The 56,967-nt window shown below is 64.1% G+C and carries 55 protein-coding genes and 3 rRNA genes (1 of these 58 only partly in view); 50 read left to right on the top strand and 8 right to left on the bottom strand.

Annotated elements, in window-relative coordinates; all coding sequences use genetic code 11:
* On the top strand, positions 1-816 hold the 3' portion of the coding sequence (gene hemW, locus ASE64_RS00290; RefSeq protein ID WP_055774356.1) for a radical SAM family heme chaperone HemW. It extends 408 nt beyond the left edge of the window; 816 of the gene's 1,224 nt are visible here — the last part of the coding sequence; its start codon lies off the left edge, out of view; it ends in the stop codon at positions 814-816.
* A gap of 13 nt (positions 817-829) precedes the next feature.
* Here hemW and ASE64_RS00285 read toward each other — a convergent pair whose 3' ends face one another.
* The gene (locus tag ASE64_RS00285) at positions 830-1,210 is read right to left on the bottom strand and encodes a DUF4870 domain-containing protein (protein ID WP_055774353.1); all 381 of its coding nucleotides are present in this window, start codon (positions 1,208-1,210) and stop codon (positions 830-832) included.
* Between the two features lie 65 nt (positions 1,211-1,275).
* Entirely contained in the window at positions 1,276-1,830 is a 555-nt protein-coding gene (locus ASE64_RS00280) for a DUF4870 domain-containing protein (protein WP_055774350.1), read from the bottom strand.
* A 182-nt stretch (positions 1,831-2,012) separates the two neighbouring features.
* On the opposite strand from ASE64_RS00280, the gene hrcA reads away from it, so the two are divergent.
* The 10 genes from hrcA to ASE64_RS00230 all read left to right on the top strand — a co-directional run bounded on the left by hrcA (position 2,013) and on the right by ASE64_RS00230 (position 11,858).
* The gene (gene hrcA, locus ASE64_RS00275; RefSeq protein ID WP_055774348.1) at positions 2,013-3,035 is read left to right on the top strand and encodes a heat-inducible transcriptional repressor HrcA; all 1,023 of its coding nucleotides are present in this window, start codon (positions 2,013-2,015) and stop codon (positions 3,033-3,035) included.
* Between the two features lie 96 nt (positions 3,036-3,131).
* On the top strand, positions 3,132-4,238 hold the full coding sequence (dnaJ, locus tag ASE64_RS00270; protein ID WP_055774345.1) for a molecular chaperone DnaJ: 1,107 nt from the start codon (positions 3,132-3,134) through the stop codon (positions 4,236-4,238).
* A 2-nt stretch (positions 4,239-4,240) separates the two neighbouring features.
* Positions 4,241-4,981, top strand: a complete 741-nt coding sequence (locus tag ASE64_RS00265; protein WP_055774342.1) for a 16S rRNA (uracil(1498)-N(3))-methyltransferase — start codon at positions 4,241-4,243, stop codon at positions 4,979-4,981.
* Between the two features lie 84 nt (positions 4,982-5,065).
* On the top strand, positions 5,066-5,428 hold the full coding sequence (locus ASE64_RS00260; protein WP_055774340.1) for a histidine triad nucleotide-binding protein: 363 nt from the start codon (positions 5,066-5,068) through the stop codon (positions 5,426-5,428).
* Complete coding sequence (locus ASE64_RS00255) at positions 5,415-6,458, top strand: PhoH family protein (protein ID WP_055774337.1); 1,044 nt, start codon at positions 5,415-5,417, stop codon at positions 6,456-6,458. Before ASE64_RS00260 ends, ASE64_RS00255 begins: the two co-directional genes overlap by 14 nt.
* Complete coding sequence (gene ybeY, locus ASE64_RS00250) at positions 6,455-6,922, top strand: rRNA maturation RNase YbeY (protein WP_055774334.1); 468 nt, start codon at positions 6,455-6,457, stop codon at positions 6,920-6,922. The genes ASE64_RS00255 and ybeY overlap by 4 nt, the downstream gene beginning before the upstream one ends.
* A complete protein-coding gene (locus ASE64_RS00245; RefSeq protein ID WP_055774331.1) occupies positions 6,919-8,208 on the top strand; it encodes a hemolysin family protein in 1,290 nt (429 codons plus the stop codon). Before ybeY ends, ASE64_RS00245 begins: the two co-directional genes overlap by 4 nt.
* Complete coding sequence (era, locus tag ASE64_RS00240; protein WP_055774327.1) at positions 8,205-9,119, top strand: GTPase Era; 915 nt, start codon at positions 8,205-8,207, stop codon at positions 9,117-9,119. The genes ASE64_RS00245 and era overlap by 4 nt, the downstream gene beginning before the upstream one ends.
* A gap of 48 nt (positions 9,120-9,167) precedes the next feature.
* The gene (dapA, locus tag ASE64_RS00235) at positions 9,168-10,145 is read left to right on the top strand and encodes a 4-hydroxy-tetrahydrodipicolinate synthase (RefSeq protein WP_055774323.1); all 978 of its coding nucleotides are present in this window, start codon (positions 9,168-9,170) and stop codon (positions 10,143-10,145) included.
* 36 nt (positions 10,146-10,181) lie between these two features.
* A complete protein-coding gene (locus ASE64_RS00230) occupies positions 10,182-11,858 on the top strand; it encodes a ribonuclease J (protein WP_055774320.1) in 1,677 nt (558 codons plus the stop codon).
* A 17-nt stretch (positions 11,859-11,875) separates the two neighbouring features.
* Here ASE64_RS00230 and ASE64_RS00225 read toward each other — a convergent pair whose 3' ends face one another.
* The gene (locus ASE64_RS00225) at positions 11,876-12,496 is read right to left on the bottom strand and encodes a hypothetical protein (protein ID WP_055774317.1); all 621 of its coding nucleotides are present in this window, start codon (positions 12,494-12,496) and stop codon (positions 11,876-11,878) included.
* Positions 12,497-12,574: 78 nt separating this feature from the next.
* On the opposite strand from ASE64_RS00225, the gene ASE64_RS00220 reads away from it, so the two are divergent.
* From ASE64_RS00220 to dapF, 10 genes are all read left to right on the top strand, one after another.
* Positions 12,575-15,451 carry an FtsK/SpoIIIE family DNA translocase gene (locus tag ASE64_RS00220; protein WP_055774315.1) on the top strand — a complete coding sequence of 959 codons (2,877 nt, stop codon included), beginning with the start codon at positions 12,575-12,577 and terminating at the stop codon, positions 15,449-15,451.
* A gap of 6 nt (positions 15,452-15,457) precedes the next feature.
* Positions 15,458-16,048: a CDP-diacylglycerol--glycerol-3-phosphate 3-phosphatidyltransferase gene (gene pgsA / locus ASE64_RS00215; protein ID WP_055774312.1), complete on the top strand. Its 591-nt coding sequence runs from the start codon at positions 15,458-15,460 to the stop codon at positions 16,046-16,048.
* Positions 16,045-16,548, top strand: a complete 504-nt coding sequence (locus ASE64_RS00210) for a CinA family protein (protein WP_055774310.1) — start codon at positions 16,045-16,047, stop codon at positions 16,546-16,548. The genes pgsA and ASE64_RS00210 overlap by 4 nt, the downstream gene beginning before the upstream one ends.
* Before the next feature lie 244 nt (positions 16,549-16,792).
* The gene (locus tag ASE64_RS00205) at positions 16,793-17,101 is read left to right on the top strand and encodes a helix-turn-helix domain-containing protein (RefSeq protein WP_044443014.1); all 309 of its coding nucleotides are present in this window, start codon (positions 16,793-16,795) and stop codon (positions 17,099-17,101) included.
* A 101-nt stretch (positions 17,102-17,202) separates the two neighbouring features.
* The gene (locus ASE64_RS00200; protein ID WP_055774307.1) at positions 17,203-17,427 is read left to right on the top strand and encodes a DUF3046 domain-containing protein; all 225 of its coding nucleotides are present in this window, start codon (positions 17,203-17,205) and stop codon (positions 17,425-17,427) included.
* Positions 17,428-17,687: 260 nt separating this feature from the next.
* Positions 17,688-18,755, top strand: a complete 1,068-nt coding sequence (recA, locus tag ASE64_RS00195) for a recombinase RecA (protein WP_055774302.1) — start codon at positions 17,688-17,690, stop codon at positions 18,753-18,755.
* 39 nt (positions 18,756-18,794) lie between these two features.
* The gene (locus ASE64_RS00190; RefSeq protein ID WP_055774299.1) at positions 18,795-19,475 is read left to right on the top strand and encodes a regulatory protein RecX; all 681 of its coding nucleotides are present in this window, start codon (positions 18,795-18,797) and stop codon (positions 19,473-19,475) included.
* A gap of 47 nt (positions 19,476-19,522) precedes the next feature.
* Complete coding sequence (gene miaB / locus ASE64_RS00185) at positions 19,523-21,064, top strand: tRNA (N6-isopentenyl adenosine(37)-C2)-methylthiotransferase MiaB (RefSeq protein WP_055774296.1); 1,542 nt, start codon at positions 19,523-19,525, stop codon at positions 21,062-21,064.
* On the top strand, positions 21,054-22,019 hold the full coding sequence (miaA, locus tag ASE64_RS00180) for a tRNA (adenosine(37)-N6)-dimethylallyltransferase MiaA (RefSeq protein WP_082465804.1): 966 nt from the start codon (positions 21,054-21,056) through the stop codon (positions 22,017-22,019). Before miaB ends, miaA begins: the two co-directional genes overlap by 11 nt.
* On the top strand, positions 22,009-22,890 hold the full coding sequence (gene dapF, locus ASE64_RS00175) for a diaminopimelate epimerase (protein WP_055774293.1): 882 nt from the start codon (positions 22,009-22,011) through the stop codon (positions 22,888-22,890). Before miaA ends, dapF begins: the two co-directional genes overlap by 11 nt.
* Before the next feature lie 7 nt (positions 22,891-22,897).
* Here the strand turns inward: dapF and ASE64_RS00170 are convergent, their stop codons facing one another.
* Positions 22,898-23,509 carry a class I SAM-dependent methyltransferase gene (locus ASE64_RS00170; RefSeq protein ID WP_055774289.1) on the bottom strand — a complete coding sequence of 204 codons (612 nt, stop codon included), beginning with the start codon at positions 23,507-23,509 and terminating at the stop codon, positions 22,898-22,900.
* Between the two features lie 42 nt (positions 23,510-23,551).
* Here ASE64_RS00170 and hflX point away from each other — a divergent pair, with 42 nt between their 5' ends.
* Positions 23,552-25,084 carry a GTPase HflX gene (gene hflX / locus ASE64_RS00165; RefSeq protein ID WP_055774287.1) on the top strand — a complete coding sequence of 511 codons (1,533 nt, stop codon included), beginning with the start codon at positions 23,552-23,554 and terminating at the stop codon, positions 25,082-25,084.
* A gap of 92 nt (positions 25,085-25,176) precedes the next feature.
* Here hflX and lexA read toward each other — a convergent pair whose 3' ends face one another.
* Positions 25,177-25,857 carry a transcriptional repressor LexA gene (gene lexA / locus ASE64_RS00160; RefSeq protein WP_055774285.1) on the bottom strand — a complete coding sequence of 227 codons (681 nt, stop codon included), beginning with the start codon at positions 25,855-25,857 and terminating at the stop codon, positions 25,177-25,179.
* Positions 25,858-26,141: 284 nt separating this feature from the next.
* Here lexA and ASE64_RS00155 point away from each other — a divergent pair, with 284 nt between their 5' ends.
* The 6 genes from ASE64_RS00155 (at position 26,142) to ASE64_RS00130 (ending at position 30,544) form a co-directional block, all read left to right on the top strand.
* Positions 26,142-26,489 carry a LysM peptidoglycan-binding domain-containing protein gene (locus tag ASE64_RS00155; protein WP_055774283.1) on the top strand — a complete coding sequence of 116 codons (348 nt, stop codon included), beginning with the start codon at positions 26,142-26,144 and terminating at the stop codon, positions 26,487-26,489.
* Between the two features lie 58 nt (positions 26,490-26,547).
* On the top strand, positions 26,548-27,621 hold the full coding sequence (locus tag ASE64_RS00150; RefSeq protein ID WP_082465803.1) for a histidinol-phosphate transaminase: 1,074 nt from the start codon (positions 26,548-26,550) through the stop codon (positions 27,619-27,621).
* Between the two features lie 62 nt (positions 27,622-27,683).
* Positions 27,684-28,292: an imidazoleglycerol-phosphate dehydratase HisB gene (gene hisB, locus ASE64_RS00145; protein WP_055774280.1), complete on the top strand. Its 609-nt coding sequence runs from the start codon at positions 27,684-27,686 to the stop codon at positions 28,290-28,292.
* A complete protein-coding gene (hisH, locus tag ASE64_RS00140; RefSeq protein ID WP_055774277.1) occupies positions 28,289-28,921 on the top strand; it encodes an imidazole glycerol phosphate synthase subunit HisH in 633 nt (210 codons plus the stop codon). The genes hisB and hisH overlap by 4 nt, the downstream gene beginning before the upstream one ends.
* Before the next feature lie 89 nt (positions 28,922-29,010).
* A complete protein-coding gene (priA, locus tag ASE64_RS00135; RefSeq protein WP_055774275.1) occupies positions 29,011-29,760 on the top strand; it encodes a bifunctional 1-(5-phosphoribosyl)-5-((5-phosphoribosylamino)methylideneamino)imidazole-4-carboxamide isomerase/phosphoribosylanthranilate isomerase PriA in 750 nt (249 codons plus the stop codon).
* A complete protein-coding gene (locus ASE64_RS00130; protein WP_104279342.1) occupies positions 29,744-30,544 on the top strand; it encodes an SseB family protein in 801 nt (266 codons plus the stop codon). The genes priA and ASE64_RS00130 overlap by 17 nt, the downstream gene beginning before the upstream one ends.
* A 10-nt stretch (positions 30,545-30,554) precedes the next feature.
* On the opposite strand, the gene ASE64_RS00125 is transcribed toward ASE64_RS00130, so the two are convergent.
* Complete coding sequence (locus ASE64_RS00125) at positions 30,555-30,902, bottom strand: DUF1844 domain-containing protein (protein WP_055774271.1); 348 nt, start codon at positions 30,900-30,902, stop codon at positions 30,555-30,557.
* Positions 30,903-31,244: 342 nt separating this feature from the next.
* Here ASE64_RS00125 and infC point away from each other — a divergent pair, with 342 nt between their 5' ends.
* The 18 genes from infC to ASE64_RS00035 all read left to right on the top strand — a co-directional run bounded on the left by infC (position 31,245) and on the right by ASE64_RS00035 (position 48,033).
* Positions 31,245-31,898, top strand: a complete 654-nt coding sequence (gene infC, locus ASE64_RS00115) for a translation initiation factor IF-3 (RefSeq protein ID WP_200920105.1) — start codon at positions 31,245-31,247, stop codon at positions 31,896-31,898.
* 36 nt (positions 31,899-31,934) lie between these two features.
* The gene (rpmI, locus tag ASE64_RS00110; RefSeq protein WP_044443028.1) at positions 31,935-32,129 is read left to right on the top strand and encodes a 50S ribosomal protein L35; all 195 of its coding nucleotides are present in this window, start codon (positions 31,935-31,937) and stop codon (positions 32,127-32,129) included.
* A gap of 33 nt (positions 32,130-32,162) precedes the next feature.
* Entirely contained in the window at positions 32,163-32,549 is a 387-nt protein-coding gene (gene rplT / locus ASE64_RS00105) for a 50S ribosomal protein L20 (RefSeq protein WP_044443029.1), read from the top strand.
* A gap of 46 nt (positions 32,550-32,595) precedes the next feature.
* The gene (locus ASE64_RS00100) at positions 32,596-33,405 is read left to right on the top strand and encodes a TrmH family RNA methyltransferase (protein ID WP_055774266.1); all 810 of its coding nucleotides are present in this window, start codon (positions 32,596-32,598) and stop codon (positions 33,403-33,405) included.
* Positions 33,406-33,505: 100 nt separating this feature from the next.
* Positions 33,506-34,321, top strand: coding sequence for an amino acid ABC transporter ATP-binding protein (locus tag ASE64_RS00095; RefSeq protein ID WP_055774263.1), 816 nt, complete (start codon positions 33,506-33,508; stop codon positions 34,319-34,321).
* Positions 34,322-34,365: 44 nt separating this feature from the next.
* Positions 34,366-35,235: a glutamate ABC transporter substrate-binding protein gene (locus tag ASE64_RS00090; protein WP_055777153.1), complete on the top strand. Its 870-nt coding sequence runs from the start codon at positions 34,366-34,368 to the stop codon at positions 35,233-35,235.
* Positions 35,236-35,330: 95 nt separating this feature from the next.
* Complete coding sequence (locus tag ASE64_RS00085; RefSeq protein WP_055774260.1) at positions 35,331-35,978, top strand: amino acid ABC transporter permease; 648 nt, start codon at positions 35,331-35,333, stop codon at positions 35,976-35,978.
* Positions 35,975-36,883 carry an amino acid ABC transporter permease gene (locus ASE64_RS00080; protein ID WP_082465802.1) on the top strand — a complete coding sequence of 303 codons (909 nt, stop codon included), beginning with the start codon at positions 35,975-35,977 and terminating at the stop codon, positions 36,881-36,883. Before ASE64_RS00085 ends, ASE64_RS00080 begins: the two co-directional genes overlap by 4 nt.
* A gap of 29 nt (positions 36,884-36,912) precedes the next feature.
* Positions 36,913-37,953: a phenylalanine--tRNA ligase subunit alpha gene (pheS, locus tag ASE64_RS00075; protein WP_055777150.1), complete on the top strand. Its 1,041-nt coding sequence runs from the start codon at positions 36,913-36,915 to the stop codon at positions 37,951-37,953.
* 3 nt (positions 37,954-37,956) lie between these two features.
* Positions 37,957-40,488 carry a phenylalanine--tRNA ligase subunit beta gene (gene pheT, locus ASE64_RS00070; protein WP_055774258.1) on the top strand — a complete coding sequence of 844 codons (2,532 nt, stop codon included), beginning with the start codon at positions 37,957-37,959 and terminating at the stop codon, positions 40,486-40,488.
* A 22-nt stretch (positions 40,489-40,510) separates the two neighbouring features.
* Positions 40,511-41,557: an N-acetyl-gamma-glutamyl-phosphate reductase gene (gene argC / locus ASE64_RS00065; protein WP_055774255.1), complete on the top strand. Its 1,047-nt coding sequence runs from the start codon at positions 40,511-40,513 to the stop codon at positions 41,555-41,557.
* Complete coding sequence (gene argJ / locus ASE64_RS00060) at positions 41,554-42,714, top strand: bifunctional glutamate N-acetyltransferase/amino-acid acetyltransferase ArgJ (RefSeq protein ID WP_055774252.1); 1,161 nt, start codon at positions 41,554-41,556, stop codon at positions 42,712-42,714. The genes argC and argJ overlap by 4 nt, the downstream gene beginning before the upstream one ends.
* Entirely contained in the window at positions 42,714-43,616 is a 903-nt protein-coding gene (gene argB / locus ASE64_RS00055; protein ID WP_055774248.1) for an acetylglutamate kinase, read from the top strand. The genes argJ and argB overlap by 1 nt, the downstream gene beginning before the upstream one ends.
* Positions 43,613-44,806, top strand: a complete 1,194-nt coding sequence (locus ASE64_RS00050; protein ID WP_082465801.1) for an acetylornithine transaminase — start codon at positions 43,613-43,615, stop codon at positions 44,804-44,806. Before argB ends, ASE64_RS00050 begins: the two co-directional genes overlap by 4 nt.
* Positions 44,807-44,863: 57 nt before the next feature.
* Positions 44,864-45,805, top strand: coding sequence for an ornithine carbamoyltransferase (gene argF, locus ASE64_RS00045; protein WP_055774245.1), 942 nt, complete (start codon positions 44,864-44,866; stop codon positions 45,803-45,805).
* Between the two features lie 5 nt (positions 45,806-45,810).
* A complete protein-coding gene (gene argH / locus ASE64_RS00040) occupies positions 45,811-47,262 on the top strand; it encodes an argininosuccinate lyase (RefSeq protein WP_055774242.1) in 1,452 nt (483 codons plus the stop codon).
* Complete coding sequence (locus ASE64_RS17285) at positions 47,259-47,405, top strand: hypothetical protein (protein WP_156351574.1); 147 nt, start codon at positions 47,259-47,261, stop codon at positions 47,403-47,405. The genes argH and ASE64_RS17285 overlap by 4 nt, the downstream gene beginning before the upstream one ends.
* 4 nt (positions 47,406-47,409) lie before the next feature.
* Positions 47,410-48,033, top strand: a complete 624-nt coding sequence (locus ASE64_RS00035) for a DNA-3-methyladenine glycosylase (RefSeq protein ID WP_055774240.1) — start codon at positions 47,410-47,412, stop codon at positions 48,031-48,033.
* 33 nt (positions 48,034-48,066) lie between these two features.
* Here the strand turns inward: ASE64_RS00035 and ASE64_RS00030 are convergent, their stop codons facing one another.
* Both ASE64_RS00030 and ASE64_RS00025 read right to left on the bottom strand, forming a co-directional pair.
* Positions 48,067-48,792 (bottom strand): hypothetical protein, encoded by a 726-nt coding sequence (locus ASE64_RS00030; protein WP_055774238.1) that lies wholly within the window; start codon positions 48,790-48,792, stop codon positions 48,067-48,069.
* Positions 48,792-49,418 carry a hypothetical protein gene (locus ASE64_RS00025; RefSeq protein WP_055774237.1) on the bottom strand — a complete coding sequence of 209 codons (627 nt, stop codon included), beginning with the start codon at positions 49,416-49,418 and terminating at the stop codon, positions 48,792-48,794. The genes ASE64_RS00030 and ASE64_RS00025 overlap by 1 nt, the downstream gene beginning before the upstream one ends.
* A 135-nt stretch (positions 49,419-49,553) precedes the next feature.
* On the opposite strand from ASE64_RS00025, the gene tyrS reads away from it, so the two are divergent.
* The 4 genes from tyrS (at position 49,554) to rrf (ending at position 56,918) form a co-directional block, all read left to right on the top strand.
* The gene (gene tyrS / locus ASE64_RS00020) at positions 49,554-50,861 is read left to right on the top strand and encodes a tyrosine--tRNA ligase (protein ID WP_235480425.1); all 1,308 of its coding nucleotides are present in this window, start codon (positions 49,554-49,556) and stop codon (positions 50,859-50,861) included.
* A gap of 652 nt (positions 50,862-51,513) precedes the next feature.
* Positions 51,514-53,037: ribosomal RNA gene (locus ASE64_RS00015) — 16S ribosomal RNA — on the top strand.
* A gap of 483 nt (positions 53,038-53,520) precedes the next feature.
* Positions 53,521-56,641 (top strand): 23S ribosomal RNA (locus ASE64_RS00010).
* A 160-nt stretch (positions 56,642-56,801) separates the two neighbouring features.
* Positions 56,802-56,918, top strand: a 5S ribosomal RNA gene (gene rrf / locus ASE64_RS00005).
* The 16S, 23S and 5S rRNA genes sit together here, the layout of an rRNA operon.
* Positions 56,919-56,967: the final 49 nt, after the last annotated feature.

The raw sequence follows: 56,967 nt of genomic DNA, 5'->3' as shown, positions 1-56,967 counted from the left end.
GCCGACTATCTGAAGACCCTCGCCGATGCCGGGTTCACCCGGGTGAGCTTCGGCATGCAGTCCGCCGTGCCGCATGTGCTGCGCACCCTCGACCGCACCCACGACCCCGAGCGCGTGCCGCTCGTGGTCGACTGGGCGCGCGAGGCCGGGCTGCAGGTAAGTCTCGACCTCATCTACGGCACACCGGGGGAGTCGCTGGAGAACTGGCGCACGTCTCTCGAGAGCGCCCTGGCCTCCCGCCCCGATCACCTCTCGGCCTATGCGCTGATCGTCGAGCAGGGCACGAAGCTGGCGCGCCAGATCAAGTCGGGCGAGGTCGAGGAGCCCGACGACGACCTCGAGGCCGACATGTACGAGCTGGCAGACGAGATGCTCGCCGCCGCCGGGTACTCCTGGTACGAGGTCAGCAACTGGGCTGCGAACGACGCGTTCGTCTCGCGGCACAATCTCGCCTACTGGCAGGGCCACGACTGGTGGGGCGTCGGACCGGGCGCGCACAGCTACGTCGGCGACACGCGGTGGTGGAACGTCAAGCATCCCGCCGCATACGCCGAGCGCATCGCGGGCGGGCATTCCCCGGCCGCCGGCCGCGAGACTCTGGATGCGACGACCCGCGAGACGGAGCGGGTCCTGCTGCTCACCCGCATCCGTGAGGGCCTGCGCATCGACTCGCTCGGTGCGGAGCCGAGGCGTGAGGTAGCCGGGCTGATCGCCGATGGTCTCGTCGATGGGCGGTCAGCTATCCAGGGCACCGTGGTGCTCACTCTGCGCGGGCGGCTGCTCGCCGACGCCGTCGTGCGGCGCCTGACGAGCTAGCGCCCGACAGGAGTCACTTCACGAAGCGGATGGTCAGCGGGTAGCGGTAGTACTCGCCGGCGTTCGCTTTGACTGCCGCGATGATCATGAAGATGATCGCGGCGATCGCGAGGGGGAACGCGAGGATCGTTCCGATGAAGAAGGTGATGAAGCCGAGGAGCACGGTGGCGGTCAGATAGATCGCCAGCGAGATCTGGAAGTTCAATTCTTCGCGGGTGTGCTGGCGAATGAAGTCGCCTCGGTCTTTCAGGACGAGATAGCCGACGAGTGCGGGTAGGAATCCGAAGAGGATTCCGCCGAGGTGGATCAGCGTCGACCAGAGTCGCTGATCTTGCGGCGCCATCGGGGGCTGGGGCTGGTACGCGGCTTCGAACGGTGGCGGGGCTGCAGTCATGCCCCCATTAAACCAAAGAAGCGCCGATCGACTCGATGTGACGACCGGCGCTTCCCTTCAGCGGGCTACTTGATGAGTCGGATCGCGAACGGGTAGCGGTAGGTGCCACCGCCGTTGACCTTGACCCCGCCGATGATCGGAAAGACGATCTGGGCGGCCCAGATCGCCAGCACGAGGATCAGCGCGAGGATCGAACCGAGGATGGGAATGAAGCCGAGGATCACAGCGACGATCGAGTACGCGACCCACGCGATGGCGATCGTGATCTGGTAGTTCAGCGATTCCTTACCCTCCTGGTTGGTGAGAGGGCCGCGGTCTTTGAAGACCAACCAGATGATCAGCGGCGGGATGAAGCTGAGGACGCCACCGAAGTGCGCGAGCGACGCCCAGAGCTTGTCGTCGGACTGGCTGAGCGGCGCACCGGGCGCAGAGGCGGGCGGAGGGGTGTATCCGGGAGGCGGCGTCTGGCCACCGGTCGGAGTGCCGTACTGCGGCGGGACCGAGCCGCCGGCCGGGGTTCCGAAGTCGGGTGGGACCTGGCCTGCGGGAGGCGTGTAGGGAGGGGGCGTCGGCCCGCCCACACCCGAGGTGTTCTCAGGAGTTGCGTTGGGATCGGACATGAGTCGCGGCCTTTCGTCGCTGGATGAGGGCTTCCAGCACAAGATACTGCGGAACTCCTCCGGCGGGCAATGATCCCCAGGCGCCCTCGGCGAGATATAATTGGCACTCAGGATCTCCGAGTGCCAATCGTTCGCGAGACTACGTAGACGAAAGAGTGCAGCCGAGAGGGAGGTGTCGCGACATGGTGTCAGACCGCAGCCTCGAAGTGCTCCGCGTCATCGTTCAAGACTATGTGGCCTCCCGTGAGCCCGTGGGCTCCAAGTCGATCGTCGATCGACACTCGTTCGGCGTGTCCGCGGCCACCATCCGAAACGACATGGCGCTCCTCGAAGAAGAAGAGCTGATCACCGCTCCGCACACGTCGTCCGGGCGCATCCCCACCGACAAGGGCTACCGCCTGTTCGTCGACCACCTGGCCGACCTCAAGCCCCTCACCTCGGCTCAGCGCCAGGCGATCGAGACGTTCCTCGGCGAATCCGCCGACCTCGACGACGTTCTCGCACGCACGGTGCGCCTTCTCACCCAGCTGACCCGACAGGTCGCGATGGTGCAGTACCCGTCGTTGCAGCAGGCGCGGTTCCGCCACCTCGAGGTCGTCGCCCTGGCGCCGCAGAAGCTCCTCCTCGTCGTGATCACAGACTCTGGGCACGTCGACCAGCGCGTCGTCGACGTGCCCAGCGAGGTCGACGTCGACTTCCTCGGAGAGCTCCGCGCCAAGCTCAACACGGCCCTGACCGGCGTCGGCGTCGTCGAGGCGGCCGCCCGCCTCGGTGAGCTGCCGGGCATGTTCGCGGCATCCCGGATGCCGGTGGTGCGGGTCATCGTCGCCGCCATCGCCGATCACGTCGCGGCCACGCGCCACGACAAGCTGGTGATCGCCGGGGCATCCAACCTCGTGCGAACAGAGAACGACTTCCACGGCAGCATCCTGCCCGTGCTCGAGGCGGTCGAAGAACAGGTCGTTCTTCTGCGACTGTTCAGCGAGCTCGAGGCTGATCAGCGTGGAGTCTCGGTGAGCATCGGCCGCGAGAACGCTCCGTTCGGACTGGGGGAGACGTCGATCCTGGCCAGCGGCTACAGCGCACAGGGCGGTTCTCTCGCCCACCTCGGCGTGCTCGGTCCGACGCGCATGGACTATTCGAGCAATATCGCCGCCGTGCGTGCCGTGGCCCGCTATCTCTCCCGCGCCCTCGGAGAGAGTTGACCCTTCTTCCCCGCGCGTCGTCCGGACGCCGCCCCCATCTGACAGAACGCTGCCGCTTCACGGTCAGCGAATCCCGACTTATAAGGAGACGCCCGCGTGGCTGACCATTACGACGTGCTCGGCGTAGACAAGAGCGCCACCCCCGAAGAGATCAAGAAGGCCTATCGGCGTCTGGCCCGCGAGCTGCACCCCGACGTGAACTCGGCACCCGACGCCGAAGAGAAGTTCAAGGCCGTGACCCACGCCTACGACGTGCTGAGCGATCCAGGGCAGCGCCGCGACTACGACCGAGGGCCTCAGCAGGGGTATCCCGGCGGGCAGGGTGGCTTCGGCGGCTTCGGCGACATCTTCGAGACCTTCTTCGGAGCGCAGGGCGGCTCACGGGGTCCGAAATCGCGTGAAGAGCGCGGGCAGGACGCCCTGCTGCGCGTCGAGATTGACCTCGGCGAAGTCATCTTCGGAACGCACCGTGACCTCGAGGTCGACACGGCCGTGGTCTGCGAGACCTGCAACGGCTCGTGCTGCCAGCCCGGAACATCCCCCGTCACCTGTGACATCTGCGGCGGAAGCGGTCAGATCCAGCGGGCCGTGCGGTCTCTTCTCGGCAACGTCATGACGAGCGCGCCCTGCGGCACCTGCCGCGGCTACGGCACCGTCATCCCCGCTCCCTGCGTCACCTGCCAGGGCCAGGGCCGCGTGCGTGCCCGTCGCTCCATTCCGGTCGACATCCCCGCCGGAGTCGACACGGGTCTTCGGCTGCAGCTCATCGGCCAGGGCGAGGTCGGCCCCGCCGGCGGCCCGAATGGAGACCTGTACCTCGAGATGAAGGTGCGGCACCACGACGTCTTCAGCCGCAGTGGCGACGACATCCTCTGCACGCTCGAGGTCTTCATGTGGGATGCCGTACTCGGCACGACCTCGTCGGTCACGGCTCTCGACGGCGACATCGAGGTGGAGATCAAGCCCGGGACGCAGAGCGCGGAGATCATCACGGTGAAGGGTCGCGGCATCACCCACCTGCGCGGCCAGGGCCGAGGCGATCTCAAGATCGGTGTCCAGGTCACGACGCCCACGAAGCTCGACCACAAGCAGAAGGAGCTCGTGAAGCAGCTGGCGAAAGCTCACAAGTACCCTGCCCCGACGCTCGGCCACTTCCAGCAGGGACTGTTCGCCAAGCTGCGCGACCGCTTCCTCAACGTCTGACCATGAGCTCCCTGTTTCTGCGCTCCGACCTCGCAACGGTGCCGCACGCCGTCGGCGATGTCGTGGCGCTCGACGGACCCGAGGCGCGTCACGCGGTGACCGTGAACCGCCTTCGCGTCGGGGAGGTCATCTCGATCGGTGACGGCGCCGGGCTCGTGGTTCGCGGACCGATCAGCAGGGTGGAGCCGGCGGCGCTCGAGATCCGGGTCGAGTCGTCGATCCTGGATTCGGCGCCGATTCCCGAAGTCTGGTTGGCTCAGGCGCTCGCCAAGGGAGACCGCGACGAACTGGCCGTGCAGGCGGCGACCGAGCTCGGCGCATCCGGAGTCATTCCGTGGGCTGCCGAGCGATCGGTGTCGAAATGGACGGGTGCGAAGATCACGAAGGGTATGGAGCGCTGGGGCGCGATCGTGCGCGAGGCCGCCAAGCAGTCGATCCGCTCGTGGGTGCCCTCCGTCGAGCAGCACATGAACACCAAGCAGCTCGCTCGACTCGCTGAAGACGCGACGGTGCTCGTGCTCGACCCGTCGGCCGAGACCCGCCTCTCTCAGGTCGAGCTTCCCGCGGATGCGCGCATCCTGATTCTGGTGGTCGGCCCCGAGGGCGGCATCGCCCCGCACGAACTCGATCTGTTCGAGAGCCGCGGTGCGATCCGGGTGCGGCTCGGCGATGAGATCCTGCGCACGTCGACCGCTGGTCCATCGGCGCTCTCCGTGCTCAACGTGCGACTCGACCGCTGGTGACGGGCGCCTTCTCCGGGCTGTGCCCAGAGCGAACTCGCCCGGCGGCGCCTGCCGCGTCGGCGACGACGCTCTTAAGATAGAGACATGTCAACCTCAGGCGACGCACCCTCCATCTTCTCCCGCATCGTCGCGCGAGAGATCCCCGCGACCATCATTGCCGAGACCGATACGGTCATCGCGTTCGAAGACATCGCTCCGAAGGCGCCGGTACACGTTCTCGTCGTGCCCAAGACCGAGAAGTACCGCAACGTCGTCGAGCTTGCTGCCGGCGACCCTGCACTGCTCGCCGAGATCGTCGCTCTCGCATCCCGCATCGCCGACGAGCGCGCGGGCGGCGAGTTCCGCCTGGTGTTCAACACCGGAGAGGCCGCCGGGCAGACGGTGTTCCACGTTCACGCGCACGTCCTCGCCGGAGGCCTCGGAGAGGGTTCCCTTGCCGCCGGCTGAGAATTCCGCGTCGGGTGAGGCGCGCATCCACATCGACGGCATCGCCATGGTGCGCCTGCTCGGGCCGCAAGACCGGCTCCTCTCGACGATCGAGAAGCAGTATCCGGGCGTCGACGTGCACGTCAGGGGCAACGAGGTCACTCTCACCGGAGACGATGCCGACAACGTGGACGCTGCGAGACGTCTCGTCGAAGAACTTTTTCTCATGATCAAGAACGGACAGGATTTGACCTCCACCGAAGTCACCTCGAGCGCTGCGATTCTCGACGCCGACAAGAGCGCGAGCCCGGTCGATCTACTCGGGCAAGCGATTCTCTCGACCCGGGGCAAGAGCATCCGGCCGAAGACAGCCGGTCAGAAGGCCTACGTCGACGCGATCGACGAGAACACCATCGTCTTCGGAATCGGGCCGGCCGGCACGGGCAAGACGTACCTCGCGATGGCCAAGGCGGTGCAGGCGCTGCAGCGCAAAGAGGTCAATCGCATCATTCTCACCCGCCCCGCCGTCGAGGCGGGAGAGCGACTCGGCTACCTTCCGGGAAGCCTCACCGACAAGATCGATCCGTACCTCCGTCCCCTCTACGACGCACTCAATGAGATGCTCGATCCCGAAGTCGTGCCGAAGCTCCTGGCCGCGGGAACGATCGAGGTCGCTCCGCTCGCCTACATGCGCGGGCGCACGCTCAACGATTCGTTCATCGTGCTCGACGAGGCGCAGAACACCACGCCCGAGCAGATGAAGATGTTCCTCACCCGTCTGGGCTTCGGCTCGCGCATGGTGATCACCGGCGACATCACACAGGTCGACCTGCCCATGGGCACGAGCGGACTCCAGCTGGTGACCCGAGTGCTCGGCGACATCGACGACATCCACTTCGCCACCATGACCAGCGCCGACGTCGTCCGGCACACTCTCGTGGGTCAGATCGTCGACGCCTACACGAAGTACGACCAGATTCAGATGGCCAAGAAGGCCGGCGACACGATCGGCGCCTCCGAGCGAGACCAAAGGTACAAGAAGACGCGATGAGCATCGAGATCAACAACGAGTCCGCGATTCCGGTCGACGAAACGGCCATTCTGCGGCTCGCGACCTACGCGCTCGACCAGCTCCATGTGCATCCCGACGCGGAGCTCGCCATCGTCCTGGTAGACGAGGCCGCCATGGAACAGCTTCATGTGCAGTGGATGGACGAGCCCGGGCCGACCGACGTCCTGAGCTTTCCCATGGACGAGTTGCGCCCCGGCACCGAGGACGCGCCGACCCCACCGGGCCTGCTCGGCGACATCGTTCTGTGCCCCCAGGTCGCGGAGGTGCAGGCCGCCGGCGCGGGTCACACGATCCTCGACGAGCTCCAGCTGCTGACGGCTCACGGTGTCCTCCACCTCCTCGGATTCGACCACGCCGAACCCGACGAGGAGAAGGAGATGTTCGGTCTGCAGCGCGACATCCTCACCGGCTTCGCCGCCACCGAGCGTCGCCGACGTACATGATCACTGCACTCTTCCTGGTCGCCGCGTTCCTGCTCGTGGCACTGGGCGGGCTGTTCGCGGCCACCGACTCGGCTCTCGTTGTCCTCTCCAGGGCCGACATCGCCGAGCTCGCGGAGAAGTACCGGGCGAAGAGATCGCTGCGCGCGATCGCCGCAGATCCGAGTCCTCACATGAACGCGGTGAACTTCGCCCGCGTCGTCTCAGAGACGACCGCAGCGGTTCTCGTCACGATCGTTCTCACGGTCTGGATCGATGGCCCGTGGCTCGTTCTCCTGTTCGCGGCTCTGATCATGACGACGGTCTCATTCGTTCTCGTGGGGTCGAGTCCGCGCAGTGTGGGGAGGGCGCACCCGGAGGCCGTGATCGGTCTGACGGCGTTCCTGGTCCACGCTCTCCGCGTGGTGCTCGGTCCCATCGCCGGCGCGCTCGTCACCTTCGGCAACCGGGTGACGCCGGGCCGTCCTCGATCCGCGGCCTTCACCTCGGAGCAGCAGCTCCTCAGCATGGTCGACGAGGCGACGGAGCTCGACGTTCTCGAAGAAGAGGATCGCGAGCTCATCCACTCGATCATCGACTTCTCGGACACCGTCGTGCGCGAGGTCATGATCCCGCGCACAGACATGGTGACCGTCGACGACACCGCCACGGTCGGCCAGGGCATGGGGCTGTTCCTCAGCACCGGAGTGTCGCGCATGCCGGTGGTGGCAGACGACGTCGATGAGATCGTCGGCATCCTGTACCTGCGCGATGTCGCGCGCCTCACCCACGAGAAGCCCGCAGCCGTCGACAAGCAGACCGTTCGCGAGCTCGCACGCCCCGCCCTGTTCGTGCCCGAGTCGAAGAAAGTTGACGACACGCTACGACAGATGCAACTCGACTCCAATCACCTCGCCATGGTTGTGGATGAGTACGGTGGAATCGCCGGGCTCGTCACCCTCGAAGACCTGATCGAGGAGCTGGTCGGAGACATCTCCGACGAGTACGACCGAGAGATCGTGGAGGTGGAGAACGTGTCGGACGGCGTCTACAGAGTCAGCGCACGGCTTCCTGTCGACGAACTCGGCGAGCTCTTCGACCTCGAACTCGACGACGACGACGTCGACTCCGTGGGCGGGCTCCTCTCGAAGGAACTCGGTCGCCTGCCGTCGAGCGGATCTCGCGTGACGACGTCGGGCCTCGTGCTCACGGCGGAACGTACAGAGGGTCGACGCAAAAGAATCAGCACCGTTCTGGTGCAACGAGACATGTCGGCGACGCCGGCCGTCTCAGAGAGAGGATCCGAGTGACCGACTCCGGCACTGCACAAACCCCCGACTTCCGAGCGGGATTCGTCTCGTTCGTGGGGCGTCCCAACGTCGGCAAGTCGACACTGACCAACGCCCTGGTGGGGGAGAAGGTCGCGATCACCTCCTCGAAGCCGCAGACGACCAGGAGAGCGATTCGAGGGATCGTGCACCGCGAGGACGGGCAGCTGATCCTCGTCGACACTCCGGGCATGCACCGGCCGCGCACGCTCCTGGGCGAGCGGCTGAACGCGATCGTGCAGACCACCCTCGGCGACGTCGACGTGATCGGGTTCTGCATCCCTGCCAACGAGAAACTCGGCCCCGGCGATCGGTTCATCAACGAGCAGCTCGAGAGCTTCCCCAAGGCGAAGAAGGTCGCCATCGTCACCAAGATCGATGCGGCATCGCGTCCGGCCGTCGCCGAGCAGCTCCTCGCCGTGTCCGAGCTGCGCGACTGGGCCGCGGTCGTTCCGGTGTCGGCTCAGAGCAGCATCCAGCTCGATATCCTGTCAGCCGAGCTGATCCGTCTCCTCCCCGTGTCGCCTCAGCTCTACCCGACCGAGCAGACGACCGACGAAGGGCTCGAGGCGCGCATCTCCGAATTCATCCGCGAAGCCGCGCTCGAGGGAGTGCACGACGAGCTGCCGCACTCGCTGGCTGTGACCATCGACGACATCATCGAGCGCGACGACCGCGAGCTCGTCGAGATCTACGCGAATGTGTTCGTCGAGCGCGACAGCCAGAAGGCCATCATCATCGGCAAGGGCGGATCGAGGTTGGGCGCCGTCGGCGCCACCGCCCGCGAGCAGATCGAACCCCTCATCGGCAAGCAGGTGTTTCTCAGTCTGCGAGTCAAAGTGGCGAAAGACTGGCAGCGTGACCCCAAGCAACTCGGGCGACTCGGATTCTGACGCCGACGTGTCAGTGTGCGGGCTTGTACGACCGGTAGCCTGTAACCCGTGATCACGAAAGAGAATCCGTTCGGCCAGGTACTCGTGGCCCTCGTCACCCCGTTCACAGCCGACGGAGAGGTCGACTGGCCGAGCGTCGAGAAGCACATTGACAACGTCATCAGTCATGGTGCAGACGGCATCGTCGTCTCGGGGACGACGGGGGAGACCTCGACGCTCACCGACGCGGAGAAGCTCCAGCTCGTGCAGGTCGCCAAGTCGGTCTCTGCAGGTCGCGCGAAGGTACTCACGGGCGGAGGGTCGAACGAGACCGCGCACGCCATGCAGCTCGCTCGCCAGAGCGAGAAGGCCGGCGCCGACGGCAATCTCGTCGTGACTCCCTACTACAACAAGCCCACGCAGGCCGGGCTGCTGACGCACTTCCGCATGATCGCCGATTCCACCGATCTGCCGGTCATTCTCTACGACATCCCGGGTCGTACGGGCGTGCCCATCACCTACGAGACGATCCTCCGACTCGCGAAGCACCCAAACATCCTCGCCATCAAAGACGCCAAGGGCGACTTCAGCGAGGTCAGTCGCGTCATCAACCAGACCGACCTCATGTACTTCTCCGGCGACGACGCCAACGTGCTGCCGCATCTGTCGATCGGCGCGACCGGTCTGATCGGCGTCACGAACAACATCGCCTCCGGCCCGTATCGAGTGATGGTCGACGCCGTGAACGCCGGGGATCTGGCCACGGCCACGGCCGCGCACCAGTCGCTCGAACCGCTCGTTCGCGCGGTCATGACCCACGTACCCGGCACGGTAGCGGCCAAATACATTCTTCACGGCCTCGGCCGTATCGGCAGTCCCCGCGTTCGGTTGCCCCTCGTGGGCCCCGAAGAGTGGGAAGCCGCGCACATCGAGAACGAGATCGACCTGGTCAAGGGGATTCCCTCGATCGACTTCACCAACTTCCGCCCCGACCGCAACGCCGCCGCCGGCGGCGCTCTGCCGAAGGTCGCGGGCACCACACGCTAGCCCCATCCGGGCCGGCACCACGAGCTAGGAGGGCACATGCCCAACATCGCATACGAACCGCGCGCCCTCGCCCCTGACACTCTCCGGGTCATTCCGGTGGGTGGCCTCGGCGAGATCGGCCGCAACATGACCGTCTTCGAGATCAACGGCAAGCTGCTGATCGTCGACTGCGGCGTGCTCTTCCCCGAAGAGCACCAGCCCGGGGTCGATCTGATCCTGCCCGACTTCTCGATCGTGCGCGATCGCCTCGACGACGTTCTCGGCATCGTGCTCACCCACGGCCACGAAGACCACATCGGCGCCGTCCCCTACCTGCTGCGCCTGAAGCGCGACATCCCCCTCATCGGCTCGGGGCTCACGCTCGCGCTCATCGAGGCGAAGCTCAAAGAGCACCGCATCAAGCCGTACACGCTCACCGTCGTCGAGGGGCAGATCGAGCAGTTCGGCCCGTTCGAACTCGAGTTCGTCGCCGTGAACCACTCCATCCCCGACGCGCTCGCCGTGGCGATCAAGACGGTCGCGGGCAATGTGCTGCACACCGGCGACTTCAAGATGGATCAGCTGCCGCTCGACAACAGACTCACCGATCTTCGCGCCTTCGCCCGTCTCGGCGAAGAGGGCATCGACCTCTTCCTTGTCGACTCGACCAACGCCGACGTACCGGGCTTCACCGCCCTCGAGCGTTCGATCGGGCCGGTGCTCGACGACGTCATCCGCCGTGCGCCCCGCCGCGTCGTGGTCGCCAGCTTCTCGAGTCACGTGCACCGTGTGCAGCAGGTTCTGGATGCCGCGCACAACAACGGACGCCGGGTCGCCCTGCTGGGCCGCTCGATGGTGCGCAACATGCAGATCGCGGCAGAGCTCGGATACCTCAAGGTTCCCGAGAACGTGCTCATCGATTTCAAGAAGGCGGGGGACATCCCCGACGACAAGATCGTGTACATGTCCACCGGGTCGCAGGGCGAGCCCATGGCCGTGCTGAGCCGCATGGCCAATGGTGAGCACCAGGTGGAGATCGGCGAGAACGACACGGTCATCCTCGCGTCGAGCCTCATCCCCGGCAACGAGAACGCCGTCTACCGCATCATCAACGGCCTCATGAAGCTCGGAGCCAACGTCGTGCACAAGGGCAACGCCAAGGTGCACGTCTCCGGGCACGCTGCGGCGGGCGAGCTCCTCTACTGCTACAACATCCTGAAGCCGAAGAACGTTCTGCCCGTGCACGGGGAGCAGCGTCACCTCGTGGCGAACGCGAAGCTGGCCCAGCAGACCGGCATTCCCGAAGAGAACACGATCATCGCCGAAGACGGCACGGTCATCGATCTGAAAGACGGCGTCGCTTCTGTCGTCGGCCAGTACGACCTCGGGTTCGTGTACGTCGACGGTTCCAGCGTCGGCGAGATCACGGATGCCGATCTCAAGGATCGCCGCATTCTCGGCGAGGAGGGTTTCATCTCGATCATCGTGGTGATCGAGGCCCAGACCGGTCGAGTCGTCGTGGGACCGGAGATTCACGCCAAGGGGTTCGCCGAAGACGAGTCGGTGTTCGACGACGTGAAGCCCAAGATCGTCGCGGCCCTGGCCGAGGCATCCAAGAACGGAATGCACGACCAGCACGCCATGCAGCAGGTCGTCCGCCGCACCGTGGGTCGCTGGGTCAACACGTCCTACCGTCGTCGTCCGATGATCGTTCCGCTCGTCATCGAGGCGTAGTCACGATCTGACAGAACCTACGAGGGCCCGGCGTTCGACGCCGGGCCCTTCGTCGTTCCCGGCGCTCGATCGGAGGACATCGACGACGTGATGGCCAGCGCCAGCAGGGTCAGCCCCGCCGCGAGAAGCAGCATGGCCGCCGTGCCGAGGCCGGGGTAGATGTGTCCGGGCTGAACGAGACACGCGCCGATGACGGCGACGACGCCGCCGGGAAGCGCGCGCAGGCGGACTCGGATGGCCACTGCCGCCGTAGCCGCGAGGCAGGCGACGACGAGCGAGACGACGCCGATCAGTCCTAGTGCTCGTGCCACCTCGTACACGGGCGCCTTGCCTTCCGTGACGCCGGCCAGCTGCAGCGTGCCGGCTGCGACACCCGCGAGAAGGTCGAGCGAGGTGTAGAACGTCGCGAATCCATATCCGCCGACGGCTGCGACCCAGCCCAGAGGCCGACTAGAGCGCCGCGCGATCAGCCAGGGCCCGAGTCCGACGAGAGGGAAGAGCGGAATGAGAATCAGATGCATCACCTGCCAGATCGAGGCGGTGGCATCGGTCAGGTGATGCGGGTGCAGCAGACCGATCGCGGCGCAGACCACGGCGGGCAGTGACACGAGCAGCACGAGACGCAGGCGAGATGACATGGCACGAGGGTACGCCGGAAATCAGACACCCGGCGCACGCAACCGGCGATCGTCGGTGCCCGCGGGTAGCGTGAGCGCATGGCTACGAGTACCAAGTCGACCTCTCGCGCACGCGGAGCGTCCTCAGGTCGTTCGAGTGCGTCTACGGGCGCCCGAAAGACCCCCACGCGTGCGGCTGCGACCCAGAAGACGGTCCGGTTGAACCCCGCCGCCAAAGAAGAACAGGGCCCCGGCATCGTCAGTCGTGCCTGGCTCGCGATGGCTCACGTCGTCGGCGGCGCCTTCCGTGCGTTCTCGCCGGCCGACTTCGACAAGGCCGAGCGGCGCGACGGCGTGCCGTTTCTGCTCGTTCTCATGGCCATCGCCGGTGCGGTCGTCGAGTGGTTCCTCGTCTCCAACGCCGTCGCCGTCACGATCGAAGCATGGACCTTCGGCCTGCTGTTCGGGCGGGTGGCCTACGCTCTCCCCGTCGTTCTACTGCTGCTCGCAGCATGGCTGTTCCGACACCCGAGTTCGGTGCACAACAACGGCCGCATCGGCATCGGCCTCGGCCTCATGCTCATCACCGTGTCATCGTTGTGCCACATCTACGGCGGCCAGCCGAATCCCGCGGGGGGCCAGCTCGCCTCGGGCGGCGGAATCTTCGGCTGGGTGCTCGCGGCCCCGTTGGTCGCTCTCATCACACCGATCGGCGCCACCGTCGTCGTGTCGGCCCTGCTGTTGCTGAGCGTCTTCATCCTCACCAAGACGCCACCGAACCGCATCGGATCGCGTCTTCGCGAGCTCTACGCCTACCTGTTCGGCGCGGCCTTCCCCGACGAGGCAGAGCACCGCGAGGCCAAGAAGGCCACGAAAGCGGCGAAAGCGCTCAAGGCTCAGGCGGGCACGGCGGCGCTGTCGACCGAGCAACTCGATCTCGTCGCACGCGACGTCGACTCCGACGGTCTGCCGTGGTGGAGGCGGAACGCGTCGCAGCGTGAAGAAGACCCCGAGTTCGACGCTCCGGCCATGGCTCCGCGAGTCGAAGATCGCACCCCGGTGGCCGACGAGCCGTTCGCCAACGCCGCGAGCGTCGTCGATCCCGACGACGCCGACGAAGCGGCCCGGGCGGGTCTGCTCGACGACATGAAGGCAGCAGAGCGCGCGGTTCGACGCTTCACCGGAGAGATCCGGCCGGGCGCGGCACCGCAGACGAGCCTCCTCGATGACGCGGCCGTCGAGTCGTCATCCGCCTACCCCCAGGCGCCCGTGCGTGCGGTTCAGCCAGAGCTCGACCTCGACGAGGAGTCGACCGAGCCCGGCATCCAGATCGACACCCCGGCCGCGGATTACCGGCTGCCAGCCGCGGCCAGTCTCAAGACCGGCGGGCCTTCGCTCGCCCGCTCCGCCGCCAACGACGAGATCGTCGCGGCCATCACCGAGGTCCTCAAGCAGTTCCAGGTCGACGCGACCGTCACGGGCTTCTCTCGCGGGCCCACAGTCACCCGCTACGAGATCGAACTGGGCCCGGGCGTCAAAGTCGAGCGCGTCACTGCTCTGTCGAAGAACCTGTCGTACGCGGTCGCCAGCAATGAAGTGCGCATCCTCTCGCCGATCCCGGGCAAGAGCGCCATCGGCGTCGAGATCCCGAACACCGACCGAGAGATCGTCTCCCTGGGCGATGTGCTTCGATCCACGAAGGCGGCCTCCGACAACCACCCCATGACCATCGGCGTCGGCAAAGACGTCGAGGGCAAGTTCGTGATGGCGAACCTGGCCAAGATGCCCCACCTCCTGGTGGCCGGCTCCACCGGCTCCGGCAAGTCGAGCTTCGTCAACTCCATGGTCACGTCGATCCTGATGCGCGCGAAGCCCAGCGAGGTGCGCATGGTGCTCATCGACCCCAAGCGCGTCGAGCTCACGGCATACCAGGGCGTCCCGCACCTCATCACTCCCATCATCACGAATCCCAAGAAGGCAGCCGAGGCGCTGGCGTGGGTCGTCAAAGAGATGGACATGAGGTACGACGACCTCGAGAGCTTCGGCTTCCGGCACATCGACGACTTCAACAAAGCCGTCGTCAATAACGAGATCATCCTGCCGGTGGGCAGCCACCGGCAGCTGAAGCCGTACCCCTATCTGCTGATCGTCGTCGACGAGCTCGCCGACCTCATGATGGTGGCCCCGCGAGATGTCGAAGACTCCATCGTGCGCATCACCCAGCTGGCGCGTGCGTCCGGCATCCACCTGGTCCTGGCCACGCAGCGACCGAGCGTCGACGTGGTCACCGGTCTGATCAAGGCGAATGTGCCGAGCAGGCTGGCGTTCGCGGTGACGAGCGTGACCGACTCGAGGGTCATCCTCGACCAGCCGGGCGCCGACAAGCTCATCGGCCAGGGCGACGGTCTCTTCCTTCCCATGGGCTCCTCGAAAGCCATCCGCGTACAGGGTGCGTGGGTCAGCGAGGCAGAGATCGCAACCGTGGTGCAGCACGTCACGCATCAGGCCCGGCCGGAGTATCGGGACGACGTGGCGGTCGAGGCGGTCAAGAAGAACATCGACGCCGATATCGGCGACGACCTCGAGATCCTCCTCGCCGCGGCCGAGCTCGTGGTCAACACGCAGTTCGGCTCGACGTCGATGCTGCAACGCAAACTCAAGGTCGGATTCGCGAAGGCCGGTCGTCTCATGGACCTGATGGAATCGCGGGACATCGTCGGACCCTCCGAGGGATCGAAAGCGCGAGACGTGCTGGTCACCGCGGAGCAGCTCCCCGAGGTGCTCGCCATGCTTCGTGGTACTCCCGCAGCCTCAGCGTCGGCCGTGCCGGCCGCACCGCAGCAGTCCGCTGTTCCCGTACCCGCGGCAGACGACGATCCCTACGCCGACGACCCGGTGGCCCGGGGACTCGAGCGGTACCCTGAAGAAGAGGGCGATTCAGACGAAGATGCCTGGGGCCTGACCGGCAGAGAGTAGAGCACCGTGACCGAGGCCACTACGCGCGTGAGCAATTGGAACCTTCCGAACGTCATCACCGTCGTCCGTATCCTGCTGGCACCGCTGTTCTTCTGGATGCTTCTTGCCGACGGCGGCGCGGACACGCCGCTCCGCTACGCCGCCGCAGCGCTGTTCATCGTGGCGATCGCCACCGACGGCATCGACGGCCACATCGCTCGTTCTCGTAACCAGGTCACCGATCTGGGCAAGCTGCTCGATCCCATCGCCGACAAGGTGCTCACGGGGGCGGCGCTCGTCGGTCTCTCCATCTTGATGGAACTTCCCCCGTGGGTCACGGCGGTCATCCTCGTGCGCGAGGTCGGAATCACCGTGTTCCGGTTCGCCGTGCTCAGCGATCGAGTGATTCCGGCGTCGCGCGGGGGAAAGCTCAAGACACTGGCTCAGTCGATCGCTATCTCGCTGGCCCTCGTGCCGTTTCCCGCACTCTTGGGCGATTGGTTCGACTGGGTCAACATCGTGACGATGTCGATCGCCTTCGTTCTCACGGTCGTCACGGGTATCGACTACCTCGTGCAGGCATGGCGCCTCGGACGAGCGGCTAAGCCGGCAGCATGACCCCGCCGGTCCGAATAGACGAGACTCACGCGCTGATCGAAAAGATGGTGCGCCGCTCGCTCACGGTGGCCGTCGCTGAGTCGCTCACGGGCGGCCTCCTCGTGGCTGAGCTCATCCGTATTCCGGGTGCGTCTCGGGTTGTTCGCGGGGGAGTGGTGGCCTACGCCACGGATCTCAAGGCCTCTCTGCTGGGAGTCGACAACGAGATCCTTTCCGCGCGCGGGCCCGTCGATCCCGAGGTCGCGATCCAGATGGCGCACGGGGTGCGGCACCGTCTCGGCGAAGGGCCGGATGCGGCCGCTTGGGGGGTTTCGACCACGGGTGTGGCCGGCCCCGGCTCGCAAGACGGGCATCCCGCAGGCACGGTGTTCCTCGGCTTCGCGAGCGAAGACGGTGCGGTCTCTCGTCGGCTTCACCTCGACGGGGATCGCGACAGCGTCAGGCAGCAGACTGTGGCGGCGGCCATCCGGTTGATGCTCGAGACACTCGAACAGAACTGACCGATCGACGAAGAACGGGCCGCGTCGATCCAATCCGTGCACGCGCTGGCCACGAATCATCATTGAGAACTCGCGATCGACATTCGTCCGACTCGGGAATGAACGGCATTTCCATCTCGTTACAACTAATGTCATTCACAGAAAAGACGGTTCAGTGTCGTTTAGAGTTTCACACAGTACCGAACGGGTTTCGCCGGTTCGGCAAGGTCCGATTGACGCAAGGCATACAGCAAGGAGGGGTCCAGTGATTCTAGTTCGCCAGGAGATCGGCGACGTGCTGCGAGACTTTCGTCTCCAGAAGGGTCGCACCCTTCGGCAGGTTGCAAGCAAGGCAAGCGTCGCCCTCGGCTATCTCAGCGAGGTCGAGCGTGGCCAGAAAGAGGCATCGAGCGAGATTCTCGCATCGGTAGCCGAGGCGCTTGACACGCCCATCTCGGTGATCATGCGCGAGGTCGGCGACCGGCTCGCCGTCATCGAGGGCATCGATACCATTCCCGATACCGTGCCCGACGAGTTCGTCGCAGGCTACGATTCCAAACTTCTCACTCGGTAGTCCACCTCCGAGCACGAGATCGATCACGTGGGGGCCCTGTCACGAGTGATGTGACGGGGCCCTTCACCGTTTCTGCACGGTTGTGCGGCGCGAAGGACGGCATGAGACTGAGCGAGTTCAGGAGAGCTGTCTCCGACGAATTCGGTGCGGCGTACGGCCGTGTCCTGACCGGCGATCTCGTCATCGCCGAGCTCTCCGATCGCACCGCAGACGACGCTCTCCGTCAGGGCATTCCCCCACGTGACGTATGGCTCGCGCTCTGCCGCGCGAGCGGGGTGCCCGAGGAGCGGTGGCACGGCGTCGGTCTGCCCACGCCGCGCTCGTAGTTCGCGGATATTCGAACCGACACGCCATCGCCGGATCGAATATATGTTCTAGAACTGTGTAGTCTCCTTCACAGCAGAACTATTGGTCGTGTTGTCCACCGATCGACGCCTCACCGGCTCCGTGTCGGTGGTCGTGTCTACAGTCGGATTACACGCACAACACGATGCGAACGCCTTGTCGATACCCGGTTCTCCGGCGCGACAGCCTATAGGCGAAAAACTCACGCGACGGATTCCGCGCACGACAGAAGGAGACAGCAATGCCATCAGATGCCACACGAGAAAAGGCTCTCGAAACAGCGCTTGCACAGATCGACCGACAGTTCGGCAAGGGCTCCGTCATGCGCTTGGGCAGCGATGACCGCGCTCCGGTCGAAGTCATCCCTACGGGGTCGATCGCACTCGACGTCGCGCTCGGAGTCGGAGGTCTTCCCCGCGGCCGCATCGTCGAGATCTACGGCCCCGAGTCGAGCGGAAAGACGACACTCACCCTCCACGCCATCGCCAATGCCCAGAAGGCCGGCGGAATCGCCGCGTTCATCGACGCCGAGCACGCGCTCGACCCGGCCTACGCCCAGAAGCTCGGCGTCGACATCGACGCGCTTCTCGTCTCTCAGCCCGACACCGGTGAGCAGGCACTCGAGATCGCCGACATGCTCGTGCGAAGCGGCTCGATCGATCTGATCGTCATCGACTCCGTGGCGGCACTCGTGCCTCGAGCCGAGATCGAGGGCGAGATGGGCGACTCGCACGTGGGGCTCCAGGCCCGTCTGATGTCACAGGCGCTCCGCAAGCTCACGGGTGGGCTCAGCACCACGAACACCACCATGATCTTCATCAACCAGCTGCGAGAGAAGATCGGTGTCTTCTTCGGTAGTCCAGAGACCACAGCCGGCGGAAAGGCGCTCAAGTTCTACGCGTCCGTCCGGCTCGACATCCGACGCATCGAAACGCTGAAAGAGGGCACCGACGCGGTCGGCAACCGCACGCGAGTGAAGGTGGTCAAGAACAAGATGGCGCCCCCCTTCAAGCAGGCCGAGTTCGACATCCTCTACGGCATCGGAATCTCTCGCGAAGGCAGCCTCATCGACTTCGGAGTCGAACACGAGATCGTTCGCAAGTCGGGGGCCTGGTACACCTACGAGGGCGAACAGCTGGGCCAGGGTAAAGAGAACTCTCGCCGCTTCCTCAATGAGAACCCCGAGATCGCGTTGGAGATCGAGACCAAGATCCTGACCAAGCTGGGCATCGGAGCCGACAAGACCGCTGCGGCACCCGCCGCACCGGTCGCCCTCGCGACGAAGGCGGCGGCCCGCAAGGGCGCCTAGCCTGCCCACGCACCCCACCTGAACAGAAAGGCCACGGTCATGGTCAGATTCACCGGCTCATCCGACACCGACGACGACGATTCGAATGAGACCGCCGACAGCCCGGTGGCTCCCGTGGCCTTTCTGTTCGGCGCGCCCGCCGAGCAACCCGAGCCAGCCCGTCACTTCGCCGGCCCCGTAGCGGTTCCGACCCTCGATACCGCCGGGCTCACCCCCGACGAGGTCGAACAGCAAGAGTTGCAACTCGCCGATCTTGAGAACCTGGTGGTGCGGGCGCTGGCTCGTAAAGACCTCTCCGAGTGGCAGGTCACCGAGATTCTGGCGGCGAATGGGGTCGAATCGTCGGCGTTCGAGGGCTTTCTCACGATCTACCGCTCCAAGGGCTATGTCGACGACTACGCGTTTGCCGAGCGCGAGATCGAGCGTCTGCACCGGCGCAAGGGGTTCGGCCGCAGCCAGATCCAGCGCGAGCTGGGGGCCAAGCGCATCAGCCAGGAGATCGTGTCCGATCTGCTCACCGCACTCGATGACGACGACGAGCTTGCCCGCGCCCTCGAGCTGGCCGAGAAGAAGGCTCCCAGCCTGCTGCGTCTTGACCGAGCCACGGCAGAACGCCGGCTGAGCAGCTTCCTCCAGCGCAAGGGATACCCGTCCCAAGTCGTGCGCGACGCGGTCTCGAAGACCCTGGTGACGGGCACGAGCACCGTTCGTTTCCGCTGAGCGGACGGTGGCGCGGGCTCTCGGTTCGTCGAACGTAAACTTGCCCTATGAACAGCGTGACCGCACCACCCCGCATTCGCACCTACGAGGTCCGCACCTTCGGTTGTCAGATGAACGTGCACGACTCGGAGCGGCTCTCCGGCTCTCTCGAAGCTGCTGGCTATGTGAAGGCGGAGCCCGGAACCGAGGCCGATACCGTCGTCATCAATACCTGCGCGGTACGTGAGAACGCAGACAACAAGCTCTACGGCAACCTCGGCTACCTGGCCAGTGTCAAGCGCAGGCACGACGGCATGCAGATCGCCGTGGGCGGCTGCCTGGCGCAGAAAGACAAGAACACCATCCTCACGAAGGCCCCCTGGGTCGACGTGGTCTTCGGTACACACAACATGGGCTCTCTGCCCAGCCTTCTCGAGCGAGCCCGGCACAACGGCGAAGCCCAGATCGAGATCCTCGACTCGCTCGAGACCTTCCCGTCGACACTGCCCACCAAGCGCGACTCCACCTACAGCGGGTGGGTGTCGATATCGGTCGGCTGCAACAACACCTGCACCTTCTGCATCGTGCCCGCCCTGCGTGGCAAAGAAAAAGACCGGCGACCGGGCGACATCCTCGCCGAGATCCAGGCGCTCGTCGACGACGGTGCGATCGAGGTCACTCTTCTGGGGCAGAACGTCAATTCCTATGGGGTGGAGTTCGGCGACCGGTTCGCCTTCTCGAAGCTCTTGAGGGCCGCAGGAGCGATCCCTGGCCTCGAGCGCATCCGCTTCACGAGCCCGCACCCCGCTGCCTTCACCGACGACGTCATCGATGCCATGGCAGAGACACCGGCGGTCATGCCTCAGCTCCATATGCCGTTGCAGTCCGGATCGGATCGTGTCCTCAAGGCCATGAGACGCTCGTACCGTTCCGCCAAGTTCCTCGGCATCCTCGATCGCGTGAGGCAGCGGATCCCGCACGCGGCGATCAGCACCGACATCATCGTCGGGTTCCCCGGCGAGACCGAAGAAGACTTCGCCGAGACCCTACGCGTGGTGGAGCAAGCGCGGTTCGCCACGGCTTTTACGTTCCAATACTCGATCCGGCCAGGAACCCCGGCGGCCACCATGCCGGATCAGGTTCCGAAGGCGGTCGTGCAAGAGCGTTACGAGAGGCTGGCCGCCCTCCAAGATCGCATCTCGTGGGAAGAGAATCAGCGCGTCATCGGTCGCGAGGTCAACGTTCTGGTCGCCAACGGGGAAGGGCGCAAAGACTCGGATACGCACCGCCTGAGCGGTCGCGCTGAAGACTCGCGGCTCGTGCACTTCGAGGTGTCCCCGACCTCGGCAGTGCCGCGACCCGGCGACATCGTCGCCGTCGTCGTGACCGAGGCCGCGCCGTTCCACCTGATCGCCGACTCCGACGGCACGCCCCTACGTGTTCGCCGCACCCTCGCTGGCGATGCATGGGATCGCGCCGCGGCCGAGTCCTGCGGCGTTCCGACACCCGCCACCGGCGCATCCGCTGGCCCCCGGCCTGTCTCCCTGGGACTCCCCACGCTGCGTGTCGGCACTGTGCCGATCTACGATCTCGCCGACGGTGAGCGTTAGCGGTTCCGACGGCCACCCCACCGTCGCAGACGTGGTCGTGATCGTCGGGGCCACGGGAACAGGCAAGTCGGGTCTTGCTCTCGATCTGGCCGAGGGCCTCTTTCGGCATGGTCGCCGTGCGGAGGTGGTGAACGCCGATGCAATGCAGCTGTACCGCGGCATGGACATCGGCACGGCGAAGCTTCCGCTCGTCGACCGCAGAGGCGTTCCTCATCACCTTCTCGACGTGCTCGATGTCACACAAGAGAATTCCGTCGCCGACTTCCAGACCTCGGCGCGCGCCGAGATCGACGCGGTTATCGAACGCGACAATGTACCGATCCTCGTCGGTGGGTCGGGTCTGTACGTCTCGAGCGTCATCTACGAGTTCGACTTCCCGGGCACCGACCCGGCGATCCGCGCACGTCTCGAAGCCGAGCTCATCGCCGACGGTCCTGGATCCCTCTACAGGCGACTCAAGGAGCGCGACGAGAGCGCCGCCGCGGCGATCGGGTCGCAGAATGGTCGCAGGCTCGTGCGTGCTCTCGAGGTGTTCGAGATGACGGGCCGAACGCTCACGGGAACGCTTCCCGGCGCTCCCGTCGGATGGCGAACGTCGAGCATCATCTCCCTCGAGATGCCCCGTGCAGACCTCGTCTCGCGCCTCGACGAGCGCGTGCGCGGCATGTGGCGAGACGGAATCGTCGACGAAGCAGATGCTCTGCGCTCGGAGGGTCTCGCGGCTGACACGACCGCCGGCAAGGCGATCGGCTATGCACAGGCGCTGGCCCAACTGGCCGGCGAGATCAGTGAAGACGAGGCGATCGCCTCGACCCAGGCTCTCACTCGGCGCTACGCCCGTCGCCAGGTGGGGTGGTTCCGGCGCTACGTCGCATCGGTGACGACGGATGCCCGTGATCCGGACTCGACGGCACGCGCACTGTCAGAGACCCTAGGCTTGCAGGATGGCGACTGAACTGCACTTCACCAAGGGGCACGGCACGGGCAACGACTTCGTGCTCTACACCGATGCTCAGGGCACGAACGATCTCACCCCTGCCCAGGTCGCCGCCATCTGTGATCGGCACTTCGGGGTCGGCGCCGATGGAGTCATCCGCGCCGTCAGGTCCGACAGCCTTCCCGATGGGGCCGCCGCTCTGGCCGAAGATGCGGCCGCAGAATGGTTCATGGATTACCGCAACGCCGACGGGTCGATCGCCGAGATGTGCGGCAACGGCATCCGGGTCTACACGCGGTATCTCATCGACAACGGTTTGGTCGAGCTGGGCCCGGGAGACACACTCGCGATCGGGACGCGAGTGGGCGTACGCGATGTCCAGCGCAGCACCACGGGATTCCAGGTCGACCTCGGACGCTGGCGTCTCGAGGCGGGCGAGCCCGTGGTTCGGGCGCGCAACCTCGCTGTCGCACGCCCCGGGCAGGGAATCAACATAGGCAATCCGCACGTCGTCGTGGCCCTCGCGGATACCGACGAGCTTGCGTCAGCCGATCTCGCCTATATCCCCCAGGTAGAGCCGGAACCGGCCGACGGCGCGAACGTCGAGTTCGTCGTGCCTCACGAGCCGCTCGTCGCAGACGGTGTCGGGCGCATCACGATGCGAGTCCACGAGCGCGGCAGCGGTGAGACCCTCTCGTGCGGCACAGGGGCTGCTGCGGCCGCGTTGGCCACACGGCATTGGGCCGGCCGTGGTGCTCCGAACATCTGGAGGGTCGACGTGCCGGGTGGCACGGTCGGCGTTCGGATGTTTGCAGCCGAGGACGGCGAGCATGTGTCGTTGTCCGGGCCTGCCGAGCTCGTGTTCGAGGGCGATCTCTCGCTCGGATAGCCGAAGGTCAGGCGATCGAGCGGGCGCGCAGCACCCGGTAACCCTTGTTGGTCGCGGCACGCGTGATCTGGATGTCGGACGGGAACTCGGACTCGATCCAGCGCTGCAGGGAGTCGGAGCCGAGATTGCGCTGAACCACGAGCCAGGCGTCCGAGCCCTTCTCGAGTCGAGGCAGCCAGGTCTTCATGATCGTGTGCAGTTCTGCCTTGCCGACTCGGATGGGTGGATTCGACCAGATCGTCATGAACGAGATGTCGGCGGGAACATCGGATGCCAGAACGGCGTTGACGTTCGTGAGACCGAGGCGGTCGGCGTTGGCACGAACGAGATCGAGAGCCCGTTCGTTGACGTCGACGGCCCAGACCTGGGCTCGCGGAGACAGGAGAGCGAGCGACAGAGCGATCGGCCCCCACCCGCACCCGAGGTCGAGGAGATTGCCGCCGGGCGGGGGAGCCGGAGTGTTCGCGAGGAGCACTTGAGTGCCCACATCGATGCGGTCCGGACTGAAGACCCCGCCGGCCGTGACCAGCGTGTGGTCGGTATCGGCGAGACGCACCGAGATCTCTCGAGGGATGAGCGGACTCGCCGGGGTGGCCGAGAAATAGTGCTCATTCGTCATAGAGGGACAGTAGCAAACCTGAGAGGGATATCCTTGACGCAGATGACCGAGAAAACTGAAGCAACAACAGAGAACCACGACAGCGACGACGTGGTCGCGAGAGTGCTGTCCATGGCGGAGACGCGGGCAGCGGGTTACTCCCTGTTCACGAACTCAGCGGCTCAGGCCCTGCAGCGCGACACGACTGGCCGCGAATCCGGATTCGACGGCGACCAGAGTGAGCGCGAAGACCGACAGGCCCTGCGCCGAGTGGTCGGGCTGTCGACGGAACTCGAAGACGTCACCGAGGTCGAGTATCGACAGCTGCGCATCGAGAACGTCATTCTCATCGGGGTGTACACCCAGGGCAGTCTCACCGACGCAGAGAACTCGATGCATGAGCTGGCCGCGCTGGCAGAGACCGCGGGTGCGGTGGTACTCGAAGGCCTGCTGCAACGCCGACCCACACCAGATCCCAGCACCTACTTCGGCAAGGGCAAGGCCCACGAACTGCGAGATTTGGTGCAGTCGCTGGGCGCCGACACCGTGATCGCCGACAGCGAGCTCGCGCCGAGCCAGCGCCGAGCCCTCGAAGACGTCGTCAAGGTCAAGGTGATCGACCGCACCGCCGTGATCCTCGATATCTTCAGCCAGCACGCCAAGAGTCGAGAGGGCAAGGCCCAGGTGGAGCTCGCTCAACTCGAGTACCTCCTTCCGAGGCTTCGAGGCTGGGGTGACTCGATGTCTCGCCAGGCAGGTGGCCAGGTGGGTGGTGCCGGAGCCGGTATGGGCTCGCGCGGACCGGGTGAGACGAAGATCGAACTCGACCGTCGCCGGATCCACACACGCATGGCCCGGTTGCGCAAGCAGATCGTAGAGATGAAGCCCGCTCGCGATGCGAAGCGCGCCAATCGCAAACGCAACGCCGTGCCTTCTGTCGCCATCGCCGGATACACGAATGCCGGCAAGTCGTCGCTGTTGAACAGGGTGACGCGCGCAGGAGTGCTGGTCGAGAACGCGTTGTTCGCGACACTCGATTCGACCGTGCGCAAAACCACCGCAGTCGACGGCCGTCAGTACACGTTCGCCGACACGGTGGGCTTCGTTCGGAACCTTCCCCATCAGCTCGTCGAGGCATTCCGCTCGACCCTGGAGGAGGTGGCTGACGCGGACGTCATCATCCATGTCGTCGACGGGGCTCATCCCGATCCCGCGAGCCAGTTGGCCACCGTCAGAGACGTGATCGGCGAGGTGGGGGCTCGAGGCATCCCCGAGATCGTGGCCTTCAACAAGAGCGATCTGATCTCCGAAAGCGATCGCATCGTGTTGCGGGGGCTCGAGCCTCGCTCGGTGTTCGTCTCGGCGCGCACCGGAGAAGGCATAACGGAACTGCTCGAGATGGTCGAACAGGCGCTGCCCAAGCCGACGATCACCGTCGATGTCCTGCTCCCGTATGAGCGTGGCGATCTGGTGGCCCTCCTGCACGACCACAACACCGTGCTCAGCACCGACTACGAAGAGGCGGGAACTCGAGTCCGCGCCCTCGTCAACCCGGAATACGAGCAGGCCCTGGAGGAGTTCGCGGTCTCCCGCTAACGCGCTTCTGATCGATTGCGCCCACGGCGCAGAAAGGCCCCGGACGATCATTCGTCCGGGGCCTTTCTTCGCTGCGTCGAGCGGTGCTGTCGTCAGCGTACCGAGCGCAAGACAGAGACGACTTTGCCGAGCACCTGAGCGTGGTCGCCCACGATCGGCTCGAAGTTCGAGTTGCGGGGGAGCAGCCACGTGTGTCCGTCGCGCTGCCGGAACACCTTCACGGTGGCCTCGCCGTCGAGCATCGCTGCAACGATGTCGCCGTTCTCAGCGGTCTGCTGAGCCCGGACGACGACGAAGTCGCCGTCGCAGATCGCCGCGTCGATCATCGATTCTCCGACCACTTTCAGCATGAAGAGATCGCCGCCGCCGACCAGCTGACGGGGGAGGGGAAAGACCTCCTCGACCTGCTGCTCGGCCGTGATCGGGATACCTGCTGCGATGCGACCTACCAGCGGCACGAGGGCGGCGTCGCCCATTGGGGCCGCTGTGTCGGATGACTCGACGGTCTCCGATGACGACTCGGGCGTAGGGATGTCGATGAGGACCTCCATGGCGCGAGGGCGGTTCGGGTCGCGACGAAGGTAGCCGCTCAACTCGAGCTGGTTGAGCTGATGCGTGACGCTCGAGAGCGAGGCAAGACCGACCGCATCGCCAATCTCGCGCATGCTCGGCGGGTAGCCGCGCTGGCTGACCGATCGTTGAACGACTCCGAGGATGGCCAACTGCTTCTCCGAGAGGCTCTTTCGCCGTCTCGTTCCACGTTCGGTGGTCATGTGTCCCGCTTTCCGTCGGCGTCGTTTTCGAGTGTGCTGTGCCTTCGCAGTCGCCGATGTCGGTGGCTGGTGGTGCACTGTCGGTGGCTGGTGATGCACTTTGTACCGACAGTCGAAACTGTATCCAACTCAGGGTGCAAACAAAACACATGTTCGAGTGTGTCGCCATAATCGGTCGACTTTCGAGCTTGATCTATCGAACATTCGAAGCTATATTCGGAACACAGCTTCGTATCCGGTGCTCCCGGCCGAGCGCCGGATACGAATTTCTCCTGGAGGTTGCCATGACCGCACTGCCCGCTACCGCGTCACACACCGCTCGCCTGCGCATCACCCGCCGCGGCCGTGTCGTCCTCGCGGCACTGGCGTCGATCCCCGTGGTGGCCGTCGTCACCGCCGTGGCTCTCTTCGGCGCGAATAGCGCGGTCGCAGACGGTGTCGCATCGTCGGGGGCGACGCAGGCCTTCGACTACGTCACCGTTCAGGCCGGTGAGACCCTCTGGGGCCTGGCCGAAGAGATCGCTCCGACGGCCGACCCGCGCGACGTCATCGCCGACATCGTGAGCCTCAACCAGCTTCCATCCGCCGAGGTCCAGCCGGGGCAGCGTCTCGCCGTTCCCGACGAGTACTGAGCCGTTCAGCTATTCGGGTGATCGCGGAGGCGTCGCAGGGGCCCGCTAAAATCGTCACGTGACCTCTCTCGACGACCTTCCCATTCGCGACGATCTCCGGGGTATGTCTCCCTACGGGGCTCCTCAGAAACACGTCCGCGTCGAGCTGAACGTCAATGAGAACACGCACCCGATCCCGGAGCCGGTGGCGCGAGACATCATCGAGTCGCTTGCTCGTGCGATCTTGACGATCAACCGCTACCCCGATCGGGAGTTCTCTCAGCTGCGCGAGAGTCTGGCGGCATATCTCGGGCACGGTATGACTCGAGACAATATCTGGGCTGCGAACGGCTCGAATGAGATCCTCCAGCAGATCATGCAGGCCTTCGGCGGCCCCGGGCGGTCCATTCTGGGGTTCCCTCCCACGTATTCGATGCACTCCATCATCGCGTCTGGCACCGGTACACGATGGATCTCCGCGGAGCGCGACGCCGGCTTCGAGATCTCGCCGAACACGGCGGTCGCAGCGATCCGCGAGCACCAGCCCGACATCGTCATCTTCTGTTCGCCGAACAACCCCACGGGAACCCCGTTGTCGCTCGAAACCATCGAGGCGGCTTACGACGCGACCGACAAGATCGTGATCGTCGACGAGGCATACGCGGAGTTCGCCCCGGCAGGCGCCCCGTCGGCCCTCACGTTGCTGCCCGGGCGTCCGCGGCTCATCGTGTCGCGCACCATGAGCAAGGCCTTCGCGTTCGCCGGTGCTCGGCTCGGGTACCTGGCTGCCGATCCGTCAGTCGCTGACGCGCTTCGCCTCGTTCGTCTTCCGTATCACCTGTCGTCGCTCACGCAGGCCGCCGCAGTCGCTGCGCTCGATCACTCGGCCGAGATGCTCGCCATGGTTGACGACATCTCGGTGCAGCGTGATCGGATCGTCGAGAGGCTCACCGAGCTGGGCTACCACGCGTGGCCGACGTGGTCGAACTTCGTGCTCTTCGGTGGCGTCGAGAATCCTGCTGAGGTGTTCGAGACGTTGCTCGAGCAGGGCATCATCATTCGCAATCTCGGCATTCCGGGGCATCTTCGCGTGAGTGCCGGTACGCAGGCCGAGACCACCGCTTTCCTCGACGCGATGGCCGCCCTGTCCTGACCCATCGGGTCGCACGGCGGCCCAACCGTACCGTGACGGATCGGGGCCGGTAAACTGAGGCCATGGCCACACCTTCCCGCACCGCGCGCCTGCAGCGCGCGACCAGCGAATCCAGTATCGAACTCTCGCTCGACCTCGATGGAACGGGTGAGAGTTCTATCTCGACGGGTGTGCCGTTCTTCGACCACATGCTCACCGCCTTCGCCAAGCACTCGCTGACGGATCTGACGGTCACAGCATCGGGTGACGTCGATATCGACGTGCACCACACCGTCGAAGACGTGGGAATCGTGCTGGGCACGGCGATCAAGCAGGCCCTGGGAGACAAGGCCGGGATCTCTCGCTTCGGCGACGCCCTCGTGCCTCTCGACGAAGCGCTGGTGCAGGCCGTGGTTGACATCTCCGGACGCCCCTTCCTGGTTCACAGCGGAGAGCCGAACGGATTCGAGTTCCACCTCATCGGCGGCCACTTCACCGGATCCATGGTGCGCCACGTCTTCGAAGCGATCACCTTCCACGCGGCGATGACCGTTCACGTCACCGTTCTCGGTGGCCGCGATCCCCACCACATCGCCGAGGCGGAGTTCAAGGCGTTCGCTCGCGCCTTCCGTCAGGCCAAGTCGCTCGACCCGCTCGTCTCGGGCGTCCCGTCGACCAAGGGTGCCCTGTGACCGGCAAGTCCGTCGTCGTCCTCGATTACGGCAGTGGAAACATCCACTCGGCGGCCAAGGCACTCGAGCGCGCGGGCGCCCAAGTGGAACTCACCCGCGACCGGGCACGCGTCATGGAGGCCGACGGGTTGTTCGTGCCCGGGGTCGGCGCGTTCTCCGCGGTGATGGAACAGCTCCGGGCCGTGCGAGGCGATGAACTCATCGACAGGCGGTTGGCCGGAGGCCGACCGGTGCTCGGCATCTGTGTCGGCATGCAGGTGATGTTCGACCGCGGCGTTGAACGCGGCATCGATACCGGAGGCCTCGGCGAGTGGCCCGGTGCGGTCGAGCAACTGCCTGCGGAGATCCTGCCCCACATGGGGTGGAACGTCGTCAACGCCCCGAGCGAGTCTGTGCTGTTCGACGGCATCCGAGATGAACGCTTCTACTTCGTGCACTCCAATGCGGCCCAGCAGTGGCTGCTTCCGCCCCAGTCGCCTCTGCCCGCACCTCACGTGACCTGGGCGGATCACGACGGCCCCTTCATCGCGGCCGTCGAGAACGGCCCCCTCTCCGCGACTCAGTTCCACCCCGAGAAGTCGGGCGAGGCGGGCCTGCAGCTGCTGCGCAACTGGATCGCGTCGCTCTAACCCCGGCTCCGATTTCGTCGGCCTCAGAGGAATCGTTAAGATCGCACGGGGTGTCCGCACGTGCGCCTGCCAGAGACAAGAAGGACCCCATGAGCGAGTTCAGCATCAAGACCCCCGCACTCACCCTGCTGCCTGCCGTCGATATCGCCGGAGGCAAGGCCGTGCGACTCACTCAGGGCAAGGCGGGCACGGAGACGAACCACGGCGACCCGGTCGACGCGGCGGCGGACTGGGTCAGCCAGGGCGCCGAGTGGATTCACCTGGTCGACCTCGACGCGGCGTTCGGCAGAGGAGACAACCTCCACGTCGTGAAGCGCGTCATCCACGAAGCGAAGGGCGTCAATGTCGAGCTCTCCGGAGGTATCCGCGACGATCGCAGTCTCGAGACGGCCCTCGAGAGCGGCGCGAAGCGCGTCAATCTCGGCACGGCGGCGCTCGAGAACCCTGAGTGGGCGGCCAGCGTGATCGCGAGCTACGGCGAGGCGATCGCCGTCGGTCTCGACGTGCGCGGCACGACTCTGGCCGCGCGCGGGTGGACGGAGGACGGGGGAGACCTGTGGGAGGTTCTGACTCGCCTCGAAGACGCGGGCTGCGCGCGATACGTGGTCACGGATGTCACCAAGGACGGCACACTCAAGGGACCGAACGTCGCGTTGCTGAAGCAGGTCATGGAGCACACATCGCGTCCGGTCGTCGCCTCGGGTGGCATCTCCAGCCTCGACGACATCGCCGAGCTCCGGACGCTCGTCTCTCTCGGACTCGAGGGAGCGATCGTCGGTCGGGCACTCTACTCGGGGGCGTTCACCCTCGCAGAGGCATTGGATGTGGCGTCTGACTGAGCATCCGGGCGCTCGTGCGCCCCACGACCACAGCGCGTCCGACTCGGCGGGTCAGCCGTGGGCCGGCCGGTCGTTCGACGCGAACTTCTTCGCCGGCGACTCCGGCGGGGCCCCCGAGCGGCTCGTCGAAGCCCTCCGGCGGTTCCGGGCGGCTGAGCTTGCCCAGACCGACGTCCTCGATGCCGTGCGCGACGTTCGTCTCCTGGTTCCGCTCGTCGCCCACGCGGGCGAGACCGGTGTCGATGCTCACGGCCGGCGCTTCGACAAGACCCAGGAGCTGTCGCTCGTCACCGTCGGCGCTCCCGACGGACGCCGCGTTCTTCCCGTGTTCACCTCGACCGAGGCCATGGCGGCCTGGAATCCGGCTGCCCGGCCGATACCGGCCTCGGCTCGCAGGGCCGCTCTCGCCGCAGCGGGGGAGGAGACGCCGCTCATGGTGCTCGACCCCACGAGCGACACGGAGTTCGTCTTCCGACGGCCGATGCTGAGGGCGATAGCCGAGGGGACGGCGTGGGTGCACCCGTCGGCCTCATCGACCATCGTCCAAGCCTTCCAACAGTCGATCGCCTCGTCGGCGGCTGTCCGGTCGGTGCGGCTGTCCGATGGCGATCCGGATGCCCGGATGGCGGGCCCGCAGGTCATCGTCGAGTTGGGCCTGGTTCCCGACCTCACACGCAGCGAGCTCGACGAGGTGCTGGCGTACCTGCAGAGGTCCTGGCAGGCGAGCGAGCTCATCGCGAGCGAGGTCGACTCTCTGGGCGTGAAACTGGCAGAGGCCCGCTGAGCCGACCGACTCAGGTGACCGGACCGGTGAGCTTCTCTCCCGGGCCCTGGCCGATCGCATCCGGAATCGCCGACGCCTCGCGGAACGCGAGCTGCAGGGAACGGAGACCGTCGCGGAGGCTTCGAGCGTGCTGATCGCCGATCTCGGGTGAGGCGCTCGTGACCAGGCCAGCCAGAGCGATGATCAGCTTGCGCGCCTCATCGAGGTCGATCTGGTTCTCCGGATCGTCGGCCAGCCCCGTCTTGATGGCCGCAGCACTCATGAGGTGCACGGCCGTGGTGGTGATCAATTCGACCGCGGGCACCTCCGAGATGTCTCGCGTGGCGGAGGTGGCCGAGTCGTCGTATGCAAAGCTCATGAGGCGAGTCTAGGTCGCCTGTCGCCGTGGACTATGCCGGGACCGAATCCTCTGTTAGTATCTTCAAGGCTCTGGGGAACATGTTTACCCCCAGTACGAAAAGTGGAGAATCTCCCACCCGCACACCGCTTCAACAGGTTACCGGGTAGATTGCACTCCGCTTCGGGTCAGAACATCGATCCGAAGTAGACAGGGTGTGGTGCGCAGAACGGCTCAGGCTCGAGTTCGCGTGCAGATTATTCAAGGTTCGTGGCTGCGTGCTCACCTACGATCGCGCTGCCGAGCCCGGTACCCAGACGTCTGTGTCTGGGAGTGCCGCACCAGCGATTGAAGGAGTAACGCATCAGCGATCCCCGTACAAACGACCGTATCCGGGTCTCCGAGGTCCGCCTCGTTGGCCCCGCCGGTGAGCAGGTCGGCGTCGTCAGTATCGACGTCGCACTCAAGCTTGCCCAAGAGGCAGACCTCGATCTGGTTGAGGTGGCCCCCAATAGCAAGCCGCCCGTTGCCAAGATCATGGATTACGGCAAGTTCAAGTACGAAGCTGCGCAGAAGGCCAAGGAAGCCCGTCGTAACCAGGCGAACACGATCCTCAAAGAGGTCCGTTTCCGTCTGAAGATCGACGTGCACGACTACGAGACGAAGCGCAAGCGCGCCGAGGGCTTCCTCAAGGCGGGCGACAAGGTGAAGGCCATGATCCTGTTCCGCGGCCGCGAGCAGTCGCGCCCCGAGCAGGGCGTCCGTCTTCTCCAGCGCTTCGCAGAAGACGTCTCCGAGTTCGGTGCCGTCGAATCGACTCCGACGATCGATGGCCGCAACATGGTCATGGTGATCGGGCCGCTGAAGAACAAGTCCGAGGCCAAGGCCGAGGCGAACGCTCAGCGTGCCGCTTCGAAGAGCCGTCCCGGTGCAGAAGAGTCAGCCGACGAAGCCCCCGAGGCTGCGTCGCCCGCTGCAACAGACACCGTCGCGGCAGACTCTGCCGAGATGAAGTAGCACCCCACAAACCGAGCAAGTCCCAAGGAGATATCAATGCCCAAGATGAAGACCCACTCCGGGTCCAAGAAGCGTTTCAAGGTCACTGGCACCGGCAAGCTCATGAAGCAGCAGGCCGGAATGCGTCACAACCTCGAGGTCAAGTCGGCGAAGCGCAAGGCTCGCCTGAACCAGGACCAGGTGTTGGCTCCTGCCGACTCGAAGGTCATCAAGAAGCTTCTCGGCCTGTAGTCGCCGACTCCACACGGAATAAGGAATTAGGAAATGGCAAGAGTAAAGAGGGCCGTCAACGCCCACAAAAAGCGTCGGGTCATCCTCGAGCGCGCCAGCGGCTACCGCGGACAGCGTTCGCGCCTGTACCGCAAGGCCAAAGAGCAGGTCACCCACTCGCTCGTCTACTCGTACCGCGACCGTCGCGCCCGCAAGGGTGACTTCCGTCGCCTGTGGATCCAGCGCATCAACGCGGCGTCCCGTGCGAACGGCCTCACGTACAACCGTCTGATCCAGGGTCTCGGCCTTGCAGGCATCGAGGTCGACCGTCGCATCCTGGCCGACCTCGCCGTTCACGAGCCCGCCACGTTCGCGGCGCTCGTCGAGAGTGCTCGTGCCGCCCTCCCCGCCGACACGTCGGCGCCGAGGACCGCAGCCTAATAAGCTGTAGGGAACATCCATGTTCCTTTGACCCGAAAGAGGTCGCATGTCCCTCCTGGATAACCCGCGGTCGCCGCGGGTCCGGGCAGTGGCAAAGCTCTCCAAGAAAGGAGCCCGGTCTGAGACCGGGCTCTTTCTCTTGGAGGGGCCACAAGCCGTTTCCGAGGCGCTGACCTTCGCGCCCGACCTCGTCGTCGACCTGTTCGCGACGCCCTTCGCCCTCGATCGATATGCCGACATCGCCGACGCCGCCGACAAGGCGGGGGTCGAAGTCGAGTTCGTCACCGAGACCGTGCTCCAGGCCATGGCCGACACGGTCACCCCGCAGGGCTTCGTCGCCGTCTGTCGCCAGTTCCCCACCGCGCTGAAGGACATCTTCAGCGGTTCGCCCCGGCTCATCGCCATCCTCGAAGAGGTGCGCGACCCCGGCAACGCGGGAACGATCATCCGTGCCGCCGACTCCGCGGGCGCCGATGCCGTGATCCTCACGGGGCGCAGCGTCGACCTCTACAACCCGAAGGTCGTGCGTTCGACGACCGGGTCGCTGTTCCACCTCCCTGTCGCGGTCGAGGCGAGCTTGGCCGACGTGAGGGCGCGTGCCACCGAGGCGGGCATCCAGATCCTCGCCGCCGACATCAAGGGCGACGACATGCTCACGGCTCGAAATTCCGGGGTTCTCAACGCGCCGACTGCCTGGCTGTTCGGCAACGAGGCGCGAGGTCTGGCCGACGAAGACCTGGCCCTGGCGGATCATGCCATCTCTGTGCCGATCTACGGCCAGGCCGAGTCGATGAATCTCGCGACGGCCGCATCCGTCTGTCTCTACGAAAGCGCGTTCGCCCAGCGGAGCTCGTGAATCGGGCGTCGTGCCGGCGCATGAACAGGAGCGATCACGGTTAGATAACCGTCGAGGTTCTGACACACGGCCGTAACACGATGTCCCCTACGGTGGGGGCATGGAGTCCACCAACGCCGATGCCCCTGTCAACAATGTGGTGGCGGGCCCGGCCACGTCGAACATCTCTGTTCGCCGGGGCGAGCCGCTTGTAGTGCTCAATAACGTGAACAAGCACTACGGTGAGCTGCACGTTCTCAACGACATCGACACCGTCGTGAATCGAGGCGAGGTCGTCGTCGTGATCGGGCCGAGCGGCTCCGGCAAGTCGACGTTCTGCAGAGCGATCAACCGGCTTGAGACGATCGACTCCGGAAGCATCACGATCGATGGCAAGGTGCTGCCCGAAGAGGGCAAGGCCCTCGCGCAGCTCCGAGCCGACGTCGGCATGGTCTTCCAGTCCTTCAACCTTTTCGCCCACAAGACCATTCTCGAAAACGTCACCCTGGCGCCGATCAAGGTGCGCGGGCTGTCACGCAAAGAGGCAGATAAGCGCGGTATGGAGATGCTCGACCGAGTGGGCATCGCCAACCAGGCGAACAAGATGCCGGCGCAGCTCTCCGGTGGTCAGCAGCAGCGTGTCGCCATCGCCCGCAGTCTGGCGATGCAGCCCAAGCTCATCCTCATGGACGAGCCCACCAGCGCGCTCGACCCCGAGATGATCACCGAGGTTCTCGACGTCATGGTCGGTCTCGCCAAAGACGGCATGACGATGATCGTCGTGACCCACGAGATGGGCTTCGCTCGAAAGGCCGCGGATCGCGTGATCTTCATGGCAGACGGGCGCATCGAAGAAGAGGCGACCCCAGAGCAGTTCTTCACGAACCCCCAGTCGCACAGGGCGCAGGACTTCCTGTCGAAAATACTCGACCACTGATCATGTGGTCGGGCACGCAGCATACGGAGAGAGGTACGAAACCGATGAGAGCATCGAAAAAACTGAGCTTGGCCGCACTGGCGGCAGCGACCATGATCGCGCTGGCCGGATGCGCCGGGTCACTCGATGAGGCCGAGACGACCACGACGCCGGAGCCGGCCCCCACATTCGCAGCGGGATCGACGATGGAGCGTCTCGCCGATGCCGGCACGATCACGATCGGCACGAAGTTCGACCAGCCGCTGTTCGGACTGACAGACATCGATGGCACGCCCAAGGGCTTCGACGTCGAGATCGGCAAGCTGATCGCGGCCAAGCTCGGCATCGCCGAAGACAAGATCGTCTGGAAAGAGGCGGTGTCAGCCAACCGCGAGCCGTTCATCCAGAACGGCGAGGTCGACATCGTGGTCGCGACGTACACGATCAACGACAAGCGCAAAGAGGTCATCTCCTTCGCCGGCCCGTACTACGAGGCAGGCCAGTCCATCCTCGTGAAGGCCGACAACGACGACATCAAGAGCGAGAAGGACCTCGTCGGCAAGCCCGTGTGCTCCGTGACCGGGTCGACTCCCGCGGCGAAGCTCAGCGAGATCGGTGCCGAGCCGCTGCTGACCGACACCTACACCAACTGCCTCGAGCCGCTTCGCGGCGGGCAGGTCGTCGCGGTCTCGACCGACAACGTGATCCTGGCCGGACTGGCGCAGCAGAACGAGGGTCAGTTCAAGGTCGTCGGCAAGCCGTTCACCCAGGAGCCCTACGGCATCGGACTGGCGAAGGACGACACCGACTTCCGGAACTTCATCAACGACGTGCTCGAGGAATCGTACGAGGACGGCAGCTACAAGGCTGCGTGGGATGCCACGGCCGGTGAGGTGCTCGAATACGTCGAGCCGCCGGCAGTCAACCGGTACTAGCGCGACAACCGACCGGAGGGTCGACTGCGATCGACGCAGCCGGCCCTCCGCTCAGGTGAACTGACCGACCGTCCCTCTGCACGAGATGAGCCCATGTGAACGCCGTCATCGAGAACCTGCCGCGGTTCATCGAAGCCTTCGGGATGACCCTGTGGCTGCTCGTGCTCTCCGGAGCCTGCGCACTGATCATCGGCACCGTGATCGCCGCGATGAGGATCTCACCGGTGCCGTCGCTGAGTGCCTTCGCGAACGTCTACACCGAGCTGCTGCGCAACACGCCCCTGACTCTGGTGCTGTTCTTCTGCGCGTTCGTGCTGCCCCAGCTGGGCTCACGCCTTCCCTATGAATGGGCGGCCTTCATCGGACTCACCCTCTACACCTCTCCCTTCGTGGCCGAGGCACTGCGATCGGGTATCAACGGCGTCGCCGTCGGCCAGGCCGAAGCTGCACGCAGCCTGGGCCTCGGCTTCATGCAGTCGACGACGTTGATCATCTTCCCGCAGGCGTTCCGCATGGTGATCCCACCCCTGATCAACGTGATGATCGCCCTCACGAAGAACACGTCGGTCGCCGGCGGATTCTTCGTCTTCGAGCTCTTCTCCGCGGCCAAAGAACTCACGAATGCGAACGGCAACGCCGTGATCGCCATTCTGCTCGCCGTCGCGGCGTTCTACCTCGCCGTCACCATCCCGCTCGGAATCCTCTCCGCGCACCTCGAGAAGAAGCTGGCGGTACAGCGATGAGCGCCTCTGTTCTGTTCGACACCCCTGGACCCCGCACCCGTCGACGGTCGCGGATCGCCTCGGTGATCGTGGTCCTCCTGATCGCGGCGGGCCTCGCCTGGATCATCTACACCCTCGCTCAGCCTCGTGACTCGTCCGGCATCACGCTCCCGGGCTACTTCGACGAGTCGCGCTGGGACATCTTCGTGCTGGCCGAACTGTGGGTCCGCATCGGGGAGGGGCTCCTCGCGACCCTCCAGGCCGCAGCCGTCGCTGCCGTGATGGCCCTCGTCATCGGGGTGCTCTTCGCCATGCTGCGCACGTCGTCGCTGGCCATCGTCCGAATCCCGACCACGATCGTGCTCGAGTTCTTCCGCGGCATGCCCGTGCTGCTGATGATGCTCTTCATCCTGCTCGTCGCGTCGACCGGCGCGTTCTGGGCCGTGGTACTGGCACTCGGCGTCTACAACGGCGCGATCATCGGCGAGTCCCTGCGGGCCGGCCTCGCTGCCTTGCCCCGCGGGCAGCGAGAGGCGGGCCTGAGTCTCGGCCTCACAGGCTTTCAGTCGAAAGTCTTCATCGAGTTCCCCCAGGCGTTCCGACAGATGCTGCCGGTCATCATCGCGCAGCTCGTCGTTCTGCTCAAGGACACGAGTCTCGGCTACATCGTCGGTTACAACGAGCTCATCCGCACCACGATGAACAACCTGGGCAGCAGCGTCGGCAATCGCTATCTCTTCTCGCTCTTCCTCGTGACCCTCGTGATCTACCTCGCGGTCAACCTCTCGCTGAGCGCCGTCGCGCGTCGTCTCGCTCGCAGACGGAGCCCGGGCACGATGTCGCCCAAAGACCAGATCACACCGACCGCGTCGATCTCCGCGGTGGGCATGTCGAGCACGAATCCCGAGGACCGCACGACGGAGTAGCCCGCGTTCGGTCGCTAAACTTGGGAACCGTGTCTGACCCCATTGTGATTTCCGACGAATCCGTCGCCGCGGCCGTTGATGCCGCCCTGGCTGCCATCGCAGCCTCCGACGACTCGACCGCCCTCAAGGCCGCCCGCAGCGCTCACGTGGGGGAGGCGTCTGTGCTGTCGCGCCTCAACGCCACGCTCCGAGACGTACCTAAGGAGCAGAAGGCCGCGGCCGGCAAGCTCATGGGGCAGGCCCGTGCCCGTGTCGCTCAGGCCCTCGCCGAACGCGAGGCGCAGATCGTCGCACGCGAGGAGGAAGCCCGTCTCGAGAGCGAGTTCGTCGACGTGACCGCTCTGCCGAGCTACACGCGAGTGGGCGCCCGGCATCCACTGTCGCTTCTGCAGGAGCGCATCGCCGACATCTTCGTGGGTATGGGGTGGGAGGTCGCAGAGGGCCCCGAGCTCGAGAGCGAGTGGTTCAACTTCGACGCGCTCAATTTCGCTCCGGATCACCCCGCGCGGGCCATGCAGGACACGTTCTTCGTCGAACCCGTCGAGTCGCACCTCCTGCTGCGCACACACACGTCGCCCGTGCAGATCCGTTCGCTCCTGTCGCGCGAACTTCCCGTCTACGTGATCGCACCGGGCCGGGTCTACCGCACCGATGAACTCGATGCCACGCACACCCCGGTGTTCATGCAGGTCGAGGGCATCGCGATCGACAAGGGACTGACGATGGCGCACCTGCGCGGCACGCTCGAGCACTTCGCCCGTGCGATGTTCGGTGAGGGTGCCAAGATCCGACTGCGGCCCAACTACTTTCCGTTCACCGAGCCGAGCGCAGAGATGGACGTCTGGCAGCCGAATGCCAAGGGCGGCGCGCGCTGGGTCGAATGGGGCGGGTGCGGAATGGTCAACCCCAACGTGCTGCTCTCGGCGGGCATCGATCCCGAGGAGTATCAGGGCTTCGCCTTCGGTATGGGCATCGAACGCACCCTTCAGTTCCGCAACGACCTCAATGACATGCGCGACATGGTCGAGGGCGATATCCGCTTCAGTCAGCAGTTCGGAATGGTGGTCTAGTCCATGCGTATCCCACTCGGATGGTTGGCGGAATACGTCGACGTCGCACCAGGTTCCACGGTCGCCGATGTTCACGCGGCGCTCGTCAAGGTCGGGCTCGAAGAAGAGGGCTCTCACGATTTCGACATCACCGGCCCCATCGTGGTCGGCGAGGTGCTCGACTTCGTCGAGGAGCCGCAGTCGAACGGCAAGACGATCCGCTGGTGCAGCGTGCGCGTCGCTCCCGATGGCGAGACGGCTCTGGATGGCGGTGGGGACGTGCGCGGCATCGTGTGCGGCGCCCATAACTTCGCGCCGGGCGATAAGGTCGTCGTGACGCTGCCCGGAGCCGTGCTTCCGGGAGGCTTCGCGATCGCGGCACGCAAGACATACGGGCACGTCTCCGACGGCATGATCGCGTCGTCTCGTGAGCTGGGTCTCGGCGACGAGCACGACGGCATCCTCAGATTGGCCACCCTCGGGCTCGATCCGGTCGTCGGCACAGACGCGCTCTCGCTGCTGGGCCTCGACGATCAGGCCGTCGAGGTCAACGTCACGCCCGACCGCGGATACGCGTTCTCGATTCGCGGAATCGCGCGCGAGTACGCGCATGCCACCGGTGCCGCCTTCCGCGATCCGGCCCTTGCATCCTCGGCCGCCGAGGCATCGGGTTTCGAGGTCGTCATCGACGACGACGCCCCCATTCGTGGGCGGGTCGGCGCGACCGTCTTCGTGACCCGACTGGTGAACGGCGTCGACCCGACGAAGCCGACCCCGCCGTGGATGGCGACCAGGCTGAGTCTTGCCGGCATCCGCTCGATCTCGCTGGTCGTCGACATCACCAACTACGTGATGCTCGAGCTCGGCCAGCCGATTCACGCGTACGACTTCGACAAGGTGACCGGCGGCATCCGTGTTCGTCGCGCCCGCTCGGGCGAGAAGCTCGTGACCCTCGACGACCAGACGCGACTCCTCGACACAGAAGATCTCGTGATCGCGGACGAGTCCGGTGTCATCGGCCTCGCCGGTGTCATGGGCGGCGCTTCGACCGAGATCGGCGATTCCTCGCGCGCCGTCCTGGTCGAGGCAGCGAACCTCGACCCCGTATCGATTGCCCGCACAGCTCGTCGGCACAAGCTGCCGAGCGAGGCGTCGCGCCGATTCGAGCGGGGTGTCGATCCTGCGGTCGCCGGTGTGGCTGCGGCGCGCGTCGTGCAGCTGCTCGTCGATCTGGCCGGCGGAACGGCGGATCAGCTGGGGTCGTCGTACACGCAACACGCGCAGCCGACACCCGTAGAACTGCCCGACGGGTACATCTCGGGGCTCATCGGCGCCGACTTCACGGCCGATGAGATCAGATCGGCGCTGGCCGAGATCGGTGGCGACATCGTCGAGATAGACGGGGGTCTTCGCGTGACCCCGCCGACCTGGCGTTCAGATATCACGCACAAGTCAGCGCTCGCCGAGGAAGTGGCTCGCATCGTGGGCTACGAGCGCATCCCGAGTGTGCTCCCCGTGGCTCCTCCGGGCAGGGGCCTCACCCGTGAGCAGACTCTGCGCAGGCAGGCCTCGCAGGCGCTCGCGTCGAGCGGCCTCGTCGAAGTGATGGCCTATCCCTTCGTGTCGGATGCCTCGGTCAAGCTGTTCGGATCGCTGAAGGGCGATGCGGTCACCGCGGTTCGAGTCGCCAACCCGCTCGATGCCGAATCGCCATACCTGCGCACTTCGCTCCTTCCTGGACTGCTCGACATCGTGCGCCGCAACCTGTCGCGCGGGCTCAACGACCTCGCCCTCTTCGAGGCCGGTCTGGTGTTCCTGCCTGAGCCGGGCGTCGACTACGGCCAGGCGGAGCTACCCCTCGGCGGCGCCCGCCCCGGCGACGATGTACTCGCCGGTCTCGATGCCGGTCTGCCCGCACAACCACGACACGTCGCCGTCGTCTTCGCCGGCCAGGCCTGGGAGAAGCAGCCGGGACTCGACGCGCGCGCTGTGGGCCTCGCCGATGCTCTCGATTCCGTACGCCAGCTCGGTCTCGCGCTCGGCGTCCAGATCCGCCCCGTGCAGGGCGCCCATCCAGCCCTGCATCCCGGTCGTACGGCCTCGCTCGTGGCGACCACGGCTGCAGGCGACACGGTCGTCGGTGTGGCGGGGGAGGTGTTGCCCCGCATTGCCGAGGAGGCCCACCTGCCGCGCATCGTCGCCGTGGCCGAGCTCGACCTCGATGCACTGATCGAGCTGTCGCCGCGGGAGATCGCGGTTCAGCCGATCTTCGGATACCCCGCAGCGACGCAGGATTTGTCGCTGGTCGTGCCTCGGGACACACCCGCGGCCGAGGTCTCGGATGCGGTCGTCCGCGGTGCCGGCGCCCTCCTGGAAGACATCAGGCTCGTCGACGACTACCGGGGCTCCGGTGTCGACGAGGGTCAGAAGTCGCTGACGTTCGCGCTCCGATTCCGCGCCACCGACCGCACGCTCACCGCCAGCGAGGCGTCCGATGCCAAACTCGCGGGCCTCGCGGTCGCCGCCGGGCAGTTCGGGGCGTCACTGCGCGAGTGAGCGGAGCGACTAGATTTAAGGCATGACTTATTCGGTTGCTGTTGCCGGTGCGAGCGGGTACGCCGGGGGCGAGGTGCTCCGTCTTCTCGCCGACCATCCCGACTTCGAGGTGACCACGGTCACGGCTCACGCCAAGGCAGGCCAGCGACTGATCGACGTGCATCCGCATCTGCGTTCGCTCGCGCACCTTGAGCTGGTCGACACGACCGCCGAGAAACTGGATGGCCACGACGTGGTCTTCCTCGGACTGCCGCACGGCAAGTCCGGCGAGCTGACAGAGCGTCTCGACCCGTCGACTCTCGTCGTCGACTGCGGCGCGGATCACCGCCTCGTCGACGAGGCCGACTGGGCCGACTTCTACGGTGGCGAGTTCTACGGCTCCTGGCCCTACGGCCTCCCCGAGCTGATCAGGCACGACGGGTCGAGGCAGCGCGATGCGCTCGTCGGCGTGAAGCGCATCGCCGTTCCCGGCTGCAATGTCACAGCGATCTCGTTGGGGCTGGCACCCGGGCTTGCCGCGCACGTGATAGAGGGAGACGACATCGTGGCCGTTCTCGCGGTGGGTCCCTCGGGCGCGGGCAAAGCTCTGCGCACAGATCTGCTGGCATCCGAGATCATGGGCTCGGCCAGCGCTTACGGCGTCGGCGGGCGCCACCGTCACGTGCCGGAGATCGTCCAGAACCTCCGCGGAGCATCCGGCGCTCGCATCTCGGTGTCGTTCACTCCCGTGCTCGTTCCCATGTCGAGAGGCATTCTCGCCACCTCGACAGCTCGACTGGCTCCCGGAGTGACGGCGTCGGACGTGCGGAGTGCGTGGGAGCTCGCGTACGCGGACGAGCCCTTCGTCCATCTTCTTCCCGAGGGGCGTTTTCCGCGCACCGGCGACGTCACCGGCGCGAATGTCGCTCTCGTCGGGCTCGCTGTCGATGAGGCCGCAGGCAGGGTGGTCACCGTGACCGCCCTCGACAATCTCGTCAAGGGAACAGCCGGTGCCGCCATCCAATCGGCCAACATCGCCCTCGGTCTGGGCGAAACGACCGGCCTGCCGGTGAATGGAGTCGCACCGTGAGTGTCACCGCAGCACAAGGATTCGTCGCGTCAGGGATCGCTGCGGGCCTCAAGGAATCGGGTGCGCTCGATCTCGCCCTGGTTCAGAACCTCGGCCCGCGCCGATCGGCCGCCGCCGTGTTCACGAGCAACCGCTGCACCGCCAACCCCATCATCTGGTCGCGTCAGGCGATCCTCGACGGATCGGTCGAGGCGATCGTGCTCAATTCGGGCGGCGCGAACTGCTACACCGGCGCGTTCGGATTTCAGACCACGCATCAGACGGCGGAACAGGTCGGTGCCCGTCTGGGGGTCTCGTCGGGGGACGTGCTCGTCTGCTCGACGGGCCTCATCGGCACGGGGGACCAGAGCTTCCGCGACCGTCTGCTCGCCGGGGTGGATATCGCCGCTCCGGCTCTGACCGCAGACGGTGGACCCGATGCTGCCCGTGCGATCATGACGACCGACTCGCATCCGAAGCAGGCCGTCGTGAACTCACCTTCGGGTTGGGTCATCGGCGCCATGGCGAAGGGCGCCGGCATGCTGGCACCGGGGCTCGCGACGATGCTCGTCGTCATCACGACCGATGCCGACGTGTCGAGCCCCCAGCTCGACGCGGCTCTCCGCGCTGCGACGAGAGTCACCTTCGACCGACTCGACTCCGACGGGTGCATGTCGACGAACGATCAGGTGACGATCATGGCGTCGGGCGCTTCCGGAACCGTGCCCGATCCTGCCGAATTCGAGGCGGCCGTCACCGCGATCTGCGCCGATCTCGCACAGCAGTTGCAGGGCGACGCCGAAGGCGCGAGCCACGACATCACGATCGAGACGATCCGCGCGGCCACCGAAGACGAGGCGGTCGACGTAGGACGCGCGGTGTCGCGGAGCAATCTATTCAAAGCCGCGGTCTTCGGCAACGACCCCAACTGGGGGCGGGTGCTCGCGGCCGTCGGCACGACCCAGGCGCAATTCGATCCATTCGATATCGATGTGACGATCAACGGCGTGCGGGTGTGCTCTTCCGGCCAGCCGGATCAGCCGAGCGACTCGGTCGATCTCACTCCGCGTGCCGTGCACGTGCTCATCGATCTGAAGGTCGGTGCATCGAGCGCGACGATCCTCACGAACGACCTCACCCACGATTACGTCCACGAGAACAGCGCATACGCCACCTGATGACAGACATGCCCACCCCGATCGCCTCCGCCGGCGACAAAGTCTCGACTCTGATCGAGTCCTTGTCCTGGCTCAAGAGATTCCACGGCCAGATCATGGTCATCAAGTTCGGCGGCAACGCCATGGTCGACGAAGCCCTACAGAAGTCGTTCGCCGAAGACATGGTGTTCCTGCGTTACGCGGGTATCCGCCCCGTCGTGGTGCACGGAGGCGGACCGCAGATCTCGGCGATGCTCGATCGCCTCGGTATCCAGAGCGAATTCCGTGGCGGCTACCGCGTGACGAGCCCCGAGGCGATGAACGTCGTGCGCATGGTTCTCGCGGGCCAGATCAGTCGAGAGATCGTCGGGCACATCAACGAACACGGCCCCCTCGCCGTTGCTTTCTCCGGAGACGACGCCGGCCTCTTCTCCGGTCGCAAACGCACCATCGAGGTCGACGGCGAGCAGGTCGACATCGGCCAGGTGGGTGACATCGTCGCGGTCGATCCTGACGGTATCCGACAGCGGCTCGAGGCCGGGTACATTCCGGTCGTCTCATCGATCGCTCCAGACATCGACAATCCCGGCCAGTCATTGAACGTCAACGCCGATGCCGCCGCCGCCGCGCTGGCCGTGGCTCTCGGGGCGGTCAAGCTGGTCATCCTCACCGATGTGGCAGGACTCTACAGCGATTGGCCCAACCGGGATTCTCTCGTGAGCAGCATCGACGCAGAATCGCTGCGCGAACTCCTGCCCAGGCTGGAGTCCGGAATGATTCCGAAGATGGCCGCCTGTCTTGAAGCCGTCGATGGGGGAGTGGCGAAGGCCGCGATCATCGACGGACGTACGCCCCACTCGATCCTGCTCGAGGTCTTCACCCAGAGCGGCATCGGCACCGAGGTCAGCCGGGAGGCACTGTGAACACCGAGACAGCATGGTCGGATCGTTTCGGCGACTCGCTGATGAAATCGATGGGTTCGCCTTTCGCCCTGCTTACTCGAGGAGAGGGCTGCTACGTCTGGGACGAATCCGGCAAGCAGTATCTGGATTTCCTCGCCGGCATCGCCGTGAACTCGCTCGGCCACGCGCATCCGGCATTCGTCGACGCGGTCTCGCGTCAAGCGGCGACCCTCGCGCACGTGTCGAACTACTTCACCACCGCTCCGCAGCTCGAGCTCGCCGAGCGGCTGAAGAGAATCACGGGCGCCGGCGACGAGGGCCGAGTGTACTTCGGAAACTCCGGCGCCGAGGCGAACGAGGCCGCCTTCAAGCTTGCTCGGCTCAACAAGACGGGTAGCCGTCACCGCATTCTCGCTGTGCACGACTCGTTCCACGGGCGCACGATGGGCGCACTCGCCCTGACCGGAAAGCCTGCCCTGCGCGACGCCTTCGAGCCGATGCCGTCGGGCGTGGAGCACATCGACTCGACGATCGAGGCCCTCGAGCGGTCCATCGACGGCTCGGTCTCCGCACTCATCCTCGAGCCGATCAAGGGCGAGGCCGGCGTCGTCGAATTGCCGGAAGGGTTGCTCGTTCGCGCTAGAGAGTTGACCGCCGAGCACGACGTGCTGCTGATCCTCGATGAGATCCAGACGGGCGCCGGTCGCACGGGGTCCTGGTTCGCTTACGAGCAGTTCGGAATCCGTCCCGACGCCGTGACGATGGCCAAGGGCATGGGTGGGGGCTTCCCGATCGGAGCCCTCGTGACCTTCGGATGGGCATCCGAACTCTTCCAACGCGGAATGCACGGCTCGACGTTCGGCGGAAACCCGCTCGCGACGGCGACGGCCAACGCGGTGCTCGCCGAGATCGAGTCGGCCGGGCTCATCCAGAACGCCGCCGTTCGCGGAGAAGAGATCGCGCGCACGATCCGGGACATCGGTTCTCCGCACGTGGCCGAGGTCCGCGGTCGCGGTCTCCTGATCGGAGTAGGTCTGACCAGCCCGGTCGCGTCGGCTGTGTCGGCCGCAGCGCTCGACGCGGGCCTCATCGTGAACGCGGCGAACGACTCGAGTATCCGCATCGCTCCGCCGCTCATCGTGGGCGACGACGAGGTACGTCTCTTCGCCGAGCGATTCCGAGCGGCGCTCGACGCCGTGCCCTTCGACTGAAGAGCCCCGTCGCGACCGCTAGTCTTTCCCTTTCCGACACTTATCGAAAGCTCTCCCGTGACCAGACATTTCCTGCGCGACGACGACCTCTCACCTGCCGAGCAGGCCGAGATTCTCGACCTGGCATTGGAGCTCAAGCGAGACCGATTCCAGGTGCAGCCGCTGGCCGGTCCGCAGACGGTCGCCGTGATCTTCGACAAGTCGTCGACGCGCACGCGGGTCTCGTTCGCCGTCGGAATCGCAGATCTGGGCGGTAGCCCCCTCATCATCAGCATGGCCTCGAGCCAACTGGGGGGCAAGGAGACCGCGTCCGACACCGCCCGAGTGCTGGAACGCCAGGTCGCGGCAATCGTGTGGCGCACCTACGCTCAGACCGGACTCGAGGAGATGGCGAAGGGAACGACGGTTCCCGTCGTGAACGCGTTGTCCGATGAATTCCATCCCTGCCAGTTGCTGGCGGATCTGCTGACCATCCGTGAGCACCGCGGCGTGCTCGCCGGTCAGACCGTCGCGTTCCTCGGAGACGGAGCCAGCAACATGGCGCAGTCGTACCTCCTCGCCTGCGCGACGGCGGGAATGCACGTGCGCATCGGTGCGCCGGCGGAATTCGCTCCGAGCCCGGCGGTCTTCTCTGATGCGGAGGCGCGCGCCGCAGAGACGGGTGGGTCGGTGGCGGTGCATGTCGATCCGGCTCAGGCGGTCCGCGGGGCGGACATCGTGGTGACCGACACGTGGGTCTCGATGGGCAAAGAAGATGAGAAGGCCGAGCGAGTGGCCATCTTCGGCGGGTACCAGGTCGACCAGGCCCTTCTCGATCAGGCGAACGAGAACGCCTTGTTCCTGCACTGCCTTCCGGCGGATCGCGGGTACGAGGTCAGTGCCGATGTCATCGACGGCCCGCAGAGCGTCATCTGGGACGAGGCCGAGAACCGGCTTCACGCGCAGAAGGCACTCCTCGTCTGGCTTCTCCGCCAGCAATCGCCCGCGAAGGGAATCTGAGACAGATGAGCGACGACACCGTATCGAACCGTGCCGGCGAGGCGGGAGCCCTCTGGGGTGGCCGCTTTGCGGGTGGCCCCGCACCGGAGCTCGTCGAGCTGAGCAGGTCGACCCATTTCGACTGGCAGCTCGCGGCGTACGACATCGCGGGTTCCCGCGCCCACGCACGAGCCTTGGCCGAGGCCGGATACCTGACGGCCGATGAGCTGGCGGGCATGATCGACGCCCTCGACGTGCTCGATGCCGATGTGACAGACGGCACGTTCCGCCCACTCGCATCGGACGAAGACGTGCATTCCGCGCTGGAACGCGGACTCATCGACCGGGCCGGCGTCGAGCTCGGAGGCAAGCTCCGCGCGGGCCGCAGCCGCAACGACCAGATCGCCACGCTCGTGCGCATGTTGCTTCGAGACCATGCTTCGCGCATCCGGCACCTCGTGACCGATCTGATCGATGCCATCGCCGCCCAGGCCGACAGGCACTTCGGTGCGATTCTGCCTGGCCGAACTCACCTGCAGCACGCGCAGCCGGTGCTGCTGTCGCACCACCTGCTGGCCCATTGCTGGCCATTGGTGCGCGACCTGGAGCGCTTCGTCGACTGGGATCGCCGAGCCAACTGGTCGCCGTACGGCTCTGGAGCCTTGGCCGGCAACACGCTCGGTCTCGACGCTCAGGCCGTGGCCGTCGAACTGGGCTTCGACAGGAGTTCCTGGAACTCGATCGACGGAACGGCGAGTCGTGACGTGGTGGCCGAGTTCGCCTTCATCGCTGCGCAGCTCGGAATCGATCTCTCGCGTTTCGCCGAGGAGATCATTCTCTGGAACACGAAGGAATTCGGGTTCGTCACGCTGTCGGATTCCTACTCGACGGGCTCGTCGATCATGCCGCAGAAGAAGAATCCCGACATAGCGGAACTTGCTCGCGGAAAATCGGGCCGATTGATCGGCAACCTCACCGGGCTTCTCACCACGCTCAAGGGTCTTCCCCTCGCATACAACCGAGATCTCCAGGAAGACAAGGAACCGGTCTTCGACTCCATCACCACTCTCGAGGTTCTCCTGCCGGCGTTCACGGGCATGGTCGCGACGATGACTTTCCACACCGACCGGATGGCGGAATTGGCGCCGCAAGGTTTCTCGCTGGCCACCGACGTCGCGGAGTGGCTGGTCAAGCAGCACGTGTCCTTCCGCGATGCCCACGAGATCACCGGTGCGCTGGTGCGATTCGCCGAAGAGAACGATCTCGAACTCGACGAGCTCAGCGACGAGCAGTACGCCTCGCTGTCGCCGCACCTGGTGCCGGCTGTGCGTTCGGTTCTCACGATCGAAGGATCGGTCTCGAGTCGCGATGGTCGCGGTGGCACCGCGCCCGATCGCGTACGAGAGCAGTTGGCTGCACTCACGGAGAGCGTCCGCTCTCTGCAAGCCGCCGCGGCACCGGAGATCGGAACCCTGTGACTCTGCGCAACGAGGACAACAAGAAGAAGCGCTCCCGGCCGCCCATGTCGAAGCGCACGACGTGGATCGTCGTCGGCATCGCCGTGGCCGTTCTCGTCTTCGTCGTGGTCGTGTCGGTCGTATCCGGCAAAGGCCTGTTCTAGATCGATGCTCACCCCGGCCTCGAACAGTTCGGGTTTCTTCGACAGGACGAGTGTCGACGTCGCTCCCGAGTTGTTGGGAGCTCGGTTCACCCGGCACTCTGAGTCAGGCGATATCACGCTGCGCATCACCGAGGTCGAGGCGTATCTCGGTGTGGGTGAAGATCCGGGATCGCACAGCTACCGGGGGATGACGGCACGGAACGCTGTGATGTTCGGGCCGCCCCTGCATCTGTACACGTACTTCACCTATGGCATGCACGTCTGCGCCAACATCGTGTGTTCCCCCGAAGGCCAGGCATCAGCCGTTCTTCTCCGCGCCGGCGAGATCGTGGAGGGGCTCGACCTTGCGCGAGCACATCGGGGCGAGAACGTCGCTCTGCGTGACCTCGCTCGTGGGCCGGCGAGACTGACGAAGGCGATGGGTATTCCCCTGTCGGATGGGGGAGCGTATGTGCTCGGCGAGGGCTACTCGCTCGAGCTCACCGACGCGGTGTTCGAGATAGCGAGCAGTGTGCGCACGGGGGTCAGCGGACCAGGCGGGCTGGCAGCGTACCCGTGGCGGTACTTCATCGACGGCGATCCGACGGTGTCGCCGTATCGTGCGAGTGTGCCGCGCAAGCGCAGCTAGACGATCGAGCTTCTCGCGGTCACGAGGGTCTGCTCACCGCAGAACGAGTGCACAGGCACAGGCCCAGACGAAACTCGCGAGTGTCCCGATGATGAACCGCTCCTTGGCCTCGGACGCCGCCAGCTCGCTGAACCGGCCGACGCCCTTGATGGCGATGACGACAGCGATGGCCTCGGGGAAGCCAGCGATGATGGCTCCCGCGATAGCGAGACGTTCGAGAACCCCGATGGTCGTTCCTCCCCGGAGCACCTCGACCGTCGAGGCGCCCACCGCCGGTTCAGTCGGAGCACGCTCTGTCGTCTCCGGATCGGCGCGCCGGTTGCCGAGAAGGCGTCGAAGAAGACCGGCGGTCGCGGGGGACTGGCGCAGGGGTTCCGGAGTGCTCGGCTGGCCGTTCGTCGTGATGAGAATGCCGCCGTGAACTCCGGCGCGACTGGCGCCCCGTGTCGCAAGGCGCAGTGCGAGCACGGCGAACGGACCTCCGCCGACTGTGGCCAGAATGAGGGTGAGGATCGTCACGGTCACGCGACCGAGAGGTGTCTGATCGATCTCGTCGCTCGGTGTGAGACCGGAGAAAGCCAGTGCGCCGAGGAGCGTGCAGCACGCGACGATTGTCGTGGAGTACAGGACGGCGCGGCCGGACCGTGTTCTTCTCGATGCTTTTGTGTCAGGACTCTGGGCACGGATGTCGAGGATCAACGCGATGGAACTCGCCGCGACGCCCACGCCCAGCAACACGATCAGAGGGGTGATGACCATCAGGCCCGTCCTTTCGGCGATTCATCTGTCGAGTCGAGTCGAGACAGCAGTCGGCCGAGTGGCACATGTGCCTCGAGGTCGATTCTGACCTGGCCCACCGACATCCGATCACTCACGGCCTGCGGTGTGATTCCCAGGTGACCGGCGGCCTCACGTTGAGTCCGTCCCTGTGCCAGGAGGTCGTAGACCTGCCAGCCTTGTTTCGTTCGGCGTTCGCGTATCGAGAGGAGCAGCAGCATCAGAGCCTCGAGATCGGCCGCATCGCCGATGTTCACGGGGCGCTCCGATCGACAAGCGAATCGATGGGGGGATTTCTTGGCAGACTCGACGGCGGCTCGTGCGGCGATGAAGGCAGGACCTCGAGCCTCACGGGTGCTCGTTCCCAACGGCTGTTCGACGCTACCCACTCCCAAGCCGACGCTCCAGCTTCCGGTCCGGGTCAGGTCGAGGACGATACCGACCGCCGCATCGGCGTCGACGACGAGAGCTTGTATCTCGTCGCCGGCGTTCCTGTCTACGGGAAGAGCGAGTCCCTCGCCGAAGGTGTTCCCGAGCTGGACAGCCGTCTGCGATACGAGATCGGCCGAATGTCGGCTGTCGACCTGGTCTGCGGTGATGACGATCATATGGTCCTCCTGGGTCAAGCCCTCAGCCTTGATGTGCTGCAGATCAAGCCTACTGACCTGATTACCCGGGTATCAAGACCTCAGCCCTGTTTTCTCCTCATCGGGCCGGATGGCTCCGCTGATACTGTGGGTCAGGTGTCGACCAACCCGAATGAAGTTCTCTCGAGCCAGCACAACGATTCCTCGTTCGACGATGTCTGGGATGAGATCGAGTGGCGTGGTCTCGTTCACGTCTCCACTGATCGCGACGCTCTGAAGAAGATCCTCGCCGGTCCTCCGATCACCTACTACTGCGGATTCGATCCGACCGCTCCGAGTCTGCACCTGGGAAATCTGGTGCAGATCCTCCTTCTGCGTCGGCTCCAGCTCGCAGGCCACCGGCCCCTCGGTCTGGTCGGAGGATCGACCGGTCTCATCGGGGACCCTCGGCCGACTGCCGAGCGCACCCTGAACACCAAGGACACCGTCGCCGAATGGGTCGACTACCTTCGGCGTCAAATCGAGAAGTTCCTCAACTTCGAAGGTGACAACGCGGCCCGTATGGTCAACAACCTCGACTGGACGCAACCTCTTTCGGCCATCGACTTCCTCCGTGATGTGGGCAAGTACTACAGAGTCGGCACGATGCTCAAGAAAGACGCGGTGAGCGCGCGACTCAACTCCGACGCGGGCATCAGCTACACGGAGTTCAGCTACCAGATTCTGCAGGGGATGGACTTCCTGGAGTTGTACCGGTCCTTCGACTGCGTCCTCCAGACCGGGGGAAGCGATCAATGGGGCAATCTCACGAGCGGAACCGACCTCATCCACCGGGCAGCGCAGGGCAGTGCCCACGCCATCGGCACCCCCCTCATCACGAACTCGGACGGCACCAAGTTCGGCAAGAGCGAGGGCAACGCCGTGTGGCTGGATCCCGAGCTCACGAGTCCATACGCCTTCTACCAGTTCTGGCTCAACACCCTCGATGCCGACGTCATCGCCCGGCTCAAGATCTTCACTTTCCTTCCCCGCACAGAGATCGAGCGGCTCGCCGGGCTCGTCGAATCGGAACCGTTCCGTCGTGAAGCACAGAAGACACTCGCCTACGAGGTGACTTCGCTCGTGCACGGAGTCGAAGCGACCGATTCGGCGATAGCGGCGGCTCAGGCCTTGTTCGGCCAAGGAGATCTGGCCGATCTCGATGACGTCACGCTGGTGTCCGCACTCCGCGAGTTGCCGAACACCACGTGTGCGCCCGACGCCCTGATCACGCAACTCATGGTCGACACAGGTCTGACCAAGAGCGCGAGCGAAGCGCGGCGTGCGATCGCCCAGGGCGGGGTCTATGTGAACAACGCGGTGGTGGTCGACGAGTCGGCCACGATCGACGGATCGGTTCTGCCTGCGGGTGTCGCCGTTCTACGACGGGGCAAGAAGACGCTCGCTGGAGTCTTCGTCGAGTGACGTTCCGCGGAATTCCGCGGCGACACGCCCGGGCTGCACGCCGGTTTTGACGGCCGCAGAAACTGCCCGTAATGTCTTCTCTTGTCACCCCACAGGTTCGGAAAGCCGAAGAGCTTCCGGCCTCAAGCGGGACCAAATCCTAAGCTGAATCAGATTCGCTCTAGAAGTGTTCTGTAGAACTGCTTTAGGATGTATAACGCCTCTTCCCAGGAACGTTCTGTCGGAAGTCATGTTGAGCGCCCGGATTCATCCGGACTAGCGCAAAACACGATTTGACAGAAACGAAACTTGGGTCTAGGTTTGAGAAGTTGCCCCGAGTTGAGGCTGCGCCGGTTGGTGTGGTGGATGTTCGGGTGCGTCCGATCTTTGAGAACTCAACAGCGTGCACTANGGGTCTAGGTTTGAGAAGTTGCCCCGAGTTGAGGCTGCGCCGGTTGGTGTGGTGGATGTTCGGGTGCGTCCGATCTTTGAGAACTCAACAGCGTGCACTAAGTCAAATGCCAAAAACCCCGGGCAGTCATCGTTTGGTGATTGTTTGGGATTCCTTTGGAAATAGATTAAACATACAAAGCAAGTCAGTAATGATTTGTTCTGTCAGTTTCAAACTTGCAATCGCGTCTACCTATTCCGGTGTCGTGGTTGTGCGTAAACATTTACGGAGAGTTTGATCCTGGCTCAGGACGAACGCTGGCGGCGTGCTTAACACATGCAAGTCGAACGATGAAGCCCAGCTTGCTGGGTGGATTAGTGGCGAACGGGTGAGTAACACGTGAGTAACCTGCCCTTGACTCTGGGATAAGCACTGGAAACGGTGTCTAATACCGGATATTTCAGCTGGCCGCATGGTCTGGTTGTGGAAAGAATTTTGGTCAAGGATGGACTCGCGGCCTATCAGGTAGTTGGTGAGGTAATGGCTCACCAAGCCTACGACGGGTAGCCGGCCTGAGAGGGTGACCGGCCACACTGGGACTGAGACACGGCCCAGACTCCTACGGGAGGCAGCAGTGGGGAATATTGCACAATGGGCGAAAGCCTGATGCAGCAACGCCGCGTGAGGGACGACGGCCTTCGGGTTGTAAACCTCTTTTAGTAGGGAAGAAGCGAAAGTGACGGTACCTGCAGAAAAAGCACCGGCTAACTACGTGCCAGCAGCCGCGGTAATACGTAGGGTGCAAGCGTTGTCCGGAATTATTGGGCGTAAAGAGCTCGTAGGCGGTTTGTCGCGTCTGCTGTGAAAACTGGAGGCTCAACCTCCAGCCTGCAGTGGGTACGGGCAGACTAGAGTGCGGTAGGGGAGATTGGAATTCCTGGTGTAGCGGTGGAATGCGCAGATATCAGGAGGAACACCGATGGCGAAGGCAGATCTCTGGGCCGTAACTGACGCTGAGGAGCGAAAGCATGGGGAGCGAACAGGATTAGATACCCTGGTAGTCCATGCCGTAAACGTTGGGAACTAGATGTGGGGGCCATTCCACGGTCTCCGTGTCGCAGCTAACGCATTAAGTTCCCCGCCTGGGGAGTACGGCCGCAAGGCTAAAACTCAAAGGAATTGACGGGGGCCCGCACAAGCGGCGGAGCATGCGGATTAATTCGATGCAACGCGAAGAACCTTACCAAGGCTTGACATATACGAGAACGGGCCAGAAATGGTCAACTCTTTGGACACTCGTAAACAGGTGGTGCATGGTTGTCGTCAGCTCGTGTCGTGAGATGTTGGGTTAAGTCCCGCAACGAGCGCAACCCTCGTTCTATGTTGCCAGCACGTTATGGTGGGAACTCATAGGAGACTGCCGGGGTCAACTCGGAGGAAGGTGGGGATGACGTCAAATCATCATGCCCCTTATGTCTTGGGCTTCACGCATGCTACAATGGCCGGTACAAAGGGCTGCAATACCGTAAGGTGGAGCGAATCCCAAAAAGCCGGTCTCAGTTCGGATTGAGGTCTGCAACTCGACCTCATGAAGTCGGAGTCGCTAGTAATCGCAGATCAGCAACGCTGCGGTGAATACGTTCCCGGGCCTTGTACACACCGCCCGTCAAGTCATGAAAGTCGGTAACACCCAACGCCAGTGGCCTAACCCCTTGTGGGAGGGAGCTGTCTAAGGTGGGATCGGTGATTAGGACTAAGTCGTAACAAGGTAGCCGTACCGGAAGGTGCGGCTGGATCACCTCCTTTCTAAGGAGCACTCGAGGATGCGTCTGTATACAGCGCTATTTGACCTCGTAGCCATTTCGTAGACATACGTTCTGCGGTGGCGCTCATGGGTGGAACATTGACTTAGGAAACAGAAAAGCTGCACAGCTTGTTAGTACAGCCCTTTCGGGGGTTCGGAACAGGGGTTGTGGTGTGAAGTATGTTTTATGCACGCTGTTGGGTCCTGAAGGACCGGGCCTGCTGACCTTCGGGTTGGTTGGACTGCCTTCTGGATCCTGGTCTCATCCACATGAGATGCCTGCTTTTGCGGGTTGTGTGGGTGGGGGAGGATACCGCCCGTACTTTGAGAACTACACAGTGGACGCGAGCATCTACACGCTCGTATCAAATAGGTCAGGACCTTTGGTTCTGTCTGACGTGGTGCGTGTTGTGTTATGTGTATCAATGACATCACCTACGGACTTGTCTGTGGGTGGTAAGCATTGGTCTTTTTGCAATTTTGTTTGTCAAGTTTTTAAGAGCAAACGGTGAATGCCTTGGCATCTGGAGCCGAAGAAGGACGTATAAATCTGCGATAAGCCTCGGGGAGCTGATAATAGAGCTGTGATCCGAGGATTTCCGAATGGGGAAACCCCGCCAGGCCCTTTGGGTGACCTGGTGACTCCCGCCTGAATATATAGGGCGGGTAGAGGGAACGGGGGGAAGTGAAACATCTCAGTACCCTCAGGAAGAGAAAACAATAGTGATTCCGTTAGTAGTGGCGAGCGAACCCGGAAGAGGCTAAACCGATCATGTGTGATAGCCGGCAGGCGTTGCATGGTCGGGGTTGTGGGACTTTTCTGCTGCTTCTGCCGAACAGTGAGAGTTACAGCGCTTTATAGACGAATGGGATTGAAAGCCCAGCCATAGACGGTGCCAGCCCGGTAGTCGAAATGAAGTTATGGCTCGAAGAGTATCCCAAGTATCACGGGGCCCGAGAAATCCCGTGTGAATCTGTCAGGACCACCTGATAAGCCTAAATACTCCCAGATGACCGATAGTGAACAAGTACCGTGAGGGAAAGGTGAAAAGTACCCCGGGAGGGGAGTGAAATAGTACCTGAAACCGTTTGCTTACAAACCGTTGGAGCCTCCTTGTTGGGGTGACAGCGTGCCTTTTGAAGAATGAGCCTGCGAGTTAGTGATCAGTGGCGAGCTTAACCCGTGAGGGGAATGCGTAGCGAAAGCGAGTCTTAATAGGGCGTTTTAGTCGCTGGTTCTAGACCCGAAGCGAAGTGATCTATCCATGGCCAGGTTGAAGCGACGGTAAGACGTCGTGGAGGACCGAACCCACTTCAGTTGAAAATGGAGGGGATGAGCTGTGGATAGGGGTGAAAGGCCAATCAAACTTCGTGATAGCTGGTTCTCTCCGAAATGCATTTAGGTGCAGCGTTGCGTGTTTCTTGCCGGAGGTAGAGCTACTGGATAGCCGATGGGCCCCAAAAGGTTACTGACGTTAGCCAAACTCCGAATGCCGGTAAGTGAGAGCGCAGCAGTGAGACGGTGGGGGATAAGCTTCATCGTCGAGAGGGAAACAACCCAGACCACCAACTAAGGTCCCAAAGCGCGTGCTAAGTGGGAAAGGATGTGGAGTTGCACAGACAACCAGGAGGTTGGCTTAGAAGCAGCCACCCTTGAAAGAGTGCGTAATAGCTCACTGGTCAAGTGATTCCGCGCCGACAATGTAACGGGGCTCAAGCACGCCACCGAAGTTGTGGCATTTATATTTTTGCCCGGCCCACTTGTGGGTCCAGGCGTATGGATGGGTAGGAGAGCGTCGTGTGGCCAGCGAAGCGGCGGTGTAAACCAGCCGTGGAGGCCACACGAGTGAGAATGCAGGCATGAGTAGCGAAAGACGGGTGAGAAACCCGTCCTCCGAAAGAACAAGGGTTCCAGGGCCAGGTTAATCCGCCCTGGGTAAGTCGGGACCTAAGGCGAGGCCGACAGGCGTAGTCGATGGACAACGGGTTGATATTCCCGTACTGACGAAAAACCGCCCAAGACAATCCAGTAATGCTAAGTATCTGAATCCCCATCACTGATCCCTTCGGGGTGACGGTTGGGGCCTAGCGTACGACCCTATGCTGGTGCGTTTAGCGTATTAACAGGTGTGACGCAGGAAGGTAGCTGAGCCGGGCGATGGTTGACCCGGTCTAAGGATGTAGGGCAGAAGATAGGCAAATCCGTCTTCTATATAGCCTGAGACCCGATGGGTAGTCCTCACGGACGAAATCAGTGATCCTATGCTGCCAAGAAAAGCATCGACGCGAGGTTTTAGTCACCCGTACCCCAAACCGACTCAGGTGTTCAGGTAGAGAATACTAAGGAGATCGAGAGAATCGTGGTTAAGGAACTCGGCAAAATGCCCCCGTAACTTCGGGAGAAGGGGGGCCTGACCTGTGAACGGATTTACTCCGGGAGCGGGATAGGGCCGCAGAGACCAGTGGGAAGCGACTGTTTACTAAAAACACAGGTCCGTGCCAAGTCGCAAGACGATGTATACGGACTGACGCCTGCCCGGTGCTGGAAGGTTAAGAGGAACGGTTAGCCGCAAGGCGAAGCTGAGAATTTAAGCCCCAGTAAACGGCGGTGGTAACTATAACCATCCTAAGGTAGCGAAATTCCTTGTCGGGTAAGTTCCGACCTGCACGAATGGCGTAACGACTTCCCAGCTGTCTCAACCGCGAACTCGGCGAAATTGCACTACGAGTAAAGATGCTCGTTACGCGCAGAAGGACGGAAAGACCCCGTGACCTTTACTACAGTTTGGTATTGGTGTTCGGTGTGGCTTGTGTAGGATAGGTGGGAGACTGTGAAGCTTGGACGCTAGTTCAGGTGGAGTCATTGTTGAAATACCACTCTGGTCACTCTGGATATCTAACTACGAACCCTAATCGGGTTCTGGGACAGTGCCTGATGGGTAGTTTAACTGGGGCGGTTGCCTCCCAAAAAGTAACGGAGGCGCCCAAAGGTTCCCTCAACCTGGTTGGTAATCAGGTGTCGAGTGTAAGTGCACAAGGGAGCTTGACTGTGAGACTGACAAGTCGAGCAGGGACGAAAGTCGGGACTAGTGATCCGGCAGTGGCTTGTGGAAGCGCTGTCGCTCAACGGATAAAAGGTACCTCGGGGATAACAGGCTGATCTTGCCCAAGAGTCCATATCGACGGCATGGTTTGGCACCTCGATGTCGGCTCGTCGCATCCTGGGGCTGGAGTAGGTCCCAAGGGTTGGGCTGTTCGCCCATTAAAGCGGTACGCGAGCTGGGTTTAGAACGTCGTGAGACAGTTCGGTCCCTATCCTCTGCGCGCGCAGGAAATTTGAGAGAATCTGACCCTAGTACGAGAGGACCGGGTTGGACGAACCTCTGGTGTGTCAGTTGTTCCGCCAGGAGCACCGCTGATTAGCTACGTTCGGACTGGATAACCGCTGAAAGCATCTAAGCGGGAAGCCGTTCTCGAGATGAGATTTCCATACCATTTATGGTGAGAGACTCCCAGCTAGACTACTGGGTTGATAGGCAGGATGTGGAAGTAGGGACTAAAGACCTACGGAGCTGACCTGTACTAATAAGTCGATAACTTGATAACACCCAAAAACTTGCAAAAAAGCACATGCGCTTGCGTCCACTATGTGGTTCTCGATGTACGGTCGAGAACCAAACATGCATCAACACCCACACCCTGCTCATCTGAGCGGGTTTGGGCGTTGTGTCTGTTTGAAACTTCTAGATAGTTACATCTCTAGTGTTTCGGCGGCCATAGCGAGAGGGAAACGCCCGGTCACATTCCGAACCCGGAAGCTAAGACTCTCTGCGCCGATGGTACTGCAAGGGGGACCTTGTGGGAGAGTAGGACACCGCCGGACTCCTATTACACGAATGGCCACCCCCTAGGGGTGGCCATTCGCTGTTTAA

This window comes from Agreia sp. Leaf210, assembly GCF_001421485.1.
Taxonomy (GTDB): Bacteria; Actinomycetota; Actinomycetes; order Actinomycetales; family Microbacteriaceae; genus Agreia.
Note: the sequence above shows the minus strand (reverse complement) of the source record. Positions and strands in the feature narration are given on the sequence as shown.

What these genes read in the sequence shown, in the direction of transcription:
- ASE64_RS00285 (WP_055774353.1), bottom strand. Translation starts at nt 1,210, where the DNA reads ATGACTGCAGCCCCGCCACCGTTCGAAGCCGCGTACCAGCCCCAGCCC.
- ASE64_RS00280 (WP_055774350.1), bottom strand. Translation starts at nt 1,830, where the DNA reads ATGTCCGATCCCAACGCAACTCCTGAGAACACCTCGGGTGTGGGCGGG.
- hrcA (WP_055774348.1), top strand. Translation starts at nt 2,013, where the DNA reads ATGGTGTCAGACCGCAGCCTCGAAGTGCTCCGCGTCATCGTTCAAGAC.
- ASE64_RS00265 (WP_055774342.1), top strand. Translation starts at nt 4,241, where the DNA reads ATGAGCTCCCTGTTTCTGCGCTCCGACCTCGCAACGGTGCCGCACGCC.
- ASE64_RS00260 (WP_055774340.1), top strand. Translation starts at nt 5,066, where the DNA reads ATGTCAACCTCAGGCGACGCACCCTCCATCTTCTCCCGCATCGTCGCG.
- ybeY (WP_055774334.1), top strand. Translation starts at nt 6,455, where the DNA reads ATGAGCATCGAGATCAACAACGAGTCCGCGATTCCGGTCGACGAAACG.
- ASE64_RS00245 (WP_055774331.1), top strand. Translation starts at nt 6,919, where the DNA reads ATGATCACTGCACTCTTCCTGGTCGCCGCGTTCCTGCTCGTGGCACTG.
- ASE64_RS00230 (WP_055774320.1), top strand. Translation starts at nt 10,182, where the DNA reads ATGCCCAACATCGCATACGAACCGCGCGCCCTCGCCCCTGACACTCTC.
- ASE64_RS00225 (WP_055774317.1), bottom strand. Translation starts at nt 12,496, where the DNA reads ATGTCATCTCGCCTGCGTCTCGTGCTGCTCGTGTCACTGCCCGCCGTG.
- ASE64_RS00220 (WP_055774315.1), top strand. Translation starts at nt 12,575, where the DNA reads ATGGCTACGAGTACCAAGTCGACCTCTCGCGCACGCGGAGCGTCCTCA.
- ASE64_RS00210 (WP_055774310.1), top strand. Translation starts at nt 16,045, where the DNA reads ATGACCCCGCCGGTCCGAATAGACGAGACTCACGCGCTGATCGAAAAG.
- ASE64_RS00200 (WP_055774307.1), top strand. Translation starts at nt 17,203, where the DNA reads ATGAGACTGAGCGAGTTCAGGAGAGCTGTCTCCGACGAATTCGGTGCG.
- recA (WP_055774302.1), top strand. Translation starts at nt 17,688, where the DNA reads ATGCCATCAGATGCCACACGAGAAAAGGCTCTCGAAACAGCGCTTGCA.
- ASE64_RS00190 (WP_055774299.1), top strand. Translation starts at nt 18,795, where the DNA reads ATGGTCAGATTCACCGGCTCATCCGACACCGACGACGACGATTCGAAT.
- miaB (WP_055774296.1), top strand. Translation starts at nt 19,523, where the DNA reads ATGAACAGCGTGACCGCACCACCCCGCATTCGCACCTACGAGGTCCGC.
- dapF (WP_055774293.1), top strand. Translation starts at nt 22,009, where the DNA reads ATGGCGACTGAACTGCACTTCACCAAGGGGCACGGCACGGGCAACGAC.
- ASE64_RS00170 (WP_055774289.1), bottom strand. Translation starts at nt 23,509, where the DNA reads ATGACGAATGAGCACTATTTCTCGGCCACCCCGGCGAGTCCGCTCATC.
- hflX (WP_055774287.1), top strand. Translation starts at nt 23,552, where the DNA reads ATGACCGAGAAAACTGAAGCAACAACAGAGAACCACGACAGCGACGAC.
- lexA (WP_055774285.1), bottom strand. Translation starts at nt 25,857, where the DNA reads ATGACCACCGAACGTGGAACGAGACGGCGAAAGAGCCTCTCGGAGAAG.
- ASE64_RS00155 (WP_055774283.1), top strand. Translation starts at nt 26,142, where the DNA reads ATGACCGCACTGCCCGCTACCGCGTCACACACCGCTCGCCTGCGCATC.
- hisB (WP_055774280.1), top strand. Translation starts at nt 27,684, where the DNA reads ATGGCCACACCTTCCCGCACCGCGCGCCTGCAGCGCGCGACCAGCGAA.
- priA (WP_055774275.1), top strand. Translation starts at nt 29,011, where the DNA reads ATGAGCGAGTTCAGCATCAAGACCCCCGCACTCACCCTGCTGCCTGCC.
- ASE64_RS00130 (WP_104279342.1), top strand. Translation starts at nt 29,744, where the DNA reads ATGTGGCGTCTGACTGAGCATCCGGGCGCTCGTGCGCCCCACGACCAC.
- ASE64_RS00125 (WP_055774271.1), bottom strand. Translation starts at nt 30,902, where the DNA reads ATGAGCTTTGCATACGACGACTCGGCCACCTCCGCCACGCGAGACATC.
- rpmI (WP_044443028.1), top strand. Translation starts at nt 31,935, where the DNA reads ATGCCCAAGATGAAGACCCACTCCGGGTCCAAGAAGCGTTTCAAGGTC.
- rplT (WP_044443029.1), top strand. Translation starts at nt 32,163, where the DNA reads ATGGCAAGAGTAAAGAGGGCCGTCAACGCCCACAAAAAGCGTCGGGTC.
- ASE64_RS00100 (WP_055774266.1), top strand. Translation starts at nt 32,596, where the DNA reads ATGTCCCTCCTGGATAACCCGCGGTCGCCGCGGGTCCGGGCAGTGGCA.
- ASE64_RS00095 (WP_055774263.1), top strand. Translation starts at nt 33,506, where the DNA reads ATGGAGTCCACCAACGCCGATGCCCCTGTCAACAATGTGGTGGCGGGC.
- ASE64_RS00090 (WP_055777153.1), top strand. Translation starts at nt 34,366, where the DNA reads ATGAGAGCATCGAAAAAACTGAGCTTGGCCGCACTGGCGGCAGCGACC.
- ASE64_RS00080 (WP_082465802.1), top strand. Translation starts at nt 35,975, where the DNA reads ATGAGCGCCTCTGTTCTGTTCGACACCCCTGGACCCCGCACCCGTCGA.
- pheT (WP_055774258.1), top strand. Translation starts at nt 37,957, where the DNA reads ATGCGTATCCCACTCGGATGGTTGGCGGAATACGTCGACGTCGCACCA.
- argC (WP_055774255.1), top strand. Translation starts at nt 40,511, where the DNA reads ATGACTTATTCGGTTGCTGTTGCCGGTGCGAGCGGGTACGCCGGGGGC.
- argB (WP_055774248.1), top strand. Translation starts at nt 42,714, where the DNA reads ATGACAGACATGCCCACCCCGATCGCCTCCGCCGGCGACAAAGTCTCG.
- argH (WP_055774242.1), top strand. Translation starts at nt 45,811, where the DNA reads ATGAGCGACGACACCGTATCGAACCGTGCCGGCGAGGCGGGAGCCCTC.
- ASE64_RS00035 (WP_055774240.1), top strand. Translation starts at nt 47,410, where the DNA reads ATGCTCACCCCGGCCTCGAACAGTTCGGGTTTCTTCGACAGGACGAGT.
- ASE64_RS00030 (WP_055774238.1), bottom strand. Translation starts at nt 48,792, where the DNA reads ATGGTCATCACCCCTCTGATCGTGTTGCTGGGCGTGGGCGTCGCGGCG.
- ASE64_RS00025 (WP_055774237.1), bottom strand. Translation starts at nt 49,418, where the DNA reads ATGATCGTCATCACCGCAGACCAGGTCGACAGCCGACATTCGGCCGAT.